This window comes from Phaeobacter sp. JH20_29 (genome assembly GCF_048056175.1).
Taxonomy (GTDB): Bacteria; Pseudomonadota; Alphaproteobacteria; order Rhodobacterales; family Rhodobacteraceae; genus Phaeobacter; species Phaeobacter bryozoorum.
In genome coordinates this window covers 1-57,671 of the sequence record NZ_JAYMWO010000020.1, presented here as the reverse complement: position 1 = coordinate 57,671, position 57,671 = coordinate 1, and the positions used below count along the sequence as shown (strand labels likewise).

Here is a 57,671-nt window from a genome sequence, read left to right as displayed (position 1 = left end):
CAGTACCGAACCGTTTTTCAGCTCCTTGCGGATCATCGGGCGCAGGGTGAACTCATCGCCGAACAGCGCCCGCCACTGGGCAAAGCGCGGCGCGTAATGGAACCGGCCATTTTGCAGATTGTGGTCAAAGAAGTCCTGCATGCTGTCGCGATACCAGCCGATCTTGATCTGCTCGGCATAGCTCGACAGGATCCGCTGCGCATGGGGGCGCACATAGGCCACGATATGGATACGATCGGCGCAGCCGCGAAAGAAGGTCTCGACCAGATCGTGGAATTCCGGTGCCGGGATGTTTTCAAAGGCCTCGGCGGACAGCACCGCATAATCCGCATCCGAGGCCGCAATCTGGGCCGCCACCTCTTCCAGACCATCGCGATCCTCAAGATGCTTGGGCAGGGGGGTGCCCTTGCGATAGCTGGTGATGAACCCGGTCAGGTAATTATGGTTGAGCTTGGCCGGGTACAGCAGCTTGGCGTCATGCAGCTGAATGCTGCCAACAGCCAGCGCGTTCTGAATGGTGGTGGTCCCGGTCTTGTGGTCGCCGATGTGAATCACAAGCGTCTTGGGTCTGGCTCCGGTCTTGTCGCTCATCGGCTCCATCTCGTTTCTGCATCAGCCTTGTTTTCCAGCGCCCAAGCCCTACTCTAACATCCGGCACGGGTCCAGACCAAGCCGCCGCCCCGGCAGCGGCCCGCCCTGTCACATCCGCCTGTCACATCCGCTCCGATCCGCTCAGAGCGGCGCCACGAAGAACGCAGGCACCCGGGCGTTCTGCGCCTCAGCCGCCAGGAACCCGCGGGCGGTGTCCAGCGCCTCGCGGATGGTCACATCCATATCGAGATAGCGATAGGTGCCCAGACGGCCGACAAAGGTCACCCCTTGGGCCTGTTCCGCCAGCGCCACATAATCGCCCAGCAGCGCCTTCTCCTCGACCTGGCGGATCGGGTAATAGGGGATGTCCTCGGGCTCTGCGGCGCGGGAATATTCGCGGTAGCAGACCGAGCCGTCGTGGCTTTCCCAGGGCGCGAAATGCTTGTGCTCGGTGATGCGGGTATAGGGCACCTCTTCCTCGCCGTAGTTCATCACCGCGCAGCCCTGATAATCGCCCTGATGGGTGAAGCGTTCGAAATCCAGCGTCCGGTAGCCAAGCCGCCCCAGCTGATAGTCGAAATACCCATCCAGCGGCCCGGAGTAGAACACATGGTCAAAATCTGCCGCCTGGGACTGATCAAAAACAGTCTCTAACTTGACCGTTATGCCCGGATGATCGAGGATTTTGGCGATCATCGCGGTATAGCCGTCCTCCGGCATGCCCTGATATTTGTGGAAGAAGTAATTGTCGTCGTAGTTGAACCGCACCGGCAGCCGCTTCAGGATCGAGGCCGGCAGCGCGCTTGGCGCCACGCCCCATTGCTTGATCGTATAGCCCTTGAAAAACGCCTCATAAAGATCGCGCCCGACAAAGCGCAGCGCCTGTTCCTCAAAGGTCTGCGGATCGGTGATGGAGGTATCGGCCTGTTCTTCGGTGATGAAATCATGCGCCTCTTCGGGGCGCAGGGTCTTGCCGAAGAACTGGTTGATCGTATGTAGGTTCACCGGCAGCGAGAACACGCCGCGCCGCCCTTCGGGGTCCAGGCTGGTGGTCTTCACCCGGTTCTTATAGGGCAGGAAACGCGCGAAACGGTTCACATAGTCCCAGACCTCGCCGTCATCGGTGTGAAAGATATGCGGCCCGTAGACATGCACCATGACGCCGGTCTCGGCGTCGCGCTCGGTATGGCAATTGCCGCCGATATGGCTGCGGCTGTCCATGACCGTGATCCTGTGGCCTGCCTCGGCCAGATGCCGTCCGATCACAGCGCCCGAAAGCCCTGCGCCCACCATCAGTATATTCACCCCGGCACCCCGTCCTGTTTGCGTCCCCTGCCCTTTTTGTCAAACAATCCAGAGGCACACAAGGTTCGGTTTCCGCACAGGCGAAGAGCCGCATTTCCCTTTTGTTTCAGAATATTGCGACGACATAACCGCAGATCGGGCAGCGCCGCCAGACCGCCATCAGACCGCCATCAGGCGGTGATGCTCGGCAATGGCCTCATCCAGATCGCTGAAATAGCGCAGCCGACCATTGTCCAGAACCAGCCCCGCATTGCAGAACTGGCGCAGCTGGCGCATCGAATGATTGACCAGAATGGCGCTGGAGTGGCGCATCCGGTCGGTAAAGATATCGCGGCTCTTGCGCTTGAAGGCGGCATCGCCCACCGCCGTCACCTCATCCACCAGATAGGTGTCGAATTTGATCCCCATAGACGCACCAAAGGTCAGCCGCGCCCGCATCCCCGAGGAATAGCTGCGCATCGGCATATGGTAGAATTTGCCCAATTCGGCAAAATCCTCGACAAATGCCACCAGATCATCGGTATCGACCCCATAGATCCGGGCGATGAAACGGACGTTCTCCGCCCCGCTCAGATCGCCATGAAACGACGCCGCCAGCCCCACCGGCCAGGAGATCGACCCATCGGAGATGATCTCGCCATGATCCGGGCGCATGGTGCCCGCCACCAGCTGCAGCAGGGTGGATTTGCCCGCCCCGTTGCGCCCCAGAAGCGCCAGCGACCGGCCCGTCGGCAGCGTCAGGTTCAGATTGTCGATGACAACCCGCCGCTCCCCCTTGAGCCAGAAGCTCTTGGTCAGATTTTCAAACCGGATCACTGCCCTGCCCTCTCGCCTCAGCTGCGGTCGCGGATCGAATAATAGATCAGCGCCAGAATCGACCAGGTCAGCAGCAGGAACAGCCCGGCCAGGGCCGCCAGCACGGCGCGGCGCGGGTATTCCGGCTCCGTGGCACGGGTGGGGTTGATATAGGTCGCCAGATAGCGGCTCTGGCGGGCGGCATCATCGCGCGCCACCTCCAGCGCCGTCAGCGCGGCACGGTAGCTTTCCTCGGCATATTCGCGATCCACCGTCAGCCGTTCGAATTCGGCAATCAGCGACGGGTAATCCTCACCGACACCACCGGTGTCGGTATTGTCGGAGGTAAAGGTCTGCCGTTCGATATTGATGCGGTCGCGAATGACGTCGATATGCTGCTGCGCCTTGGTCAGCCGCGGATCCGCCTCGCTGACCGTGCCCCGCAGCAGATCATATTGGATCAGCGCCTCGGCCAGCTGCTGCTGAAGGTTGTTCATCACCCCCATACGGCCCTGGATATCGGCCTCGGGATCGACGATCCGGGTGCGGGTGCGAAATTGGGTCAGCAACTGGCGCGCGGCCTTCAGCCGCTCCAGCGCCTCGTCCAGATCGGCGCGGGCATAGCGCATCGCATCGGCGCGCGCCTGTTCATTGAGCGCATTGATCCGGGTCTGGCTCTCGGCGACGATGGCTTTTGTGATCGCCTGCGCGGTTTCTGCGTCAAAGGCCAGCGCCTGCACCTCAATGAGCCCCGAGCCGCTGTCAAAGGAGATCCCGACAATGCGCTGCCAGTACCAGGTCAGATCCTCGATCGTCGCCTCCGGCCAGAGCGCAAAGGCCCAGTCGCGCGGCCAGAGCGCACTGTAATGCCCCTGCAGGTCCACCGCCGCATCGACCGCGGCCACCATTTCCTGGCTCTGGATGAATTCATAGAGGATGTCGCTGTCCGAGGCGCTGCTGTTGCCGGTAAATTGCGCCAGCCCGCCCAGAAGATCATTGGCGCCGCTGCTTTCCTGGCTGCGCACGGTAAAGCCTGCGGTGGAGGCATATTGATCCTCGGCAAAGGTCCAGAGATAGATCATCACCGCCAGGAGCGGCGCCAGCACCAAGGCCACAAAGCTGATCACCAGCCCCCAGTGGCGTTTTTTCATGCTGGCAGGCCGTGCCAGCGGATAGGCCGGGCGCTGCTCGGCCTCAGCGATACGCGCCTCCAGCTCGGCCACGGCGGCCTCGGCCTTGCGCGCCTTGCGCCGTACCCGTTTCAGCTGTTTGACCGGATCCGGCACCCGCTGGACAGGGGCGGCGGCCTCTGCTGCATCCGGGGCCGTGTCCGATGCTGTGGCAGCAGGAGAGGCCGCGGGTGTACCGGTTGCTGTGCTTGCTGCGGTATCTGCCGCAGCCGCCTCCTCTGATGTCGCCTCTTCTGAGGCGGGGCGTCCGGCCAGGGCCGACGGGGGCGTCTGTGTCATGATCAACCTGTCCTGGCCCAAAAGCACCCTGCCCCAAGCCGTTTGTCATTGTCTTTTGTTTCTCTCATAATACCGTTCGCGATCCGCGTTTCACAATGGGTATTCATGGGGTGTTCATGGCCAGCCTGTCTTCTTCTGCGCCCCCGGCTCAGCCCCGTCCGTTAAGCCCGCCAAAGACACAGGTTACGGCACAGGCTCCCGCCCAGACGCCGGCCCAGATCCCCACCAGCCCCGCCGCCAATCCGCATCGCCGCCACCGCCGCAGCATGGCGACGCTGCGCACCGTGGCCGCGCTGGTGCTGCGCGAGATGTCGACCCGCTACGGGCGCACCCCCGGTGGCTATCTCTGGGGGATCCTAGAGCCCCTGGCCGCGATCCTGTTCCTGTCGCTGGGCTTCTCGCTGGTGATCCGCACGCCGTCGCTCGGCACCAGTTTCCTGCTGTTTTACGCAACCGGATTCCTGCCATTTAACCTGTATCAGACTCTCTCCGGCACCGTTGCGCGGGCGCTTGCCTATTCCCGCCCCCTGCTGCGATACCCCGCTGTCACCTGGCTGGATGCGATCCTGGCACGGTTTGTGCTGAACAGCCTGACCAGCATTGTCATCACCACCCTGCTGATGACCGGTATCCTCGCGGTGATCGACAGCCGCACCGCCATCGACCTGCCCCCCCTGGTCGAAGCCATCGCCCTCGCCATGATCCTCGGGCTGGGGGTCGGCTGCATGAATGCGGTGCTGATGGGGCTGTTCCCCCTGTGGGATGTGGCCTGGTCGATCATCACCCGGCCGCTGTTCCTGGCCTCCGGCGTGATCTATATCTACGAGGACCTGCCGCCGGTGGCACAGGACATTCTGTGGTATAATCCGCTTCTGCATATCATCGGGCTGATGCGCACCGGATTTTATCCCACCTATAATGCCGATTACGTCAGCCATGCCTATGTGCTGCTGATCGGTATGACACTGACCGCCCTGGGCCTGATCCTGATGCGCCGCTATCACCGGGTGATCCTGAACCGCTGATCTACGCCTTATTTATTCGCGAGCCTCTGCCAGCACCGCGGCATGGCGGCGCCCCAGACGCCGCAGCAGCCCGTCGCGCACCGCCAGCCAGGTGAGCCGCAGATAGGCGCGGCGCACGCCGGGGTGATGACGCACTTTCAGGATCCATTTCGGCAGGATCAGCAGCAGCACCGGCCAGAACAGCCAGCCCGCCGCCTGCCGATAAAGCAGCAGCAGATTGCGGTGGTGGTAATAGACCTTCCACAGCGGGCGAAAGCGCTGGCCGCTGTCGCCATTGCTGAAGGTGGAGAAATCATGCTCGAACCGCACATCCGCGGCAAAGCAGATGCGCCCGCCCGCCGCACTGAGCCCCAGCGTATAAAGCGCATCATCACCATAGATGAACAGGTCCGGATCCGGGTAGCCCACCCGCCGCACCGCCGCCGCCGAGATGAAAAACCCCACAAAAGACGTCACATCAATCGCGCTCAGCCCGCCGTCATAGGCGCTGCGCGGAATATGGAACCCATCGCGCCCTTTGCGCGCGGTGGACAGGAAATGCCCCAGGCTCCAGAACGGATTGCGCGAGGGGCGGTTCATCTCGCAGATCTCGCCGCTTGGGAAATAGACCGCCGCCGCCACCGCGTCCCAATGGGCCAGCTCACCGCTCTGCCCCATGGCGTGAAACGCCGCCAGCCCGCCGGGTTCCGGGCGGCCGTCATCATCCATCACCACCAGCCAGTCGGGGGCATGCGCCTGCATCGCGCGCTGCATCCCCAGGGCAAAGCCCCCGGCCCCGCCCTGATTGGTGGCACTGGTCACCACATCAACCCGCGAATGATCCGCGCCCCAGGTCGCCAGCCAGTCGCCGGTGCCATCATCAGAGGCATTGTCCACCACCACCAGAGCGGCCAGCTCCGCGCCCGGGCTGTCCAGCAGCCGCGCCAATGTCACCTTGAGTTTCGCAAGCCGATTATAGGTGACCACCACCGCCACCAGACGTCCGGCACCAGCGGTAGCACCAGCGGCGGCCGCAGCCTGATGCGCGGGCTCGGGGATCAGGGGTTCAGTCACGGTGGCAAAGGCTCCTGTGGGCGGCGGCGGATCTGGTTCAGAGCGCAAAGCTCATAAATAGACCGTGCTGTCAATTCACCTGCCGGTCACAGGTCGCTTTCCCGCGCCACAGGACGCATTGACACCCCGCGCCCAAGCCGCCACCTAAGGGGCATGAAAACCGCTCTTATCACCGGATCGGCCGGCTTTATCGGCTATCACCTTGCAGACCGGCTGCTCGCCGCAGGCTGGCATGTCATTGGGCTGGATTGCCTCTCGCCCTATTACGACGTCACCCTGAAGGAGTGCCGCCATGCGCGGCTGGCGGACTACGCGAGCTTCACGCCAATCATTGGCAAGCTGGAAGATCCCGGCCGCCTGATGGGGCTGTTTGCCACCCATAAACCGGATGTGGTGATCCATCTCGCCGCCCAGGCCGGGGTGCGCCATTCCATCGATGCGCCGCGCGATTATCTTGAGGCCAATCTGATCGGCACCTTTGAACTGCTGGAGGCCGCCCGCGCCCATCCGCCCGCCCATATGCTGATCGCCTCCACCTCCTCGGCCTATGGTGCCAACACGCAGATGCCCTTTGATGAGCGCCAGCAGGCGGATCACCAGATGTCCTTTTATGCCGCCACCAAGAAGGCAGGCGAGACAATGGCGCATTCCTATGCCCATCTCTACGGGCTGCCGACCACGATGTTCAGGTTTTTCACCGTCTATGGGCCCTGGGGCCGGCCCGATATGGCGCTGTTCAAATTCACCAGGGCGATAGAGGCCGGTGAGGCGATCGATGTCTATAACCACGGCAGGATGAGCCGGGATTTCACCTATATCGACGATCTGGTTGCGGGCATCGCCGGGCTGATCGACGCGGTGCCGGGGGATCAGCCGGTCTCGGAACAGGACAATCTCAGCCCTGTCGCCCCCTTCCGGGTGGTCAATATCGGCGCCTCCAGACCCACGCCGCTGATGGAGTATATCGCGGCGCTGGAAACCGCGCTGGGGATCACGGCCCGCAAAAACCTGATGGACATGCAGCCCGGCGATGTGCCTGCCACCTGGGCCGATACCACATTGCTGAGCCAGCTCACCGGATATGAACCGCAGGTCAGCGTCGCAGAAGGCGTCGCGCGGTTTGTGGCCTGGTACCGGGAGTATTACAGCGGCACCCAAGGCTGATCCGGGCAGGGTTGATCTGGCGCGACATGCGCTTCTGACCTGTCACCTTTCCCCAAATACTCGCGCCGCAGGCCTCCCGATTTCTGTGAAATCGGGATCAGGACATCTCCTCAAATTAGGTCAGCATAATTGACCAAATGTTTCGCGTGCGAAACATTTGGTCCGAACCGGACCTATTTCACTCCCCGCCCCATTGGGCCACTTCCGCACCCTGATCAGCCTGAGTCCTGACCAAAATTCCGGTTCCCGCCTCCCGCGCGCCCGTATATGTCTGATCCCCAACACTCCGCCCCTGCAAGCGGAGGATATGAGGCAACAGCAAAGGACCGCCCCCATGCGCATTGCAATGATTGGCACCGGATATGTCGGATTGGTCTCCGGCGTCTGTTTTTCCGACTTTGGCCATGATGTGATCTGTGTCGACAAGGATGCGGCCAAGATTGCGCGGCTGCAGGCCGGCGAGGTGCCGATCTACGAGCCGGGGCTGGAGGATCTGATGGCGCGCAATGTGGCTGCGGGCCGGCTGTCCTTTACCGATGATCTGGCCGCCGCCGTGGCCGAGGCCGAAGCGGTGTTCATCGCCGTCGGCACGCCCACGCGGCGCGGCGATGGCCATGCCGATCTCACCTATGTGATGGCCGCCAGCGAGGAGATCGCCGCCGCCCTTCAGGGCTATACCGTGGTGGTCACCAAATCGACCGTGCCCCTGGGCACCAACCGGCAGGTGAAACAGGTGATTGCCAAAGCCAATCCGGCGGCGGAATTTGACGTCGCCTCCAATCCGGAATTCCTGCGCGAAGGGGCGGCGATTGATGATTTCATGCGCCCCGACCGGGTGGTCGTCGGCGTGCAGAACGACCGCGCCGCCGAGGTCATGGCCGAGATCTACCGGCCATTATATTTGCGCGATTTCCCGATCCTCACCACCGATCTCGAAAGCGCCGAGATGATCAAATATGCCGCCAATGCGTTTCTGGCGACCAAGATCACCTTCATGAATGAAATCGCAGGCCTCTGTGAACGGGTGGGCGCCGATGTAAAGGAGGTCGCCCGTGGCATCGGGCTGGACGGGCGCATCGGCAATAAGTTTCTGCATGCCGGTCCCGGCTATGGCGGGTCGTGTTTCCCAAAGGACACCGCCGCGCTGGCGCGCATCGGGCAGGACCACGCCTATCCGATGCAGATCACCGAAACGGTGATGCGGGTCAATCAGGAGGTCAAGGCGCGGATGCTGGAGAAGCTGCGCGACGCCTGTGACGGCAGTTTCAACGGCAAGACCATCGCGGTGCTTGGCGTCACCTTCAAACCCAATACCGATGACATGCGCGAGGCCCCCAGCCTCACCATCGTGCCGGCCCTGATCGGCGGCGGCGCCAAGGTGCGGGTGGTGGACCCGCAGGGCGAGGCCGAAGGCCGCGATCTGCTGCCCGGTGTCAAATGGGAAGACGACCCCTATAAGGCCGTGCGCAATGCCGATCTGGTGGTGCTGCTGACGGAATGGAATGAATTCCGCGCCCTCGACCTGAAGGCGCTGGGGCGCAAGATGGCGCAGCCCCGGATGGTGGATCTGCGCAATATCTACACCGCCAAAGCCGCCAAACGCGCCGGGTTCGAGACCTATATCGGGGTGGGCCGCTAAACCCACCCGGACATCACCCCAAACACAAAAAGACCCTGATACAGCTGTATCAGGGTCTTTTCACATCATCCTCAGACTCTGTTCAGCGGTGGCGCAGCCAGGCCTTCAGATCCTCCATCAGGGTGCTGTCCACAGCTGTCCCGGTGAGTTCGATCCGCTGCTGGCCGGGGGTGAATCCCAGCCGCACGCCAGCGGCGGCCTGCACGCTCACCCGCTCATGTGCGCCGATGCTGTCCGCCGGATCCAGGCTGCGCACCCGTGGCACCGGAGAAGGACCCGGAGAGGAACCCGGGGCAGAGGACGGAACCGGGGCAGGGGCCGCCTCCGGCGGATCTGCCGGCGCGATCTCACTCCCCTCATGGGCCTCAAGCAGCTGGCTCAGCAGCGCCTGTTCCGCCTCCGCCGTGGGGCGGGCGGTGGCGCGCAGGGCCGCGACCACCACATCGGCAAAGCCCGGATCCTGCACAAAGGCCCGCGCCAGCCCCAGCCCCAGTTTCTCGCGGATGGCGGTGGGAAACAGCAGCTCCTCATCCAGCGCCTCGACCAGGGTGACAAAGCTGCCGATCTTGGAGCGTTTGGCGCGGGTGGCATTGGCAAAGAGCGATTGCAGCGCGTATTTCTGGCTGCTGTAGACCCCTTCGCGCAGCGCCCGCACCGCAATGCGGGCGCGCTCGTAATGGGAGAGGTTCACCCGGATTTCGTTTTCCTCGACCATCGCCACATAGGCGCCCTCGGCCCCGTCGGGCTGGATCACCAGCGCCTTGATGGTGGCAAAGGCAGGATCATTGCTCTCGGCATATAGCCTGCGCATCGCGGTCAGACGGCGCCAGCCGGAGATCAGACCATGGGTCTTGCCCGCCGGGGCCTGCGCGCCCAGGGCGACCACCTCGATCGGGGTCTGCTGGCCACGGGCGCGCAGGGATCCGACCAGCGCCCCCATCTCTTCCTCGTCCTGCTCCAGCCGGTCGCGCACCAGATGGGTCTCGTCGATGGCGCCAAGCGCGATCTCCTCGATCATCAGCCCCTTGGCGCGGGCGGTCTCCAGCACCGCTGTCAGCTCCTGCAGCGCGCCCTCTGTGGCGGCTTCGGAGGCGACCTGCGCAATCGGCGGCGCTGACAGCGAACCGGGGCCGCCGAGGGCGGATTTGTTCTCAGGTGCCGTGCTGAGATAGGTCGGCTGTGCCGGTGAAAGCCGTTTGCGTTTTGCCATCTGCCTGTCCTCTTCCTGCGCCTGTTCTGATCCCTGCACGCCCTGTTTGCCCTTTGGGGGGTGCAGGGTCGCAGTATGAGGCGCTTTGCGTTTTTAGCCCGTTACTGCGCCGCGCGCTGCATCTGCAACTCATCCCGGCGCCAGACCGCCAGCAGGAGCCGCTTGAAGGCCGCGTAGGTGGCGTCAAAGGTCTCGCGCCCCCTTGCGTAGGTCTCGCGGTTGAAATCGCGGTAATCGGCCTCGTAGATGCCATTGACCTGCTCGCCGGCCTGACCGATCAGCGCGGTGTAATCCTGCCGGTGCGGCGACAGGGTGGGCCCCAGATAGGCCTGCATCAAGGCCGCCAGCTCGCCCTGCTGGGCGCCGTCATAGCGGGTGATCACCGTGCGCACCGCATCCCATTCAAAGGCGATCTCCGGCCGCCCCAGCGCGCGCGCCGCCAGATTCTCGCCCTCCTCGATGGAGGCGAAGGTGGAATGCAGCATATCGAAGAACCGCCCCGTACTGTCGAATTCCAGAAACGACGCGCCCATCGGCACCAGAAGGATATCCGCCGCCGACAGCCCGTTGATGGTGAGATAGCCAAGCGCCGGCGGCGTGTCGATGAAGATCACGTCGTATTGCTCCAGCACGCCATCAGCCTCCAGCCGCTCGGTGAGCGCATCCCAGAGCTTCCAGCTGCGCGCGGCCATCCGCCAGACCGGGATCTGGAACTCCGCCCAGTAGAGGTTCAGCTGCGCGCCGATCAGATCGATATTGGGCCAATGGGTGGGCTGGATCACATCCGCTGCCGTCATGCCCATCGCCGCCGACAGGCTGTCGTCCAGCGGCTGGGGCGCATCGCCGCGATCCAGACGGCGCTGGTTTTCCAGGCGCAGGTGATCGCCGTAATGGCGCGCCAAGAGCGGAAAGGCGGTCTGCCATTCATCCTCCACGCGGCCACCAAAGATCGAGGTCATCGAACCCTGGCTATCAAGATCGATCACCAGCACCTTGTAGCCATCCAGCGCCGCCGACATCGCCAGATGGGCCGCTGTGGAGGTCTTGCCGACGCCGCCCTTGAAGTTGGCGACAGCGACCATTTTGGCGGGCAGCCCTTCGGGGCGGTAGGGCTGGTAATCCTTCGCCTTGGAGCCCTGGGCGGCAAAATGCGCGCGCAGGCGCAGCACCTCGTCGAGGGTGAACCATTTGGCGCCACCTTCGGTCTCGGAGCGGCCCTGCGGCAGATCTGGGTTGGCCTTCAGCACTCGGCGGAAATGGGCCTGGGCGACCGGGATCAGATAGCGGGTGATCTCCCAGGTGGAGAACAGGCGCAGCTCCTTGCGGCCCTCTTCGTTCATGCCCCGGCTGGAGAGATCGGCCCGGCCGCGCGCGCAGGCCTCGGCGATATCGGCAAAGCCGCCGGTGCTGGTGGGGGCCTCCAGATCGCCCAGGGCGGCGTCGGGGTCGATGTTGAAATAGGGGGGCAGCCCGGCCGCATTGCGGCCTGGATCTTTCTTCTGGATGTCTCGTGCCATTGCTCTCACGCCTCTGCCTGGGTCCGCCGGTGCAGGGATCCTGTAGGGTTCCCTGTTTGATGTGCGGCCTTTTGGAGATGATATCATAAAACAGCGTACATGAAAGATATATGCGCATCTGTTTTGAATTTTCTAAGCAAATCCGGGGGTTGCGGCAAAAGAAACCGGCGGGATCCGGGGCGGGACCGGGGCAATTTCTGCCCTGTCGATTTTTTCTACCTGTTATAATTGAGTTATATATAAGTTAAGGCGCAACACCAGTGGCGGCAAAGCCCTTTTTTCATTGGCGTTTGGAGCCGATTTTCGGGCTGCTGCGATTCCGAAACCCCGAAAGACTGACTCTGAACCCCCGAAGCAGTGACTCCGAACCCCCGTTGAGAAGTGGTGTGGATAACTTTAGGGTGGGCGTAATCAAAACCACGAAGACGCGAGTCACCCCGAAAGAGGCCATAAGGCCCGGATAAGCGGGGGGCGGGCAGAGCAGACGGGACAGCAATATGGCAGGCCAGATTTCGGGCCAGATGACCGCAGGGGGCAGCGCGGCGCAGGGGGGGGATTTCTTTCTCTGCGATATCTTCGATGCGATTCCGAAAAACGATCTCGCCTCGATGGAGCATCCGCTGTTCTCGCTCGGCACAAGACCGGACCGGCGCATCCTGAACTATGAACATAATGGTGCGGAGATCACCGTGGTGCCCTCGGTCAAAGGGCTGGCGACGATCCATGACAAGGACATCCTGATCTTCTGCATCAGCCAGCTGATGGCGGCGGTGAATGCCGGCCGCCAGGTCAGCCGCACGCTGCATCTCACCGCCCATGATCTGCTGGTGGCGACCAACCGCGAGACCTCGGGCGATGCCTACCGCCGCCTGCGCGAGGCGTTCGAGCGGCTGGCGGGCACCCGCATCACCACCAATATCGTCACCGGCGGTCAGGAGGTCACCAGCGGCTTTGGCCTGATCGAGAGCTGGGAGATCGTGCGCAAGGCGCGCGGCGGGCGGATGGTCAATGTGGTGGTGACGCTCAGCGAATGGATCTATCGCGCGGTGCTGTCGAAATCGGTGCTGACCCTCAGCCGCGATTACTTCCGTCTCCGCAAACCGCTGGAGCGGCGCATCTATGAGCTGGCGCGCAAACATTGCGGCCGTCAGGACAGCTGGCAGATCTCGGTGGAGACGCTGTTGAAGAAATCCGGCTCCGCCAGCCCGCGCCGGGTGTTCCGCAAGATGCTGCGCGACATGATCACCGCCCAGCCGCTGCCGGATTACGCGATGGAAGAGCTGCCGGGGGATCTGATCCGCTTTTCCCAGAAACATGCGGTGCTGGACAACAGCCAGCGCCCGCCGGTGCTGAGTGCGCGCGCGCTGGAACAGGCCCGCAGCCTGATCCCCGGCATTGACGTCTATGCGCTGGAGGCCGACTGGCGCGAAATGTGGGTGCGCTCCGGCGCGCCGCGGCTGCGCCGCCCCGATGCGGCCTTTCTGGGCTGGGTGAAGAAACGCGCCACGGAATAGGGCAGGGGAAAAGCCCCGTGTCAGAGACGGGTTTGCCTTTAAAATAGGTCAGTATTGTTGTCTAAATGTTTCGCGTGCGAAACATTTGGGCCGAACCGGACCTATTTTGCACGGCGGTGCCTGCCGGCGGTCTGCCCAGATAAAGACCCGCCCGGCCAGAGGCCGGACGGGCGAAAGGAAGTCTGATCAGGTCCCCCCCAGGTATGAAACGCCAGACGTCTTACCGGCCGCGCATCCCTGATCAGCCATTCCCCTCTCTCAACGCGTTCGACATGCTGCGCAGCACCGGGCTGAGCAGGTAATCCGCCAAGGTCTGCCGCCCGGTTTCGATCATCGCCTGGGCCGGCATGCCGGGCAGGGTCTTGACGTTGGGCAGCGCCGCCAGCTCTTCGGGCGGAATGCGGATGTGAACGCGGTAATAGGGAATGCCGCTGTTGAGATCGGCAATGCTGTCGGCCGCCACCATCACCACCTCGCCCCGGACCGGCGGGGTGGAGCGGAAACTATAGGCGGTGAGCTGCACGCGGGCCCGGCCACCGGTCACCACCTCGTCGATATCGGTGGGCGAGACGCGGGTCACGACAATCAGATCGCTGCCCGAGGGCACCAGCTCCAGCACATTCTGGCCCGGGTTCAGCACCTGGCCCAGCGTATTGATGGAGAGCTCCACCACCCGGCCGGCCTGCGGCGCGCGGATGGTCTGGCGTTCGATCACATCCTCCGCCGCATCCAGCCGCTGGCGCAGGTCCAGAATACGCTCCTGCACCAGCTGGGTTTCGCTGGAGATCCGGTTCACCGTGTCGCGGTGCACCTGCAGAATGCGCTCCTCGGTTTCGGCGACACGCTCCTGAAGGTTTTCGCTGTCGCTTTCCAGCGCGCCAAACGTGCCCATCAGCCCGGTTTCCTGCAACAGCCGGTCGCTGAGCCGGGTCTTGGGAACCAGGCCTTTTTCATAGAGCTTGTGCAGATCGGCGACCTCGCCCCTGATCAGGGTCAGCTGATCCTCCACCGCGGTCAGTCGCGCCTGCCGCCCGATGAGCTGTTTGCCCAGCTGGGCAATCCGGTCGCGCAGGATCTGCACCTGACCTTCATACAAGGCGCGGTTGCTGGCGAAGACATCGCGCTGCACCTCAAACAGCGAGACCAGCTCTGGATCCTCGGCAATCAGCTGGTCCAGCTCAGCCGGGATCTCGATCTGATCAGCCTGGGCCAGCTCCGCCTGAAGCCGCGCCTGCTGGGCCAGAAGACTGGCCATCTGGCTGGTCAGGATGGCGCGGTTGGCGCGCATCCGGCGCCCGTCCAGCACCGCGATCACATCGCCCTCGGCAACCATATCGCCCTCGGCCACATTGATCTCGCGGACGATGCCGCCCTCCAGATGCTGTACGCTGAGCCGGTCGCCATCCACGGTGAATTCCCCGGGGGCCACCACGGCGCTGGTCAGCTCGGCCCTGGTCGCCCAGAACACCAAACCGCCAAACAGGCCAAAGCCGCAGACCAGCATCCACAGCACCAATTGGCGCACGCGGGTTGGCGGGGTGCGGGGCAGGGTGAAGCCATCGGGCATCAGGTCCTGAAAGCCCCGGTTTATTTCAATCTCGCTGGCGGCGCGCGGGGCCAGCTCCCGGCTGTTGCTGCGGCTCATGACTGGGCTCCTTCTGCGGCGCTGGCCTCTGCATCGGTGTCCGTCCGGGCCGCCGCCCGGCGCGGTGCGAGATTGGTCACCTTGGGATCGCTCTGGGCCCGGCTCATCGGCTGGGCGGCGGCTTCGATGATCTGACGGGCCTCGCCAAAGCGGGCAATCCGCCCTTCCTGTATCAGGGCGGCATGGCTGACCCGCCGCAACAGGTTGAGCCGATGCGTCACCACCACCACGATGGCACCACGGGTGCAGACCTCCTCGATGGCGGCGGCCAGGGCCTCTTCGCCTTCGGGGTCGAGATTGGCATTGGGCTCATCCAGCACGATCAGCTTGCGATCGCCAAAGAAGGCGCGGGCCAGACCAATCCGCTGACGCTGCCCTGCGGAGAGGAACCCGCCGCGCGGGCCGACTTCGGCGTTATAGCCGCCGGGCAGGGCCAGGATCAGCTCATGCACGCGGGCCAGTTTGGCGGCGGCCACCACATCGGAGGGTTTCGATGTCGGATCCATCATGGCGATATTCTCGGCCACGGTGCCGCGGAACAGCTCCACCTGCTGCGGCAGAAAGCCGATATGGCGGCCGATCTGTTCGGGGTCCCAATCGGTGAGGGCGGCATCATCGATGCGCACATGGCCCCGCACCAGTGGTTGCAGCCCCACCAGCGCCCGCGCCAATGTGGTCTTGCCCGCGCCCGACGGGCCGATCAGCCCCAGCGCATGGCCCGGTTGCAGCGACAGGGTGATGTCGAGAAGCAGCGGATCCTGCCGCCCCGGCAGCACCACGGTGGCATTTTCCACCGACAGCCGCCCGGTGGGATCGGGCAGTTCCATCCGGTCGCTGGTGTCTTCGGCATGGGCCAGCAGGAGGTTCAGCCGTTCCATGGCGCTGCGGGCCTTGAGCAGGGCACGCCAGCCGGCGATGGATTGCTCCACCGGGGCGGCGGCCCGGCCCAGCAGGATCGAGGAGGCAATCATCAGCCCCGGTGTCAGCTGGTTGTTGATCACCAGCACCACGCCCACGCCAAGCACGGCGATCTGCAGACCCATGCGGGTGGCCTTGGCCAGCGAGGTCATCAGCGCCACCCGGTCGGTGACCAATGTGCCAAAGAGAATGGCGGTAAAGGCGCGCCCCCGCCAGCGGCCGATCTGGGCAGAGGTCTTGCCCATGGCGTGGATGATCTCGGCATTGACCATCATCTCCTCAACCGCGGCATTGGTTTCGCGGGCGGCCTCCTCGGAGGTCTTGCCGGGCGCGCGGGCAAAGACCTCGCTCAGCACGCCAAGCCCCAGCAGGATCAGCAGACCCACCACCGAGACCAGCCCCAGGATCGGGCTGAACAGAAAGATCAGCCCGATGAACAGCAGCGACCAGGGCGCATCCAGGAGCGCAATGAACACCGGGCTGGTGACAAAGCCGCGCAGATCCTGAATGTCGCGGATCGGTTCCGCCGTGCGCAGAGGCGCGGGCAGGTTGCCGCTGATCATCCCTTGCAGGACAACCGGGCTCAGCCGGGCCTCCAGCCGCGAGCCGAGGCGGGCGACGAGGCGCTGGCGAATGACATCAAAGAGAAAGAAGAACACCAGCGCGATTGCCGCGCCGGTGGTCAAAGCAATCAAGGTTGGCATGCTGCCCGAAGCCATGACCCGGGCAAACAGTTGCAACATGTACAGCGGCGCTGTCAGGACAAGCAGGTTAACAAAGATACTCGCTACAAAAATTGAGGTGATAACACCCCGCTGTCCGTCAAAGACCCGTTTCGTCTTCATACCCGTGACCCCCCGGTTGCACGATGTGAAGTTTCTGAAGCTGGCAGATCAGCGCCCTGGTCCAAGGTGGCAATCCTTGGCCGGGGACCAAATCGCTGTCCTGAACCAGGGCTAGACCCCCCCGGGTGGCGGCCGCCACCCGGGAGGATCATTCCTTATGGCTCAGAGCGTATGACCCCAGATGTTGTCATAGCTGTCATCAAAGCCGTCATCGCTGGCCACGACCCGGATCGGCTCGTAGCTGCCGGCGTCGCCGGTGCCGACCGCATTGATGCCAACACCGCCAGAGGGCAGGGCGTCCTGTCCCAGGGAGGTGTAGCCATTGGCATTGGTCAGACCCTTGATGACCACGGTGGCGCCACCAACAGAAATGGTGGTGTCGGTGCCATCATCCGAAACACTGGCCACGCCATTCAGGGCGCCAAAGGCCGCCTCTGACGAGGTGCCTGCACCAGCGTCGATATTGGTGACGCGGAAGGCCAGCACATCGTGGTCCTCATCAATGTCAAAGTCATTGATGCAGTCGATGCCATCGCCGGAGCTGAAGGAAGCCCCGTCCCAGGTCAGGTCGATGATGAAGACATCCTTGCCGTTGCCACCGGTCAGATCGTCATCTCCCGCGCCACCTTTCAGGTAGTCGTTGAAGTTGCCGTCGCCGCCGTAGAGGGTGTCATTGCCTTCACCGCCATCCAGGAAGTCATGGCCACGGCCACCGTCCAGATCGTCATTGCCAACTTCGCCATAGAGGCAGTCGTTGCCATTGTCGCCGTTCAGGTCATCGCCACCGTTGCCGCCCAGAAGGACGTCATCGCCGTCGCCGCCATTCAGTTCGTCGGCACGGTTGTCGCCCATCAGCAGATCGTCGCCATCATCGCCGTTGACGGTGTCTTCGCCGTCGCCGCCGCTCATGACGTCATTGCCGGTGCCGCCATGCATCAGGTCATTGCCATGACCGCCATACATGGTGTCATTGCCGGCATCACCATAGAGCGTATCGGCGTGATTGTTGCCGTAGATCAGGTCATCGCCATCGCCACCTTTGACGGTGTCGTTGCCGGCGTTGCCGAACAGCACGTCATCACCGACATTGCCGTGGACGCAGTCGTCGCCTTCGTTGCCATAGAGGGTGTCATTGCCCTGGTTGCCATAAAGACGATCCCGGCCGATACCCCCATATCCGAGGTCGAAACCACGGCCGCCGATGATGACGTCATTGCCCTCTTCGCCGAACATGGTGTCATGGCCGGAGCCACCGCGGATGCGGTCATTGCCGGCTTCGCCACCGTCCTGCGGTGTGTAGCAGTCCGGGCAGTCGACGGGACGCAGATCGGTTTCATCGCTGGTATGCGCTGAGGCCTCGACCGATGTTTTGGGGTCGTCGTCGCAGCAATCCCAATCGATGTCGCCATAGCCCTTGACCCGGGCATGGTCACCAAAGATCAAATCGCCCTGGGCACCACCTTCGAGCACGTCATTGTTGCTGCCGCCGCGGAGAGTGTCCTTGCCGGCATCGCCATTGACGTCGTCACGGCCTTCGCCACCATCCATCAGGTCACGGCCGCGGCCGCCCTGCATCAGATCGTCGCCGGTTTCGCCGAACATGGTGTCCATGCCACCCTGACCATCCATGGTGTCATGGCCATCGCCCCCCAGCATGCAGTCATTGCCGTCTTCATTGGGGCCTTTGCCAACCGGACCGCTGTCAGAGCCAAAGTCGAGATCGTCGCCCTGGGACTGACGTTCGTCGCCGAACATCTCGTCATCGCCGGAGCCGCCGATCACCAGGTCGTCGCCCAGACCACCGGCCATACGGTCGTCGCCGCCCTGACCGTTCATCCGGTCATTGCCGCCGCGGCCATACATGGTGTCGTCGCCGTCATAGATGGATTCGCCAGCGCGGCCGCCGCGGTCACCCCACATGCAGTCGTCGCCGCCTTCGCCATCCATGCAGTCGTCGCCCAGATCCCCATAGAGGTAATCGCCGGCGTCGCCGGAGCCATCGCCCTTGCCGCCTTCATCCCCAAAGATCTGGTCGTCGCCATTGCCGCCAAAGACCGTATCCTGATCCTTGCCGCCCAGCAGCGAGTCATTGCCGTTTTCGCCATCGATGTAATCGCAGCCATCGCCGCCATCGATCCAGTCGTTGCCGTCGCGGGTCGCGTTGGTGCCATTGCCCCCGTAAAGGGTATCATTGCCACCATCACCATTGATGGCGTCATTGCCGCCGCGGCCTTCGATATAGTCCTGGCCGGACTGACCATCGAGCCGGTTGTTGCGCTCGTTGCCATAGACCGCATCATTGCCGCCGCCAGCTGCGGCGTTGTCACCGGCATCATGGTCGTTCAGATTGATGACATTGCCATCGCGACCGCCACGTTCCGTGGTGCCATCATTGTAATTGGGACTGAATTTATTGTCCTCGTCAAAGATGATCTCGCAGTCTGGATTACACTCTTCCCATGGTGAGCCTTCGTCTGGTCTACCCATCTTAAACATCCTCCTAATTAATATACCGGGAGTGTGATGCGCCCCCCGACGCGACCCCCTTTAGAAATCTGGCCAGGGGAAATTGGGTGTGGGACCTGACCAGTACCAAAAGACCGCTTGGGTCTCTGATGGTGATTGCATCGCAAATCGGGTGGGGTGGATGCCCCCAAATGGGGACAAATTTTCCTCAAATTGTCGATTTCCGGGGGTGCGGCATCAGATGCCCGGCGGGCTCTTCTGCGAGATATGTGGGACAGGCACCAAAGCCGTCCGACGCATCTTTTCCGGGCCGGGGATTTGGGACAGCAGTCCGGCCCGGAGGGATGTCGCACCCCCGAAAGAGAAAGACTCTTTATCCTTTGTTAGAGTCTATTATTTGCAGATATCGCCAGGCCGTCTCCCTGCTTATTGGCCCGGATCTTCTCTGGTGGTTTCAACAAAACGGACAAGGCTGGCCCAATGGATCTGCGCCTCGCTCCAGGCCGTGCCGGCAGCGGCGGAAATCCGGCTGTGATAGAGCGTGCCCGCCGCCAGCCCGAGCGCCAGGATCAGCGCAAGATATCCGCCCTGGCCAAGCCCGCGTGCCAGCCGCTGCCGCAGGCTGCGGCGGTGGGCGGAGCTGTCGGCCAGCACCCTGGCAAAACTGTTGCGCAGCACCGGCTCCAGCTCGATCCGCAGCGCCCCTTCCATCCGGTTCACCGCCTCCTCCAGCGTGTCGATGCGCGCGCTCAGCGCCTTGCGATCCGCCTCGGCCTTCCGGGTGTAGATCTCACCCAGCCCGTCGTTGAGGGTGGCGAACATCGCCGTGATCCGCTTGTGCAGCTCGATGAGATCGCCGCGCCCGGCCAGAGGCTGGGGGCCGCCGCGCAGATGGGCGGCCAGCTGGTCCAGATCCGCCGGGGCGAGCCTGTGGGCGGCGGCCTCCGATGTGGCTTCTGCATGGGCCGGCTCCCCGTCGGGGCGCGGCTTGTCGGTGTTCTGCGTGGTCTGATCCGTGGTGCTCTCCATCTCGATATCTGATGCCGGTTCGGCTGCGGTTTCTGATCCGGCTGCCGACTTGGCCTTGCCGGTGTTTCTGGTCGCATCCGTGGTCGATCCTGTGGTGGGGTCTGCCGCGCGGCGATCCTGGGCGGCCAGGGCTGCGGCGCCGATCGAGGCCGCGGTTGGCGCGACCGGTGCGGGTGGCCCCTGGGTGAGGCTTTCATGGGTTACCTTGTTCATGACGCTCTCCCCAGAGAGGCCTGCCAGGTCAGCCGCTGCGCCATTTCCGTGCGCCCGGCCACCTCAAGCTTGGACATCACCCGCTTGGCATAGGTGTTGAAGGTCTGTTCCTTGATGCCCGCAATATGCGCAGCCTCGCGGTTGGACAGCCCCAGCTGGATCAGCGCCGCAACCCGGGCCTCGCAGGGCGACAACCCCATTTTCTGCGCCAGCATCTCGATCCGCTGCTGATCGGGCTGGCGCGGCAGGATCGCCACCACCAGCGCCCGCCGGGTGTCGGCACAGAGATAGCAGGTCAGCGAGACCGGCAGCCGCATTCCCGAGCTGGCATCCTGCAGAAACAGGATCAGCTCCTGGCTGGCCCCGCCGCCGGGCACATGGGATCCGGCGGCTGCTTGGGTCGGGGTGCGCGCGCATTCCTGCACGGCTGCGTAAAACGCCCGGGTTTCCCGGCTGTTGGCACAGCGCAGCACGCCGTCGCTGTTGCACAGCAGATTGCCTGCCGCCAGCATGTCGCAGCCGGCCCCATTGCAATCCAGCAGCCGGCCCGAGCTGTCCAGCACCAGAACCGCGCTGTCGCTTTTGGTGGAAATTGTCCAGAGCATCGCTTCGGAGGTTTCGGAGGCCTCCAGGGCCAGCTCCGGCGCCGGTGTGCCGGCGAGCATCTCGCGCAGCGCATCCTCGCGGGTGAGCGGCCAGATGGCAGGCAGGATATCGGCGCAATGGCTGTCATGCTGGCTGCCTTCCAGATGCAGCGCGACCCGGTCTTCGCTGCCATCGGCAAAACGGCAGGCAAACACCACCCAGCGGCCAGACCTGTGGCCAGAGCCATCCGCACGCAGGGCAGCGGGATCCAGCCAGTCGGGCCAGGCGTTGGGATGGCTCTGCGGATCATGCAGCTGGGTGCAATGGATCAGCGGCCCGCTGCGCAGCAGGGAGCGAAGATCCTCCCTGGGCGGTTTCGGCCGCGACCCGGCTGCGGATCGTGATGCGGATCCGGCACCGCTGGCCCCGTCGCTGCTGGCCCCGTCGCCGCTGGTCACAAGACATGTGGTCACCAGCAGACGGGCAGGCCCGGTGCAGTCGATCTCGGCAATGGCGGTGGTGGTGATGGATGAAACTTGTCTTTGAAACGATCGCGCAAAAGCGATCTCGCCCGTGTGGATCACGGCGCCCCCGAACACATTCATATTGCCCCCCGGCATATCAAAACGAATATGTCCCAGCCTAGCATATCGCCGGTGCCGTCAAATTGTGCAGAGGGCGTACCCCTTCGGATGTGACGATTCGCTGTTGGTTTGGGCTGTCCTTGCGATCAACCAACGGGCGAACCCACAGAGGGTTGAGTTTTAATCAATATCTGGTGTGGTGACGCAGGGTAAGCCACAAGTCACGGCGAAGAGCCAATTCGGTATTTGACATAATATTATTATTTTTCAAATGATTAGATATTGGCAAAGATCCGCCGCCTGAGTGAAGTGCTCAAGGAGAACTACCTCGGAGGGGGTAAGGATCCGGGCGGGGGCGCAACAAAGGAAGGGTGATTCCATCTCCTGCGGTAGGATTCGCGAAGATTGAACACCATTAGGTTGTGGAAGCCGGCCCGAGGCGAGTCAGAATTAAGGAATTCGCACATCTTTGGATTTGCCCGCCCTGAGGATATTCTTGTTGATAAATCAAAAGCCTATATCGAAAACAATACTTTAGGCTTTGGTTCTGGTGGCGCCAACATTTCGCCAATGGGTAAGTTTTTTGACAAAAACGGGTGGATTCAGGCTATTTTGGAGTGCCGCATAGCGGTGCAGCGCTGATACGGGCTGCAATTTGGAGGCAGGGGGGCGTGATATTTGGCCCCGGCATTTTAGGGGGCTGGCCTGGAGGAGGCCCGCCTGAACAGCAGGCCCTGTGAAACTTCCCCGTGATAGGGGGGGCTGCAGCGGGGAGCTGAGAGATGGCCTGCGGGCAGGCGGCTGAGGCGTTCCCTTGGTCGGCCGGGTCGCAATGCGGCGCTCATCTGATCGAAAGGACAAAAACACAAGACATAAGACAACACCGGGGTGCCATCTGTGACGGGGGTCGCAACAGCACCGCGAGGGCCAGGGCGGGGTGTTCCAAACCCGCAGAAAAGCCCGGTGACCTCCCTGTTCCGGAGATCATTCATTGAGACCATCTGATCGTGTGTGGATCAGTTTTTTTAAGAGTATGGGGGTATATCATGCCTGTTCATATTGTGGGCGAAAGTCGCTTGTTACGCGACATGTTCCTCGCCATTTGCCAGAGCAACGACTACCAGATCGGCACCTGCTGCGATGAGCTTTCGACGCTCTCCGGGCTGGGGGTGGATGATCTGGTTTTATATTACAGCCATGAAACCGGACCGGAGCTGGTGGAGGAATTGCGCCAGTTCAAAGAGGGCAATGACGCCTCTCTGCTGATCCTGATCATGGGGCGCGAATGTTCCACCAGCATGCAGAATGCGCTCAGCGCCTATGCCGAGGCGGTGATCCCGCAACGCAAATCGGCCGAGGCGCTGATTGCGGCGCTGCGGGTGGTGCAAAGCGGCTATCGGATCGTGCCATCGGATATTTCCGCGGCGCTGCGGGCGGCGGATGTGACCACATCCAGCGGCGACCAGGCGGCGGAAACCCTCGGCGCCTCTGCGGATTTTGCGGCGGTGACCCTGGACGGTCGGGTCAATGGGAGCCTGTCTGAGACAGGCTCTAACAAGGGGAAACCCAACGGTGTTCCGGCCGATCCCCTGCCAGTGGACCTGCGCCGGATGCCGGCCTCGGCTGCGGCGCGCGGGCTGTCGGGACGCGAATGGCTGATCCTGACCAAGCTGATCGACGGCGCCACCAATAAATCCATCGCCAATGAGCTGGGCATCTGCGAGGCCACGGTGAAGGTGCATCTGCGCACCTGTTTTCGCAAGGTCGGTGCCAAGAACCGCACCCAGGCCGCGATCTGGGCGTCGGAGCAATTCCTGTCCTGATCCCACCATCTGGTGGGCCGGGCAGGTCGGGGCTGCGTCGGCCATGGATCCATGCTGGGGGGCTGGATCCCGGGTCGACGCAGATCATCCCCGGATACTCTGCTGCGGACCGAACTGTTACAGACTGGGCGGTTGCCGGCCCGGGTGTCAGATCTTCAGCTGTTTGCCCGCAGGCAGCAGCGCGTTGATCTGGCGGGCGTGCTCGGGCATGCAGCGGGTCAGGAAATCGTAGGTTTCCACCACATGGGCGCGGGCATTGGGGCCGAGATGGGCATAGGCGCCGGGATTGGCCAGCACATCCACCACCTGATCGGCCAGCGCGCCGGGATCAAAGAAATCCACCAGCATGCCGGTCTCATTATGGGTCACCGCCTCGCGCACCGGCTCCACATCGGCGGCGACGACAGTGGCCTGCATCGACATCGATTCCAGCAACGACCAGCTGAGCACAAAGGGCATGGTCAGATAGATGTGGCAGCGGCTGATGCGGATGATCTTGCACAGATCGCTGTAAGGCACCCGGCCGAGGAAATGCACCCGACTCCAGTCGACGCTGTCGCCCAGCTCATCCTCCATCTCGCCGCGCAGCCCTGCGGGATGGGTGCTTTCGCGCCCATAGGAGGTCTCATTGCCGCCGATCATCAGGATCCGCGCATTGGGGCGTTCCGACAGGATCTTGGGCAGGGCGCGCATCATCACGTGAAAACCACGGGCGCGTTCCATATTGCGGGCGATATAGGTGATCACCTCATCGTCGCGGCTGAGCGGCCGGGGCAGGCGGCCGAGGCCGATGCTGGCCTGTGGGTCCGGCTGCAGCCGGTCGGTGCGGATGCCGTCATGGCTGACGTAGATCTTGTCGTGAAAGCTCTTGGGGAAGCGGTCGCGCTGCCAGTAGGTCGGGCTGTGGCCCAGATCGACCACCTCGATATTGGCAAAGGGCACGGTGTTGCGGGCATGGGCAAAGAACCCTGCGTGTTCGCCGGGGGGATTTTCCGGGTCAAAGCCAACCAGCCCGCCAGTGGTGCGGTAGAAATATTCAAAGAAGCCGATGATCGGCACATCCGGCCAGACCTCTTTCATGAAGGTCAGCTCCCCCCAGCCGGTGTGGCCAATGATGATATCGGGCTTGAAGCCTTCCCTGGCCTCCAGTTGGCGCGCGGCGAGGGCGGCGCCAATGCCATTGCCGGCTGCCGCCTCCCAGTCCTTGGACAGCCCATAGGCATCGGCGGCAGGCTGGTGATGGCTGCTGTAGGTTGCGGTGGTGACCCCGGGCAGCTTCACATCATTCCGCTGGGTCAAAAACACGATCTCATGCTCGCCCTGATCGGCCAGCCACTGGATCATCTCCCGGTACTGGCCGGGCATGTTCTGGTGCACAAAGAGAAATTTCATCCCCTATCCATGCCGCGAGAGGGCGGCAGGCGCAACCCTTTCGGCGGGGCGCGGGCGGGGAGATCTGGCCGGGCGTCCAGTACGTCCGGGCGCGCGGGTGCGCGGGGCGCCCCCATGGGCAGGGTTTCACCACCAGGGGCCTCTGCCGGGTTTTCCGGGCTTGTCCCCAGAGGTCATGGCGCTAACATGCGCGCAACGCAGCAATCCCGGGGGCTGCGGCCGCCGGAGACGCCAAAGCGCGGTTGCCGATCCCCTATTTTCAATAGGCCATACCATCCGTTTGTGGAGGCTATGGCGAGTAACATCTGGTGATATATGAGAATCCTTTTCCACGCTCCCGTGCTTTCGGTCCACCGTCCGGATCCGGCACTCTCCAGTATCCTGGGGGTGCCGCCGACGGTGACGGACACATTGTTCGGTCTGAAACCGGCGCATAGGCTGACCGGGAATCGCGGCAATATCATCCATGCCGAAGCCCCGGCGCGCAGCCTGCGCAAGGACCCGGATGGGTCGGCGGTGGGCAATATCGCCAATCTGCAGAAGAACCTCGGTGAGGGCTATGCCGAGACCATCGCCGAGCATTTCGACATGATCGTGGTGTCGCTGGCCAATTTCATCCGCCCCAATCACGATGGTATCCGGCTGTTTACCGCGCTGGAGGCGCTGGATGGGCGGGTGCCTTTTGTGGTGCTGGGGGCCGGGATGCAGGGCAGCCATGCGTTTGAGGACCTGCTGCCGGGCAACCGCGATCTTCTGGCGCTGCTCAATGAACGGGCCAATCTGTTTGGGGTGCGCGGCACCCAGACGGCAGAGTGGCTGGCCAACAACGGGCTGGAGAACACCACCGTGCTGGGCTGCCCCAGTCTCTATGTCTATCCGCAGTCGATCATGGCCATCGACGGGGCCGCGGCCCAGGCCAAGGGGCGTCAGGCCAATGTGATGACCGCAGGCCATTTCTCCATGCGCGACGGCGCCATCGTTGAACGCGGCACCGAACTGGCCAAGGCGTTCGACAAGATCGACGCCTCTTATGTGTTCCAGGATGAGATCTTTGCCTATGGTAAATTCATCACGGACCGGTTTGGCTATAATGAGGGCAATAATATTGCCCAGCCCGAGATGCTCAATCGCTGGCTGAGCCGCAAATGCGGCCATAAGGTCGATTTCAACCGCTATTATTACTTCTCCGAGGCTGGCGCCTGGCGGCAGGCGGCGATGCTGCATGATGTCTATATCGGCGACCGGTTCCACGGTGGCGTGGCGGCCCTGCAGGCGGGTCAGCCGGCGATTTTCCTCAAGCATGACAACCGGGTGGCCGAGCTGACCGAACATTTCGGCCTGCCGGCGCTGAACACGCAGAAATTCATGCGCAAGGGGCTGAAGGCGACGCTGGATGAATATCTGTCGCCCGAGATGCTGGACACGATGAAGGCGACCTATCGCCAGCGGCATGCCGAATATGTGGCGGCGCTGGCCGAACACGGGCTGGAGGTCGACACCATCGTGCCCGACGAGCCGCAGCCGGTGCCTGCGGTGGACCGGCAAGGCCATCTGGGCGCCATCCGCAGCCAGAAGGCCCCCGAAGAAGCGCTGCCAGAGGGGCTGTGGCCCACCACCACGCTGACCCCGTCTTATGCCATGCGGCGGCTGCATCCGGAGGGCGCGCGGGAGCTGGTTGTCACCTTTGAAGGGGCAGGCCAGGCGCTGGACCGCAAGGATCCCTTGCGTCCGGGCTTTGGCGAGCGTTTCCTGATCAAATCCGGCTATGCGGTGCTGTCGGTCTTGCCGCATCAGCAGAACTGGTACCGTCCGCTGGATCTGGAACAGTATTTCCGGGCACCGGACACCCGCGCCTGGATGGCTGGGTTTGACAAGGTGCATGTGCTGGGCTCCGGTATGGGGGCCTTTGGCGCCATGGCCTTTGCCGACCTGATCGGCGCGGAAAACGTGGTGGCGCTGCAGCCGATCACCACCCTGGCCGAGGATCTGATCCCCGGAGAGACCCGTTTCCCGGCGGCGCGCAAGCTGGACTGGAGCAGTGGCTACCGCGATGGCTGCAGCGGCTGTGACCGGGCGGCCCGGATCTATGCCATCCACGGCGATCATCCGCTGGATCTGGCTCATGTGGAGCGGCTGCGCGCGGCGGCCGGATCGCGGCTGATCAACGCCGAGCTGTCCCATGACAGCAAGCGCCCGGTGACCCCTTTGCTGCGCGCCAAGCGCCGTCTGCCCCGGACCGTGCTGACCTGCCTGCGCGGCGGCGACGCGGCGGCGCTGGAGCAGGTGCTGGGGGAGCTGGTTGCCCAGAAAACCCCGGCGGAATGATCCGCTGCTGCTGGTGTCATGTCGAACCCAGATACAAAGGCCGCCTGTCAGGCGGCCTTTGTCACATCTGCCCGCTGAATATATCGCCGCGACGCGGTGAATGTGCAATAATTTAACATAAGATTGATTAAGGAGCTTTTTTACACCCGGAGCACATTCCGAACTGGGGTGCGACAAATTCCCTATCTTGCCGGATCAGACGGAGATGTGATCGTGGCCGGGTGGTGTTTTATTGCTCGTCTGCCGTTTGATCTGATAGCCTTTGGCCCTGCGGTCGGCATCATCGGAAGCCGGGCCGGAAGGGCCGCAGACAGGTGGATGTTAAGAGTGACGTGATACCCAGACCACCTGGGCGCGGCACAGGATCGAAAGTATGGCGCGGGTTGGCCCAGGCCCGATGCCAGGTAGGGGGCATCATGACCGGTACTTCACAGGCAGCTAAGCCTGGCTCGACATCTGCGATGGGCGAGACGGATCTTCAGGCAGCGTCTGTGGTGGACGGGGCGCGGGATATCCCCCTGACGCCGATGCAGCAGGGGCTGCTTTATGAAAGCGCGGCTGCCGGCCGACCTTGGGTCAATCTGGAACAGATCGTGGTGCATCTGGACGCCGAGGCGCCCGCGCCCGAGGCGCTGCGGGCGGCCTGGCAGCAGGTCTGCGCCCGCCATCCGGTGCTGCGCAGCGCGGTGCTGTGGCAGGGCCGCCCGCAGCCGGTGCTGCAGGTGGCGCCGGTGGCCGTGGCCGCGGCGCAGGTCACGGTGGAGACCGAGGACTGGCAGGGGCTGGGGGCGGAGGATCAGACCGCCCGGCTGGAACGGTTCCTGGCCGAGGATCGCAACCGGGGCTGCGCGCTGGAGCAGGCGGTGTCCTGGCGGGTGCTGCTGGCGCGGCTGGGGCCGGAGCGGTCGGTGATGGTCTGGACCATCCACCACGTGCTGGTCGATGGCCGCAGCATGGCGGTGGTGCTGGAGGATGTCTTTGCGGCGCTGAGCGCGGGCGATCTGCCTGCCGAGACCGCGCCGGTGACCGGTTTTGACGCCTTCAGCCCGGCCGTGGCGGAGGTCTCGGGGCGGGCGGAAAGTCGGGCGTTTTTCCAGGATCACCTCAAGGGGTTCGAAACCCCCAATCAGATTGCCCGGCTGGCGGATCTGCCGGCCGACACACCGCAGGACAGCCCCGGGCGCAAGCGGATCCTGCAGCGACATCTGCCGGCCGAGCTGCGCCGCGCCCTCATGCAGCGCGCAGGCGCGGTCACGGCGACAGAGGGCGGCGGCGCGGCCACCCTGGCCAATATGGTCCATGCCGCCTGGGGGCTTCTGGTGGCGCGCTGGAGCGGGCGGGAAACGGCGCTCTTCGGGGTCACCCGATCGGGGCGCTATCTTCTGGAGGGCTGCGGGCGCACGGTGGGCTGCCTGATCAATACGGTGCCGCTGTATCTGCATCTGTCGGGGGGCGAGACGGTTGACGGGCTGCTGGCGCGCCTGCGCCGCGATGCGGTGGCGCTGCGCGATCATGAACATGCCGCGCTGGCGGATATGCGCGGCTGGTGCGGGCTGCCGGGCAGCGTGCCGCTGTTTGACAGCATGGTGATGTTCGAACGCGACAGTCTGAACAAGCGGATGCGCAGCCTCGGCGGCGCCGATCCGCAGACCCCCTGGCGGCACCGTCGGGTGGAACTGCGCGAAGAGGGCGCGATGCCGCTGACCCTGGCGGTCTATGGCGATGAACAGCCGCTGCTGATGCTGGAATATGATCCCGAGGTGCTGCCGGGCACACAGGTGGAGCGGATGCTGGATCACCTGTGCCAGCTGTTGCAGAGCCTCGCCACGGCGCCCGCGGGCATGGCCCTGCGCGATCTGGGGATGCTGCCGGAGGCGGAGGTCACGCAGCTGGTGCGACAGGGCCGCCCGGATCCGGCGCTGGCGCAGAGGCTGGCGCAGGATATGGCAGCGGCCCCGCCCTGTATGGCAACCCGGCTGGAGGCCACGGCGGCGCGGGCGCCTGAGGCCCCGGCCCTGCAGATGGCCCCGGACGGGGCGCTGCTGAGCCATGGAGATCTGCAGGCCCGCGCCGATCAGCTGGCGGGGGTTCTGCAGGCGCAGGGGGCGGAGGCCGGCGATATCATTGCCATCTGCCTGCCGCGCAGCCCGGAGTTCATCATTGCGATGCTGGCGGTGCTGAAGGTTGGCGCCGCCTTTCTGCCGGTGGACCCCACCTACCCGGCGGCGGTGATGGCCCATATGCTGGAGGACAGCGGCACCCGGCTGGGCATCGGCGGGCCGGATCATGGCACCGTTTCAGGCTCTGACATGGGTGAATCCGCCGATCAGGCTCCTCAACATGAGACGGCGCTGACCTCAAACGGGCTGGTCTGGATCCCGCCCGGGGCCGGGCAGGCGCAGCCCCGGTCCGCAGCGCCGATCCGCCCCGCGCCGGATCCGGCGCGGCTGGCCTATGTGATCTATACCTCCGGGTCCACCGGCAAACCCAAGGGGGTGCGGGTGCCGATGCGGGCGCTTCTGGCCCATGCCAGCGCCATCACCGCCGCCTTTGACCTCCAGGCCAGCGACCGGATGCTGCAATTTGCCAGCCTGTCCTTTGATGTCGCCATCGAGGAGGTGCTGCCCAGCCTCCTGGCCGGCGCCTGCGTGGTGCTGCGCGCGCCCGATATGATCGGCGCGCCGGGGCTGTTTCTGGACCGGGTGGCGGCGCTGGAGCTGACGGTGCTGAACCTGCCGACCGCCTTCTGGCATGTGCTGTGCGATGTGATGGCCGACAGTGGCCGCAGCCTGCCGCCCTCGGTGCGGCTGGTGATCGTCGGCGGGGAGCAGGTCAGCCCGCAGGCGCTGGCGCGCTGGCAGCAGCTGGCGCCGGGGGTGCGCTGGCTCAATGGCTACGGGCCGACGGAAACCACCATCACCTGCACGCTGCATGATCCGGGCGGCCCGGTTGATGCGGATGAGGATGTGCCCATCGGCCGCCCCACCGCCCATGCCCGCGCCTATGTGCTGGCCGCTGATGGCAGCCTGGCCCCCGCAGGGGTGGCCGGGGATCTGTGGATTGGCGGCCTGGCGGTGAGCGATGGTTATATCGGCCGCCCCGAGGACACCGCGCGGGCGTTCCGGCCCGACCCCTTTGCAGCGGAGCGCGCGGCGGCGCGGATCTATCGCACCGGGGATCGCGCTGCCTGGCGGGGGGATGGCACGCTGGCCTTTCTCGGGCGGCAGGACCGGCAGGTCAAGCTGCGCGGCTTTCGCATTGATCTGCGCCATGTCGAACAGGTGCTGGAGCGCGCCTGTCCCGGGGTGCAGGCGCTGGCGGCGGTCCGGGGCAAGGATGGGCCTGCGGCGCAGCTCTGCTGCTGGGTCCGGGGCGTGGCGCAGACGGGCGATGGCCAATGGGATCTCGGCCCGTTGCAGCAGGTGGTGCAGCGCGATCTGCCCGCCCATATGCGCCCGGCGCTGGTGGCGCTGGCAGAGTTTCCACGCACCGCAGGGGGCAAGATCGACATGGCCGCCCTGCCCGCCCCGGAGCAGGCCGCAGGGGCGCTCGGTCTGCGTCTGCGGCGGGACGCCGGAGCGGCGGTTGACACCTCTGCCCCGCCCTCGCCGCTGGCCCGGCAGCTGACGGAGATGATGGCCGATATCCTGGGCCAGCCCGATCTGGCGGCGGATGACAGTTTTTATGACCGCGGCGGCCATTCGCTGCTGGCGATGCGGCTGATTGGCCGGATCGAGGCGGATCTGGGCCAGCGGCTGAGCCTGGCGGCGCTGCATCTGACCCCCAGCCCCCGCGCCCTGGCGGCGGCACTGGAGGCGGAGCAGAACGGGGAACAGACCGGCGCGCCGGAAACACCGGAAGGCCACAGCCTGCCCGATCATCTGGTGATCATCCAGGATGGCGCGGCGCGGCCGCCGCTGTTTGGCGTGCATGTGCTGGGCCGCAACGAGGAATTCTATCGCCCGCTGGCCCGTGCCCTTGGCCCCGACCAGCCGGTCTACGGGCTGAGCATCGGCCTGCTGGATGATGACACCCCCACCGGGGTGCGGACCACCGCCAAGATGTATCTGGACGAGATCCAGACCCATTACCCCAGCGGGGTTGTGCATCTGGCGGCGGTGTCTCTGGGCAGTTATTTCGCCTTTGAACTGGCGCGTCAGCTGCTGGCGGCGGGGCGCGAGCTGGGGCTGGTGGCGCTGTTTGATGCCGAAGGGCCGGCCGGGCGCAGCCGGGTACAGGGCCGGGCCAGGCTGAGCGCCCATCTGCAGCTGCTCCGGCGCATGGGGCCTGCCTATCTGCGCCATATCGTCGGTAATCGGATTGATCTGCTGCGCAATGCCGTTGAGCGGCGGCGGCTGGAGCAAACCGGCGGTGGTGGAGAACTGACGATCGACGCGCTGATCGCGGCAAACCAGCAGTCGGTGGAACATTACGCGCCGGAGCCGCTGGCCACGCCGCTGACCGTGTTCCGGGCCGGCGACGATCTTTTTGACAGCTCCGAAGGGCTGGCCCATGGGCTGGGCTGGGCGCCGGTGGCCGAGGCCGGGTTTGAGCTGATCGAGGTGCCGGGATCACATCTGTCGATCCTGCAGCCACCCAATGTGCAGCAGCTGGCCCGCCATATGGCGCGCCTGATGGCGCATTCGGCAGATGGGAAAACCGGCTGATCCCGCTCAGATCCGGGCGCATTTCGGCCCGGATCGGAACAAACCCGAGAAAATCGACCCAAAAAGGGAACAAGTTCCCGCTTTGCGGCGTCTGTTCCGTAGGCTGGTTCTCTGCCTGCCGTCTGGCTGCGAACAGGCGGGCTTATTTGTCATTTCCGGGCCTGCGACATCTTGGTCCCCGGCGGCAGGGGGATTAGGTCGGGGCCGAACTCAAAAGGATTCCCTTGTCATGATGAAACCATTTGTCCGGCTTGCCCGCACTGCGGCCATCGCCGTGAGCCTGATGTCCGCCTCCTCAGCCCTTGCCTCCGACACGCTGCGGGTGGGCATGTCGGGCGGCTATTTCCCCTTTACCTTCGTGCGGCAGGATGTGCTGCAGGGGTTTGAAGTGGATGTGATGAATGCGGTGGCCGAGGAAACCGGCCTTGAGGTGGAATTTGTCACCATGTCCTTCTCCGGGCTGATCGGCGCGCTGGATGCCGGGCGTATCGACACCATCGCCAACCAGATCACCATCACGCCCGAGCGCAGCGCCAAATTCGCCTTTACCCAAGCCTATGTCATTGATGGCGCCCAGGTGGTGGTGAAACGCGGCAATGAGGACAGTATCGCAGGCCCTGCTGATCTGGCGGGCAAGACCGTGGCGGTGAACCTCGGCTCCAACTTCGAGGAGCTGCTGCGCAACCTGCCGGAGGCCGACAAGATCGAGATCAAGACCTATGAGGCCAATATCGCCCAGGATACAGCACTGGGGCGGGTCGATGCCTTTGTGATGGACCGGGTGTCCTCGGCCCAGCTGATCCAGGAAAGCCCGCTGCCGCTGGCGCTGGCCGGCGCGCCCTTCTCCGAGATCCGCAATGCCCTGCCGTTCCGTCAGGACGAGGCGGGGCTGGCGCTGCGCGACCGTGTGGATGCGGCGCTGACCCGGCTGCGCGACAGCGGCAGGCTGGCCGAGATCTCGCAGACATGGTTCGGCACCGATATCACGGTTGCCACCGCAGCGGTCGAGAAGTGAGCCGGTAAATGCAGGGGTTGGACCTCGCCTATATGCTGGGGCTGGTGCCGGTGCTGCTGAGCTATGTGCCGCTGACGCTGTTCATGGCGGTGGTGGCCATGGCGCTGGCACTGGTGCTGGCGTCCCTCTTGGCGGTGGAACGGGTGCTGCGGATCCCGGTGCTGGACCAGCTGGTGGTGCTGTTCATCAGCTTCTTTCGCGGCACGCCGCTTCTGGTGCAGCTGTTCCTGTTCTACTACGGGCTGCCGCAGGTGTTGTCGGTGCTGACCCAGATTGACGGGGTCACCGCGGCAATCATGGGGCTGACCCTGCATTTTGCTGCCTATATGGCCGAAAGCATCCGCGCCGCCATCCTTGGCGTCGATCGCAGCCAATGGGAGGCGGCGCAGTCGATCGGCATGACCCGCGGCCAGATGATGCGCCGTATCGTGCTGCCGCAGGCGGCCCGGATCGCGGCGCCGACGCTGGTCAATTACTTCATCGACATGATCAAGGGCACTTCGCTTGCCTTTACGCTGGGGGTCACTGAAATGATGGGGGCGACCCAGAAAGAGGCCGCAGGCAGTTTCCTCTATTTCGAGGCCTTTCTGGTGGTGGCGGTGATCTACTGGATTCTGGTGGAGGCGCTGTCGCTGGCGCAGCGGCTCCTGGAGACCCATCTGAACAAGGCCTATGCACGATGAGCGATGCAAGATCCGACACCGCAATTTCCATCACCGGGCTGCGCAAGACATTTGGCGACGCGGTGGTGCTGGATGGCATCGATCTGACCATCCAGCCCGGCGAGCGTATCGTCATCATCGGCCCGTCGGGCACCGGCAAATCGACGCTGCTGCGCTGCCTGAATTTCCTCGATACCCCGGATGCCGGTCTGATCCGCATTGGGGATCTGGAAGTGGACGCCGCCCGCGCCAGCAAGGGCGATATCCTGGCCCTGCGTCGGCGCACGGGGTTCGTGTTTCAGAACTATGCGCTGTTTGCCAATAAGACGGCGGCGGAAAACATCATGGAGGCGCTGGTCACCGTTCAGAAGCAGCCCCGCGACACAGCCCGCGCCCGCGCGCTGGAGATCCTGGCGGAGACCGGTCTGGCGGAGAAGGCCGATGCCTATCCCGCCAGCCTGTCGGGCGGCCAGCAGCAGCGCGTCGGCATTGGCCGCGCGATGGCGCTGGGGGCCGAGCTGATGCTGTTTGACGAGCCGACCTCGGCGCTGGATCCCGAATGGGTGGGCGAGGTGCTGGCGCTGATGCGCAAGGTCGCCGAAGAGCGCCAGACCATGCTGATCGTCACCCATGAGATGCAGTTTGCCCGTGAGATCGCCGATCGCGTGGTCTTCATGGAAGGAGGGCGGATTGTCGAACAGGGCCCGCCGGCGCAGATCTTTGACGCGCCACAGGATCCGCGCACAAGGGCCTTTCTGCGCCGGGTGGGGTGACGCCCGCCGTCGGAGCCATCAATCGCAGAGACGATCCAGACGCAAAAAGCGGGCCAGTGGCCCGCTTTTTTCCATCGCGAGGATGGGTATTCCTGAGACGCTGTCAGCCTGGGATCCACACCCTGCCCTGCTCAGGCGCGCCGGGCGGAGGTCAGATCCTGCCACACCCCATCAGATCGCAGGCGATCAGTTGGTGGTGGTGGTGGTGCTGGTTTCGTCGTCGTCGTTCAGGATCACACCCAGAATGACCGCAGCGGCAACGCCGCCTGCAATCAGAGTGCCCTGCTCAAGGCCGGTACCGCCGAGCAGGGTCGGGGTGCCTTCTTCCTGAGCGGAGGCGGTGGTGGTTGCGGCCAGGGTGGCCAGAGCGATTGCTGCGAAGAACTTGTTCATAATCCAAAACTCCTTTGGAGACCGTTGAGCTGAGAGTAGGTGAGTTACCCTTTGAATTCAACGCAGCTTTTAGCAGCAATATCCCGGGGACTGGAATTTTTTTTCCGACGTTGCCGAGATATCGCTCATTTGGGCGGATCTGGCTCCAAACCGCCTGTTTTTCATAGCCTCCGGGGCCGGATCAGCCGCCGGTGGTCAGCTGACGGATGCGCAGATAGCCCACATTGGGGCCTGCCCATTGGCGCGACTGCCAGACCCGGCCGCTGCGCGAATCTACCCAGTAGTCATTGACGATCTCGCCGCCGCGCCCCGGCTGGCTGGGCTGGCAGCGTTCCTCGATGTGGCGGGTCGGGTAGCGCAGCTCCACGATGACAACCGGATCAGCCCCGAGATCGCGGCGGCTGCAGAGCATGTCGAGCTGCCAGGCGTCATTGTCCAGCCCGCGGATATGATAGCGCCGGGCGCCGCTGCGCAGAGGTCCACCGGTCTCCCCCGCCACCAGGGCGGAGCTGGACAGGATGTCATTGCCAAGGTTGCGGGTGGCCACCAGAACGCCGTTGCGCAGGGTCAGGCTGATATTATCCTCGGTGCGCCAGACCGCCACCGTGCCGGGGCTGTCATCGCGGCGCAGCTGCTGGCGCGACAGATAGGCAAAGACGCCGTTTTTCTCGATGGTGACCTCGATATAGGGGTCCTTGATCTCATCCAGACCGGCGCGGGTCAGCGGCGGGCGCGCGGCCGGATCCGCCCGGCCCCCGGCCAGCCGGGCGCCAACCCGGTCCGACAGGTTGCGCAGCAGTTCGACCTGCAGGGGCGGCGCGTCCGGTCCGCGGCTGCAGGCGGTCAGCGCCAGCAGCCCCAGCAGGGCGACAAACGGGGCCAGACGCCCCCGGGGGTGACCCGTTGCAGACATCATCATTCCCAGATCCTCGCCCGTTGCCGGGTCAGCTGCGCGCGGTGGGCCTCGCGGATTTGTCCATAAAGCCGGTCGGGGACATGCACCCGCTGGCCACCATCCCGCTGGGTCGGGCGCACCACCATGCCAAATGTATTGCGGCTGGGTTTGCCCAGAAGCCAGTCCAGCGGGATGCTGAAGCGGAAGCCCTTGTCAAAGGAGCCTTCGCCAAAATCCTCGGAGGAGACATCGGTGAGGGTAAAGAAGCCGCCGACCCGCCAGCCATTTGCAAATTCGCGGTCCAGGCTGAAGGTGGCGCCATAATCGCCGGCCAGATAGCGCCCGGCATCCACCTGCACATGGTAGCCTTTGTCCAGCTGGTAATAGGCCGAGGCATGGCCGGTGAAGGTCTTGTAATCGCGAAACGACAGCCGCTGATCGTAATCGCGCTGCACCACGTAGTTGGTCTCAATCCCAAGCGCCAGACGGCTGGAGACCGGTTTCCACAGCAGCTCTCCCGAGACGCCGCCAAACATGCTTTCAAACAGGCCGACGGTGCTGCGGGCATAGAGATCCCGCCCCATCTGCCATTGCTTCGTGACATAGAGGTTTTTCAGCGTGGTGCCGAATTGGGCATATTCCCTCGCATCTGTCCGCACCCGTGGCAGCACCGAATTGGAGGCGCGCCCGTCTGCCACATTGCCCCAGACCCGCTGGCGGAGGGTGCCCGCGATGCGCCAGCCCGGGGCGGGCGCATAAGAGGCCTTCAGATCCACCCCCACATCCAGCCGGAACGGCAGATCCGGGTCAAAATAGGACGGCGCGGTATAGGGGCTGATGGAGGTGGAAAACGCCGGGTAGAGATCCTGCGCGACCAGCGCCTCCCCGGCCAGCGGGCCTGCCTCCTGCAGGCCGGTCACCGCCCAGAGCGCCTCGGTGGCGTCGGGGTGATGTTCCAGCGCCTCCAGATCGCTGCGCCGGATCACCACCTGCGACAGCGCCAGCCCACCGCGCATCGGCACGATTTTCAGCGTCTCCACCGAGGGCGGCAGCAGCCGTGCCATGGCGCGGGCGGCGCGGCCGATGGCCAGGGTCTGGGCGCGGTAGCGGGGATTGCGATAGCGCAGCTCGGCCTCGGTGCCATCTGCGGGCAGGGTCAGCGCCTCAAGAATGAGCCCATCCTGTTGCAGCGCCGCGCTCATCAGATCCCGCAGGGTGGTCTTGGCGCGGGTGCTCCGGGCCCAGTCGCGGCTCCAATGGGCCTCCTCGGTGGCCCAGCTGCTGCGCGGCGCCACCGGCACCGGCGCGCTCACCCGCATCGGCTGGGGGGGGTGTTTCGGATTGAGCTGGATCTGCGCGGTCACCCCCAGTTCCGAGCCATAGAGGTAATAGGCCCCCAGCCGCAGCCCCGGTCTGGCCTGGTATTCGGCGCCGAAGCTGAAGGAGGATTTGCGCTCAAACACATTCGGAGCGCCGGTCTCCAGCACATAGGCATCGGAGGAATATTCCGCCTTCAGCCCCCAGCGGTCATTGGGCAGCCATTCGATGCCTGCAAAAGGCGCCATCTCGCCGCGAAACCACTGGTCATAGGACAGTTCACCGCCGGTACTGCCGGCCGTGAACCCCGGTCTGCTGCCGGCCAGGCTGCCGATGGATCCGCTGGTGCCCAGGCGTCCCCAGCCCAGACCGGCGGTCAGCTTCAGCCGCCCGGCCCCGCTGCGATGGCTGAGGGCGGGGGTGTCAAAATTCTTGGTGGCGACGATATATTCGCCGGCATAAATCCCGGTGCCGGCAAAATCCTGCAGGCCCAGGGTCACGGCCGGACGATAGCGCCCCTCGCGCAGCAGCCGCAGCCGCACGTCAAAGCCGCGGTCATAATAGGTGGAGAAGCCGGCAATCTGCGCGCCATTGGTCTGGATGCCATTGTAGCGGAACGCGGCGCTGAGCCAGGGCGTGGCCTGAAAGGTCAGATTGTAGCGGGCCTGACCGCCAAACCAGGAATAGGTGGCGGCAAACTGCCCGTCCGGCAGCATTTCGGCGCTTGGCATGTCCACCAGACCGGGGGAGCCGTAGAAATTGAGGCTGGGGGCGGGCAGCGGTTTGAAGCGCGGGGCCTCCGGCTTGGGCGCGGTGAGCGCATCCTGCGCCTGTGCGGCCCCTGCACCCAGACCCGGACTGAGACCCAGCACAGCCACACAGGCAGAGGGCAGAAGCACCGAAGCGCGGAAAGATCGAAGAGCAAAGATCACGGGCGGGCTGCCTTGTTGTCTGGTCGGGGCTTCGGAGGGTCCGAGAATCGGCGGGCCGATCCGCAGCTCTGCGCCCCGGGGGCGCGGTTGGCCCGGTTAGACCACAAAAGCCGCAGGCGGATCAACGATCTGGCCAGCGCCGACCCCTGCCGGAGATCGACCTGTGACCGGCAAACTATAGTGTCTGCGCATTCCTCCCGATGACCGCTCCCCAGTTCCCGCCCCCAGTTGCCATCCCCGGTTGTCGGCGCTGTCCGTCAGCGCGACGGGCGATGTGACAGGACACCGGGTCGTCAGGAGGTCTTGCGCGCCTCTTCGGGGGTGCGATAGCCCTCGACCCAGCGTTTGATCAGCGCCCGGGCCGCGCCTTCGTCTCCTGCTGCCACTGCCTGGCGCAATCCGCGGATCAGCGCGGCGACCTCGATTTCCGACAGCACCGCCTCGCGGGCGCAGAAGATCTTCTGATGGCGGGTGGTGATCAGGTCCGAACTCAGCGTCAGCTCTTCCTGCATCTTTTCGCCGGGGCGCAGCCCGATGATCTCGATGGCGATATCGCCGTCGGGATCCTCATCGTCGCGCACCGAATAGCCGGCACTTTCGATGACCTGACGGGCCAGCTGCAGGATCGAGATCGGCTCGCCCATGTCGAGCACAAAGACCTCGCCGCCAAGCGCCTCGGCGCCGGCCTGAAGCACCAGCTGCACCGCCTCGCGGATGGTCATGAAATAGCGTTTGACGCGCGGATCGGTGACGGTGACCGGCCCGCCGCGGCTGATCTGCTCCTGAAACAGCGGCACCACCGACCCCGAGGAGCCGAGCACATTGCCAAAGCGCACCATGGTGAAGATGGTGCCGGGATTGCGGGTGGCCAGATCCTGCACCACCAGTTCCGCCATCCGCTTGGAGGCGCCCATCACATTGGTCGGGCGCACCGCCTTGTCCGAGGAAATCAGGATAAAGCGTTCCACCCCGCTGCGCGCCGCCGCGCGGGCCAGGGTTTGCGTGCCAAAGACATTATTGGCCAGACCGGGCAGCGGGTTGGCCTCCACCAGCGGCACATGTTTATAGGCCGCCGCATGCAGCACCACCTGCACGCCGTGATCGGCCAGCACCATGCGCACCTGGCGCGGATCGGTGACCGAGCCCAGCACCGGCACCAGGTCGATACCGGTGCCTTCCAGCTGCTGCTCCAGCTCCTGATGGATGGTGTAAAGCGCCAGTTCCGACAGCTCGTAGAGCACCAGTTTGCGCGGTCGGCAGGCCAGCACCTGACGGCAGAGTTCGGAGCCGATGGATCCGCCGGCGCCGGAGACCAGCACCACCCGGTTCTGATAGGACCCGCTGGCCTCCTGCAGGGGCACATCGCGGGTGGCCCGACCGAGGAAATTCTGCGGCGCGACGGGTGTCAGCTTGTCCACCAGCGCCTCTTCGCCGATGAGCTGGGCAAAGGAGGGCAGCGCCTGTACCTCCAGCCCGATCCGCTGCAGGCGCTGGATGATCTGGGCCTGTTTCGGCTGGCTCTGCGAGGGCATCGCCAGCAGCACCCGTTTGACCTGGCGGGCCTCGGCCAGCTCGGCGATGCGGGCGGGCGGGAACACCGGCAGCCCCACCAGCGTCACCCCCTGCAGCGAGGTATTGTCATCGACAAAGGCGACAGGATCAATGCCGTCATGGGCCTTCAGCGCCTGGGCCAGCTGGGCGCCGGTGGTGCCGGCCCCGTAGATCAGCACCCGGCAGCGCGGCTGGGCGCGCCGGTAGATCGCCACCACCACCTGATAGAGCAGCGCCCGCGCGGCCAGCAGGCAGAGAAAATAGGTGGTGGCAAAAACCACATGGGTGCCGGGCGGCAGATCCGGACCAAACAGCAGCGTGAGCCCCGCCGTGGCTGCGGCGGTGATCGAGGCCAGCAGCGCGGTCAGCCCGACGGCATGGCGCTCATAGGCGTTGAGCTGCACCTTGGGCAGCCCCAGCCACAGCGCCACCGCCGCCGCCAGCGCCAGCACATAGGGCAGCACCGGCAGCATGGCCGCCAAGGTGGCCAGCGCCGATCCCGGCAGCGGCAGCACCAGAAAGGTCAGGAACAGCGCCAGCGGGATCAGGGTGAGATCAATGGTGAGAAAGATATAGGATTTCTGTTTGCGTGACAGCGCACTGATCAGATTGAACATCCCTGGCCGTCCCCGCTTCCAGTCCCCGGTGGCCGCCTGCAGTCCGGGGCGGCCCGTCGATATGTCCCGATGTCGCGCCGAAGTCACTCCGATGCACATCGTTTCAAATGTGTTTTTATCAATCCCCGCAGCAGGTCCCCGGACCCTCATGCGCTGGGTCTCTCTGGCTGCGGGCCTATGTTTCTTTGGTCCAACCTTCGGGCCCTGTCCAGGAAATCCAGCCTGAAACATCCAAAGGTCATCCGGCGATCACTTTAGACCCATTTAGGGGCTAATACAAAACCGCAACCAGCAAAAAAGCGCCGCCTGCCGGTGATTTGCCCGGTGATTTGCCCGTTTTGCCGCGCCGGTGACCTGCCCCGAGCCTTGATGCCGGTTCTGAAGGCCCCGGTGCCGCCGAAGTGGCGGAGGTGGCGGGTCCCCGCCGCTCGGGTGGGGGGCGATATGGGCCCGTCCGGCGGGAAACGGCCGCTCCGGAGGGCGAATCATCGGATCCCCGCAGACCTGTTCTCAGCCGCGCCGGAACAGGTTGCCGATGGTCTGAAACACCAGGTCAAAATCGTAACACATGCTCTGGTGGCGCTGGTAGATCAGGTCCAGCCGCGCCTTCATCGGCACGCAGAGGCGGGAATAGACCTGATCGGTTTCCTCGGCGGTGGTGCAGCGCGCCAGCAGGGCGGCCTCATGCCGGTGATAGGTGATCGAGGCCAGGCCGGTGACGCCGGGGCGCGATTTCAGCACCCGGGCATAGAGGTCGGGGTTGGCCTCGACATATTGGCGCAGCGGCGGGCGCGGCCCGACAAAGGAGAGATCCCCCTTGAGGATGTTCCACAGCTGCGGAAACTCATCCAGCCGCCGGGCGCGCAGCCAGGCGCCTGTTTTGGTGATGCGGGCCGATTTGTCGCCGCCGGAGACGCCGGTATCCTGATCCACCACCTGCATGGTGCGCAGTTTCCACAAGGCAAAGGGCTGATCGACGCCCTTCATCCGCTCGGCCACATAAAACAGCGGGCGGCCTTCCTTCAGCAGCAGCCAGGCCAGCAGCGCCAGCAGCACCGGGCCCAGCACCACCACCAGAAGGCTGGCAAAGAAGAGATCAAAGAGGCGTTTGCGCCAGGTCATATGCGGGGATCCTTATCGGAAACGGAAGGGGACAACAGGCCCAGTCCGCGCGTCTCGGCCACCAGATCAGCCGCTGTGGCAACAGGCAGGCAAGCTGGCAGATCTGCGGCGGGTGCAGGCTCTGGCGTCAAAAGCCCGATCAGCCGGCTGACGTCAAGCTGCACCTCGGCAATGGCGTCACCCGGCGCGGGCCTGCGGGCAAACTCCAGCCCCGCCGCCTGCAACAGATCGCCCATTGCCACCAGCCCGGGCTGGGCGATGTTCAGCACCTGTGGCAGCGCCGGGCTGGCGATCAGGGCGGCCAGCACCTCGGCCAGGGTCCGCGGGCCGATATAGCTGCGCCGCGGCGTCTGCCCATCGGCAAATTGATCCAGGCAGAACCCGGCCCGCCAGCCACCAAGAATGGCATCAAAGCCGGCAATATTGCCAATCCTGAGCAGGGTGACATCCAGTCCCAGCTCTGTGGCGCGGGCGCAGGCGGCCTGTTCCATCTCGGCCTTGGCGACGCCATAGGGGGCCAGCGGCGCCAGCGGGGTGTCTTCCCGCAGCGGGCCGGGGGTCGCGCCATAGACCGCCGCCGAAGAGGCCAGCAGCACCCGTGGCGCCCCTGCCCCTGCTCCTGCGTCGCGCGCCCGCGCGGAGGCCTCCAGCGCAGCCAGCGCCAGGTCGCGATGCTGCACCAGCTGGCCCGCCCTCAGATCGCCGCCCGCCGTGCCGCCGGGCACCGGCCCCGCCAGGCAGAGGATCGCCGCACAGCCCACCGCCGCCTGCAGCAGCGCTTCGGGCTCTGCCAGCGGATCGAAAACATGCCAGCCCCGGCCGTCGGGACCGGTCCCGACAGGCGGGCGGCGGCGCTGCCAGCGCAGCCCCTGCTCCGGCCCGCTCCACTGGCTGTGCAGGAGCCCGCCGATCCGCCCCGAGGCGCCCATGATCAATACCGGAGCCAATACGGGGATCAATATGGGTGGAAAACGCATCAGCCCCCCTGTTACCGTTGCCCTTGCGGTTGACGCAGTCTGCATGCCCAGTATCTTGCGGAGAACAAAAATCAAGCCGTTTTCGGACAAGGACTCTCATGCGCCGCCTCACCCTCCTGCTTGCCGCTCTTGGCCTTGCCCTGTTGCCGGCCGCCTGTGGCCGCCTGCCCGGTGGCGCTCCCGCCAGCGAAGAGATCCTGAAAACCGCCGATGATGCGGATGCCGATTTTGCCCTTTATCCGGTGACCCGCGCCTTTCTGCCCACCGTGGCGCATTGGCCCGAAACCGGACCGCAAAGCGGCGGCGGCCAGAGCGGCAAGCGCCCGCTGAAATGGATCGGCGCCACCCGAGGCGCCAAGACCCAGATCATCCAGCCCGGCGACCTGCTGACCCTGCGGATCTGGGACAGCAGCGACAATTCCCTGCTGACCTCGCCTGAAGAGAAAATGGTGCAGCTGCAGGATGTGACGGTGGCGGCCAATGGCAGCATCTTCATGCCCTATGTGGGCAATGTGAACGTCAACGGGCTGACCCCGGATCTGGCCCGTGAAAAACTGCAGCGCGAGCTGGAAACCATTGTTCCCTCGGCCCAGCTGCAGCTCGATATGACCGAAGGCCGCAGCAATTCGGTGGATCTGGTCAGCGGCGTCACCACCCCCGGCACCTACCCGATGCCCGATCGCAATTACACGGTGATGGGGCTGATCGCGGCCGGCGGTGGCATCAGTGCCAGCCTCAACAACCCACAGATCCGCCTGGTGCGCGGCAGCAGCATCTACGGCACCTCGGTGGAGGCCCTGCTCAATGATCCGCGCCGCGACACGCTGCTGCGCGGCGGTGACCGGGTGTTTGTGGAAGAGGATGCGCGCTATTTCCTGTCCTTTGGCGCCACCGGCCGTGAGGATCTGCACACGTTCACCAAGGATCAGATGTCGGCGATGGATGCGATGTCGGTTGCCGGCGGGTTTCAGGACAGCCGCGCCGATCCGCAGGGCCTGCTGGTGCTGCGCGAATACCCCGACAGTGCGCTTGCCCCCGGTCAGCGCGGCCCGCGCCAGGCGCGGGTGGTCTTTACCCTTGATCTCACATCGGCCGACGGGTTGTTCTCGGCCCGCCGCTTCCAGATCAATTCCGGCGACCTGCTGATCGCCACCGAGGCACCAGTGAACGACGCGCTGACCATCTCCAATATCATCGGCAATTTCTTCGGCGTCTTCAGCCGCGCCGGGGTGCTCTGATCGGCGCCTGCTGAGATCGGGGATCTTTGATCTAAGCCGTGCTCATGAAGCGGGATTGGTCCCCAAAGGCAAACCGGGAACCCTCACGGAACCGATTCTGACGCGGCTCCGGCTGCTGCGCCCCGCCTGAGGCGGAGCGGGTTCGCGCTCTGATCAGTCCAGCAGCCGTTCCAGATAGGCACCATAGGCGTTTTTGGCGAACATCTCGGCGCGGGTGCGCAGCTGGTCGGCGCTGATCCAGCCCGCCTCATAGGCGATTTCCTCGGGGCAGCCGGTCTGCAACCCCTGGCGTTCCTGCAGGGTGCGCACGAAATTGCCGGCATCCAGCAGCGAGCCATGGGTGCCGGTGTCCAGCCAGGCATAGCCGCGGCCCATGGTCTCCACCCGGAGGGCGCCTTCGTCCAGATACATCTGCAACAGATCGGTGATCTCCAGCTCGCCGCGTGGGCTGGGGGTGACCTGCCGCGCCCGCTGCGGCGCGCTGCCGTCCAGGAAATACAGCCCCGTCACCGCATAGTTCGACGGCGGCACGACGGGTTTTTCGATGATCTCGCGGGCGCGGCCCTCGGCGTCGAAATCCACCACGCCATAGCGTTCGGGATCGGCCACGTGATAGCCAAAGACGGTGCCGCCGCTGGTCTGCGCATCCGCCGCCGCCAGCAGTTTCGGCAGGCCATGGCCAAAGAACACATTGTCCCCCAGCACCAGCGCCGAGGGCGCGCCATCCAAGAACTCTTCGGCCAGCACAAAGGCCTGTGCCAGACCGTCGGGGCTCGGTTGCTCCACATAGGTGAGATGAACGCCCCACTGGCTGCCATCGCCCAGAAGCCGGGTGAACTGATCCTGATCCTGCGGCGTGGTGATCACGCAGATCTCGCGGATGCCCGCCAGCATCAAGACCGACAGGGGATAATAAATCATCGGCTTGTCATAGAGCGGCAAGAGCTGTTTGCTGACCGCCATGGTGATCGGATAAAGCCGCGTGCCCGAGCCACCGGCCAGAATGATACCCTTACGTGCTGTCATGCCTGCGCTCCCAGATCCTTCAGAATATCCCTCAGCCCGGCCCGCCAATCCGGGCGTGTGATGCCAAAGACCTTCTCCAGCGTGCTGCAATCCAGCCGTGAGTTCAACGGTCGCCGCGCCGGAGTCGGATAGGCCGTACTGGGAATTTCCGCCACCGCACAGGGGAGTTTCGCCTCGGCGAAAATCTCGGTGGCGACCCCGGCCCAGCTGGTCTCGGGCTGGCCTGCAAAATGATAGGTGCCGGATTTTTCCGGCGCCGTCATCAGCTGGCGGGCGATCTCCACGCAGGCCGCCGCAATGGCCCGGGCCGGGGTCGGCGCGCCGATCTGATCGGCCACCACACGCATCCGGTCGCGGTCCTGGCCGAGCCGCAGCATGGTCTTGACGAAATTGCTGCCATGGGCCGAGACCACCCAGGAGGTGCGCAGGATCACATAAGCCCCCCCGGCCAGGCGCACGGCGGCCTCCCCGGCCTGTTTGGACCGCCCATAGGCATTGACCGGCGCCACCGGCTCATCCGGGTGCCAGGGGCTGCTGCCCTTGCCGTCGAAAACATAATCGGTGGAGAGGGTGACAAAGGGAATGCCCAGCATGGCGCAGGTCTCGGCCATGACGCCGGGGGTGCTGCCATTGATCACCGTGGCCAGGTCCTCTTCCGCCTCGGCCCGGTCCACAACCGTATAGGCCGCCGCATTGATCACCGCGGCAGGGGCATGGGCGCGGATCATCTCGGCGCAGGCCGCAGGATCCGTGAGATCCGCCTGATCGCGGCCGAGGCAGAGAATATCATCATGCGCCGCCAGTTCCCGCGCCACCTGGCCGGTCTTGCCAAAAACGAGGATCATATACGGCTTCCTTTATGCCATAGATACAAGGCTGTAGCCCAGATAGCCAGTTCCAGAACAAAGGTCCAATGCAGCAGAAAGGACAAAACCCAATGAGGCTGGCTGGCTGGTATCTCCACCAGCGTATAGAGATGATCATTAAGCGGCGCGCCCCACAGGATGCCGCCACCGATGGTGTCCAACACCATATGCAGGAAGAGGGCGGCAAAGAACACCAACGCCGGGAGCAGCAGGGGGCGGGCAAACAAGGCCAAAACCGGCAGAATCAGAGCCGCAATAGCCCCCCAGAAAGCGGGCACATGGACCCAATAGCGGTGATGATGAATGCTGCCCTGATCCACGAAATGGAACCACAGCATGTCAAAATCCGGCAGCACCGCGCCAATGAGCGCGGCGGGCATCAGCAGCCGGTGCTTCTCAGGCGCCAGCCGTGCCAGAACATAGCCGGAGGGCAGATGCGCGGTCAGCATGAGGGAGCGCTATCCGGAAGAAATACCGCCCGACCGTTAGGCCGGGCAGCGCCCGACCCTCCCCACGGGAGGGCGCTTCGCACCCGCCCAGGCTCGGGCGCTGCCCTTTGTGGTCTATCTGCCGTCACTTTCCCGTCCCCAACCGCTGGCCAACCCCGTCGCGGCTTTGCAGCGCGCGCCACCAGGCCTCATTGTCGAGATACCATTGCACCGTGCGCGCCAGCCCTTCCTCCACGGTGACGCTGGGCCGCCAGCCCAGTTCATCGCGGATACGGGAAGGGTCGATAGCATAGCGGGCATCATGGCCCGGCCGGTCGGTCACAAATGTGATCTGGTCCTTGTAAGATCCCCCGTCATCCCGGGGCCGTTTCTCGTCGAGGATCGCACAGAGCGTCTCGACCAGCTCCAGATTGCTCCGCTCATTCTCGCCGCCGATATTGTAGCTGCGCCCCACGCGCCCCTCGGACACCACCAAGAGCAGCGCATCGGCGTGATCTTCCACATAAAGCCAGTCGCGCACATTGGAGCCATCGCCATAGATCGGCAGCGGCCTGCCCGCCAGCGCATTGAGGATCACCACCGGGATCAGCTTTTCGGGGAAATGAAAGGGACCGTAGTTGTTCGAACAATTGGTCAGCACCACCGGCAGCCCATAGGTCTCATGCCAGGCGCGCACCAGATGGTCGCTGGCGGCTTTGCTCGCGGAATAGGGCGAGCGCGGATCATAGCCGGTCTCTTCGGTGAACAGCACATCAGGGTCGGCAGGCAGGCTGCCATAGACCTCATCGGTGGAGATGTGATGGAACCGGAAGGCCTCCGGGCGGCCCGCCTCGCTCCAGTATTTCCGCGCCGCTTCCAGCATCTGATAGGTGCCGGTGATATTGGTCTCGATGAAATCCCCGGGGCCGTCGATGGAGCGGTCGACATGGGATTCCGCGGCCAGATGCATCACCACATCCGGGTGATGTCGGGCAAAAACAGTGTCTAATGCGACGCGATCGCGGATATCGACCTGCTCAAAGGCATAAAGCGGGCTGTCCGCCACAGCCGCCACATTGTCCAGACAGGCGGCATAGGTCAGCGCATCGAGGTTCACCACCTGATGGCCGCGCGCCACCGCCAGTCGGACGACGGCCGAGCCGATGAACCCAGCGCCGCCTGTCACCAAAATCTTCATCTCTTATCCTTCCCACACGAAGGGGCTGTCGAAATCTTCAAACCGGGGCGCCCTGGCGTCCTTGTCGGACAGGACCGGGCTGCCGTCAAACCCCCAGGTGATGCCGCAGCTGTCCCAGGCCACCCCGCCGTCACACTCCGGCGCGTAGTAATCATTGCATTTATACAGCACCTCGGTGTGCGGCAGGCGGGTGATGAACCCATGCAGGAACCCGGCCGGGATCAGCAGCTGGCGCCCGTTTTCCGCCGACAGCTCCACCCCGGTCCAGCGCCCATAGGTGGGCGAGCCCTTGCGGATATCCACCGCCACATCAAACAGCGCCCCCTGGCCGCAGCGCACCAGCTTGGCCTGGGCATGGGGCGGCGCCTGGAAATGCAGCCCGCGCAGGGTGCCCGGCTCCATCGACAGCGAATGATTGTCCTGCACAAAATCGAAATTGAGCCCCGCCTCGGCCATCCGCGCCCGGTTCCAGCATTCGGAGAAAAACCCCCGTGCATCGCCAAACCGCGCCGGTGTCAGGATCTTCACCCCCGGCAGGTCCGTGTCCTCAATCTGCATGTCCTCTCCCCCCGATCTGCTGCCGTGGTCCTGTCCTCTGTCCTAACGCCCAGACGCCGGTGATGCCACGGGAAAGGCACATATTGTGGTCCCAACCCACTCTGCGGCTGCCTGACAGCGGGCCCATATGGGATTTCATGAACAATTAAAGGTTTGGACACAGCGCCCTGCTAGGCTCCCCGGAAACGGGATCATAGCAGGCAGGGATGATATGCCGATATATCAGGATTACCGCGCAGTTTTGATAGATGACGCCACCGGCTGGCATGATGGCTCCGGCGTCATTCGCTATCAGTTCATCACCTCGGTGCCGGATTATTACGACTACGACCCGATCTGGGGAGATTATGACGTCGGCGGGGAATACCTGCCCGAGGGGGCGACGGTGAACATGGACCCCGCCGAACGGCAGATGATGTTGCAGGCGGTCGCAGCCTGGAACGAAGTGGCCAATCTCAACCTGATGCCCGCCGAGGGCGGGATGGCGGATCTGACCTTTGCCAGTGCCCATTTCGCCGATGACGGGCTGTTCGGCTTCATTTCCGATTTTCCCGAACCGGCTGATCTGGGCCGTACCCCGTCGCTGGCCGGGGATCTCTGGATCAACAACAGCAACCCCAATCAATATGTGCCAAACATCGGACCCATGCTGGGGCATACCAGCTGGAACACCTATCTGCATGAGCTGGGCCATGCGCTGGGGCTGCGTCATCCCAATGAGCAGCCCGACAACCCCGACACCAGCGGCCAGTTCACGGTGATGTCCTATGTCGCCCATCCGGGCGAGGCGGATCTGAGCTATGACGCGCAGGGCTGGGCGCTGACCCCGATGCTCTGGGACATGCAGGCGCTGCAGGCGCTTTACGGCGCCAATACAAGCACCCGCACCGATGCCACCAGCTATTTCGGGGCCGGCGACGGGCGTGGCGGCCAGGCCTATCAATACGGGGCGGATGAGATGACGCTGCGCGGTGCGGATGGGGTGGCGCGCAATGTCAGCCTGACCATCTGGGATGCCGGCGGCGCGGATCTGATCGACGCCTCCGATCTTGGCAGCAACAGCCGGATCGACCTGCGCCCGGGGCAGTATTCCACCATCGGCAGCCTTGAGAACAATGTCGCCATGGCCGCCGCGGTCCGGGTAGACGGGCGTACCGTCAACCTGATCGAGGACGCCTGGGGCGGGGTCGGCAATGACCATCTGATCGGCAATGGCGCCGCCAATACGCTGGTCGGCAACGCCGGGCGTGACACGCTGGCCGGGGCACGCAACAGCGATGTGCTGATCGGCGGGCAGGGCAGCGACCGGCTGCAGGGCGGCAAAGGCCATGACCTGCTGGAGGGCGGGCGCGGACGCGACACGCTGAAAGGCGGCGCCGGGCAGGATACGCTGGAAGGCGGCGGCGGCAATGACCGCATGGCCGGGGGACGGGGCGCGGATGTCTTTGTGTTCTCACAAGGGGCCGATGTGGTGATTGATTTTCAGGGCAACGACCGGATCGACATGGCTGCTGCCACCGGGGTGCTGGATTTTGCCGATCTGCGCGACAACCACCTTGAGGAAGACGGCGCGAATCTGGTGATCCGGGATCAGGACGGCCAGTCCCTGACCCTGCTCAACACGGCATTCGGTGATCTTGCGGCGGATGATTTCCTGTTCTGAGGGCGCCTCGGACCGCCGCCTTCAGCACCGATCCCTCTATCGCCAGACCTTCTGTCTGAAGATGAAAGCATCAGCCGGCAGGCCCCTGTCCTCAATCTGCAGGGATGCGCTCTGCTGGGCTCCCCTGCGCGCACGCTGCCAGAGCGCGCTTCTCTTATAATCTGCCCTCCCCGCAGTGTCCCGGATATCCCACGGTGGAGGGACAAAGAGGCGGATTTCTGACGCCTCTGTTCCAGGTGCGGATCTCTGCCCGCCATGGGTACCGCCGCGCGGCCGTCCTTGCGGGGTGCTGCACCGTGCCCCTTTCCCCTGAGTGACCCAAGGGAATGCCGCCTCTGGCAAAAAATCTACTATTACGCGATCTTTATCTACAATATGCACGTTTAACGTGAGTCTTGTTTCATTACAGATGGAAAGCAGATCCCATGCCGTTATATCAGGATTACCGCGCCCTTTTGGTCAGCAACACCGATGGCTGGCACGACGGGGATGACACGATCTCTTATGGCTTTGTGAGCCAGGTGCCAGGCTATTACCCCTATGACCCGGCCTTTGACGACTATGCTGTCAGGGCAGGCTATATCCCGGCCAGCGCCTCTGTTGCGATGGATGCGCGGCAACAGGCGCTGATGCTACAGTCAGTGGCAGCCTGGAACGAGGTCGCCAATGTCAATCTCACCCCTGCCGGACCTGGGGATGTGCTGGATATCGCCTTTGCCAGCTACGGGTTTGACAACACCGGTCTCTTTGGCTTTGTCGCCAATTTTCCCGATGCAGATGATCTGGGCACGGAGGCCTCTATGGCCGGGGATCTCTGGATCAACAGCAGCAACCCCAATCAATATGTGCCGGGCATCGGCCCGATACTGGGGCATACCAGCTGGAACACCTATCTGCATGAGCTGGGCCATGCGCTGGGGCTGCGTCATCCCAATGAGCAGCCCAGCGACGCGGCCACCAACGGCCAGTTCACGGTGATGTCCTATGTCGCCCATCCGGGCGAGGCGGATCTGAGCTATAACGCGCAGGGCTGGGCGCTGACCCCGATGCTCTGGGACATGCAGGCGCTGCAGGCGCTTTATGGCGCCAATACAAGCACCCGCACCGATGCCACCAGCTATTTCGGGGCCGGCGACGGGCGTGGCAGCCAGGCCTATCAATACGGGGCGGATGAGATGACGCTGCGCGGTGCGGATGGGGTGGCGCGCAATGTCAGCCTGACCATCTGGGATGCCGGCGGCGCGGATCTGATCGACGCCTCCGATCTTGGCAGCAACAGCCGGATCGACCTGCGCCCGGGGCAGTATTCCACCATCGGCAGTCTTGAGAACAATGTCGCCATGGCCGCCGCGGTCCAGGTAGACGGGCGCACCGTCAACCTGATCGAGGACGCCTGGGGCGGAGTCGGCAATGACCTGCTGATCGGCAATGAGGCCGCCAATACGCTGGTCGGCAACGCCGGGCGTGACACGCTGAAAGGCGGCGCCGGGCAGGACAGGCTGGAGGGCGGCGAAGGCAATGACCGCATGGCAGGAGGCCAGGGCGCCGATGTCTTTGTGTTTTCGCAAGGGGCCGATGTGGTGATTGATTTTCAGGCCGAAGATCGCATCGACATGTCCGCCGCCACCGGGGTGCTGGATTTTGCCGATCTGCGCGAGGATCACCTCGAGATCCGCAACGCCGATCTGGTGATCCGGGATGACAACGGCTGGTCCCTGACCCTGCAGAACACCGCGTTCGAGGATCTCAGGGCGGATGATATCCTGTTCTGAGGGCCCGGCCCGTCAAGCTCTGAGCAGGTTCCGGGCACGTCCGGGAACCTGCTCTTGGAGCGGCCCTCTGCCTATTTCCGACAGCCGATAGGGGATCAGAAGATAAAGTCATCCGCCGTCAGGTCTGCGGCGATCTGATCGAGCAGCAGGATCTCCCCCGCCCCGGTCTGGATCAGCGTATCCTCGCCCTGCTGCTGCAGGCGCAGATCCCCCAGATCCTCGGCGATGCCCGCCCGCGCCAGACGTCCAAGGTGGATCACATCCACTCCTTGCGTGAAATCGCGGATCCGGTCGCTGCCGTGGCCCGCCCCAAAGACAAAGACATCGGCACCCTGGCCGCCCACCAGAAGATCATTGCCGCCGCCGCCATCCAGCGTGTCATTGCCCTTCTGGCCAAACAGCTTGTCCCGGCCGCTCTGGCCCAGCAGCCGGTCGCCCTGGGCACCGCCGCGCAACAGGTCGTTCTGGCCGCCGCCGCGCAGCAGATCCGCATCGGATCCGCCCAGCAGCCGGTCGCCGCCGCGTCCGCCATCCAGCGTGTCACGGCCGGCCCCGCCCACCAGAAGATCGCGCGCGCCCTGCCCCAGCAGCACGTCATTGCCCGCCTCGCCGCGCAAACGGTCGCCGCCCTGACCGCCCAGCAGCCGGTCATGGCCCGCATCGCCCCAGAGACTGTCGCGTCCGTCGCCACCCAGCAGCGTGTCATTGCCCCCCAGCCCGTTGATCTGATCGCCGACGCTGCGCGCAGCAATCCGGTCGGCGCCGCCGCTGCCATAGCGCATCGGATCCGGCGCCTCTGCGGGGGGCAGCATCCGGTCGGCAAAGACAAACCCCCCGGCAAAAAGATCCGCCGCATCCAGACTGCCGCCATCGGCGCTTTGCACCACAACCTCGGTGCGGCTGCCATCCGCTGCCTGATGGGTGATCACGGCGCCATCGCTGCGGCTGCGGATCTGCAGCCCATCCAGGCTGCGCAGCCCGTCAAACCCCGACAGATCCAGACTGTCCTGCCCGGTCTCGAAATCACTGATGCGCAGGCTGCCACTGCGCCCCTCCTCGGCCGGGCGCAGCACGAAGACATCCGCCCCCGCGCCGCCGCTCAGCACTGCACCGATGCCGCCCGCCAGCACATCCGCCGCGCCGGTGCCGCTGATCCGGCCGCCGACAGTGGTGATCACATCGCCCAGCTCTGCCAGCGGCAGGGTGAACTGCGACAGCCCCTCGGCCGTGCCGGAGCTGGCAAAGATCTGCAGATCCCCCCCCACCACCGCCGCCGCCAGCGCGGTGACATTCTCCAGCCCCAGCCCGGCCTCGCCGGCATTGCTGGCATGGGCGAGGCTCGTGACATGCACCAGCTGGCCCTCCGGCAGGATCCGAAACAGCGCCAGACCGTCGTCGCTGCCCGCCGCCAGCACCAGCATCTCGCCGGCGACCTCGACCACCTCCAGCGCGGTGACCCCGCCAAAACGGGTGGCGGCGGTGTCCAGCACATGATCGCTCAGGCTCATCTGACCATCTGCCGCCAGCGCAATCAGGCTGAGCGAGCCGCTGCCCGCCGCCGCCAGCACCGCCCAGCTGCTGCCAAAGGCGGAGAAGCTCTCCACCGCGGTCGGTTCGGCCAGCCCCAGCCCATCCGCCGCGCCAAGGCTGCCGGCCACCTGCAAAGCGCCGCTCTGCGGATCGATCCGGTAGCTCAGCAGCCCCTGTTCAATCCGGTCGGCCAGCAACAGCAGCTGCGCGCCGCCGCCCAGGTCCGCCAGCTCCAGCGCCACCGCGCCGGGGCGGTCATAGGCCGCCGCGCCGCCCGCCTTGGCCACCTCCGCGCCGCCCGCCCCCAGCTGCCAGCCGCTCAGCCGGCCATTGGCCAGCCCGTAGACCACCGATCCCCCGCTGCCCAGGCTGCCAACCACCGTGGCGTCCAGCCCCGCAGCCCCCGCCCCCGGCAGGCTGTCCTGCTGCTGCGCCGACAGCTGGCCATTGCCGCCGATCTGATGAAACGCCAGGGCGCTGCGGGTGCTGCCCTCGACCAGCAAACGCGTCTCGCCGCCGATCTCGGCCAGGGTCGCCTCGCCCCCCGCCAGCCCCAGCGCGCGATGATAGACCGTATCGCGCAGAACCGGCGTGCCGCCTCCCAGGCTGTAGCTGGCAATGCCGCCATTCAGCCCGCTGACCGCAAACAGCTGCACCGCGCCATTGGTGCCCTGATGGATTTCCAGATCGCGCAGATCGCTGTCCAGCAGCAGATCATTGGCTCCGAACCGTCCTGCAAATCGTAGATCCATCTGTGTTGCTCCCGCGCTACCTGATCACCAGACCCGCCAGAGTTGCATTTCCGGGGGCAGGATCAGCCTCACGGGGAGAGGCGGCGGCAGAGCGGACGGGAATGGGGCAGAAACGCGGCTATTGTTTACATATTGAAGACAATCCCCACGGTCAGGCGCGGAGGAAACAGTCGCGCCCCCGCAAAAGGGGTGTTGCAGAGCGGGCGCGCGCCCCCTTAGGGGCCGGGTGATCCGACTGGGGCATTCTGGCGCCATCCCCGCGATCAGGAGCCGCCAGAATGCCAGACATCACCCCAGACACCCTGCCCCAGACCACCCCTCTTCTCGCCCTGCCCTATCTGATGCCCGCCCAGGCGCAGAAACATGTGACCCATAACGAGGCGCTGCGCATGCTGGATGCGCTGGTGCAGCTGCGGCTGGAGGCCATTGACGCCACCACCCCGCCCGCAAACCCGGCCGAAGGTGCGGCCTATGGGCTGGCCGACAGCCCGGCCGATGCCTGGGCCGGTCAGGGCGGGCGGCTGGCGATCTGGCAGGATGCCGCCTGGCAGTTCCTGACGCCGCAGCCCGGCTGGCGCGCCTGGGTGCCGGCGGATCAGGCGCTGCGGGTCTGGGATGGCACCCAATGGCAGCTGCCGCCGCTGAGCGGCGACCGGCTCGACCGGCTGGGCATTGCCACCGATGCCGATGCCACCAACCGCCTGTCCCTGCGCAGCCCCGCCAGCCTGCTCAGCCATGATGGCGGCGGCCATCAGCTGAAGATCAACAAGGCCTCGGGCAGCGATACCGCCAGCCTGCTGTTTCAGTCGAACTGGACAGGCCATGCCGAGATGGGGCTGGCGGGCAATACCGATTTCACCGTGAAACTCTCTCCCGATGGCAGCAATTGGGAGGCCGCCATGGTGCTGAAATCCGCTAGCCGGCGGGTCGGCTTTGGCACCTATGATCCTGGCGCCCGTCTGGAGATCAGCGGCGATGACAGCACGCTTCTGGCGCTCACCGCGACGGGCAGTTCGCAGGATTATCTGACCGCCGGCGATGGCAGCGGCGCGATGTTCCGCCTGGCCCAGAATGGCAATGGCTATTGCGATGGCGCCTGGACCGGCGGTGGCGCGGATTATGCGGAATTCTTCGAATGGGAGGATGGCAACCCGGACGGAGAAGACCGGCGCGGCCTCGCGGTGGTGATGGCGGGTGACCGGATCCGCGCCGCAAGCCCCGGCGAGACGCCGATCGGGGTGATTTCCACAACCCCGTCGATCCTCGGCAATGACGACGGCGGGCGCTGGCAGGGTCGCAGCCTGCGCGATGGCTTTGGCGCCATGCTGCGCGATGCCGGCGGCGCGCCCTGCCTCAACCCGGCCTATGACCCCACCCGCCCCTATCGCAGCCGCGCCGAACGCGCGGAATGGGCCATGGTCGGGCTTCTGGGCCGGCTGCGCCTGCGCACAGGCCAGCCCACCGATCCCCGCTGGATCCGCCTGCGCGCCCTGCCTGCCAGCCAGGACACCCCCGCCGAAGGGCTGGAGGAATGGCTGATCCGTTAGCCAGGGCAGGCGGTTGTCACTTGCGGGCGTAGATATCCTCGTAGCGGATGATGTCATCCTCGCCGAGATAGCTGCCGGTCTGCACCTCGATGAGGACCATCGGCACCTTGCCGGGGTTCTCCATCCGGTGCACCGCGCCCAGGGGAATATAGACCGACTGGTTTTCGCTCACCAGCTGTACCCTGTCATCCACCGTCACCTTGGCGGTGCCTTCGACCACGATCCAATGTTCCGAACGGTGGTGATGGCTCTGCAGGCTGAGCGCCGCGCCGGGGTGGACATGGATGCGTTTCACCTGGAACCGTTCGCCCACCACCAGGCTCTCAAACCAGCCCCAGGGCCGGTGATCCTTGGGGAAGGCCTCGGCCTGGCGGGCGGATTTCGCCTTCAGCGCGCTGACCGCCTGTTTGACGTCCTGCGCGCGGGAGGCATGCGCAACAAGCACCGCATCGGGCATTGCCACGGCAATCACGTCTTTCAGCCCGATGCCGACAACCTCCAGCCCGTCATCCTCCGAGCGCAGCAGGCTGTTGCTGCACTCAATGGCGGTGGCGCGGCCCTGGGTGACAATGCCATCGCCATCCGGCCCGCTTTCGCGCCAGACCGCATCCCAGCCCCCCAGATCGGACCAGCCGCCCGCATAGGGCACCACGGCGAGATTCTCTGCCCGCTCCATCACCGCATAGTCGATGGAGATATCCGCGGCCCCGTCCCAGGCCGCCGGGTCCAGCCGCAGAAAGCCCAGATCCGGCTCCCCCTGATCCACGGCGCCCTGCACCGGCGCCATCAGATCCGGCGCATGGGTCTCAAAGGCGGCGATGATCGCCTTCACCGAGAACAGGAAGATGCCTGCGTTCCACAGGAACTGACCGGAGGCCAGCATATCCTCGGCGGTGGCCAGATCCGGTTTCTCGACAAAGCGTTTCAGGCCGATCACCTTGGGGCTGAAATCACCGGGATCGCCATCCAGTTCGAGATAGCCATAGCCGGTCTCGGCCCGGTCCGGTTTGATCCCGAAGGTGACCAGCTGGCCTGCCCGCGCCGCCGGTTCCGCCGCCGCCACCGCCGCACGAAAGGCCGCCGCATCGGGCACCACATGATCCGAGGGCGCCACCAGCATCAGCCCGTCAGGATCGCGCGCCCGCAGCCAGAGGGCCGCCGCCAGCACCGCAGGCGCGGTGTTGCGTCCCGCCGGTTCGATCAGGATGGCGCCCGGATCAATGCCCGCCTCCGCCAGCTGTTCGGTGACAATAAAGCGGAAGTCGGAATTGGTCAGCACCATCGGAGCCGCAAACCCCTCGCCCGACAGGCGCAGGGCGGAGGCCTGAAACAGCGTGGTCTCCCCGACCAGAGGGACAAATTGCTTTGGGTAGCTTTTGCGCGACAGCGGCCACAGCCGTGTGCCCGAGCCGCCGCACAGAAGAATGGGGGTGATCATGAGCTGTCCCTTTCCGACCGGTCTGCGGGTCTTAGTCTGACCTGTTTGAGGCAAATGTCTGCCCATTTTTCAGGCCATCTCCCTGTCTTTTCTGGGCCTTTTTTGCGGCGATGGCCAGCGGGCTGGTCATTTGCTGCGCAACCGCTCCGGATCCTGCTGCAGATACCACGCATAGGTCTGGGCAATCCCGTCGCGCAGCGCAATCTCGGCCTGCCAGCCCAGCCGGGCCAGCCGCGAGACATCCATCAGCTTGCGCGGGGTGCCGTCGGGCTGCTCCGGGTTGGTCCGGATCTCGCCGTCAAAGCCCACCACCCCGGCCACCATCTCGGCCAGCTCCAGGATCGAGATATCCTGCCCGCAGCCGACGTTGATATGGCTCAGCATCGGGCTGGTTTCGCGCTGGTAGGTCGCCGGGTCCAGATCCAGCACAAACAGCGAGGCCGCCGCCATGTCATCCACATGCAGGAATTCGCGCCGCGGCGTGCCGGTGCCCCAGATCGTCACATGATCCTCGCCCGCCCGCACCGCCGCATCAAAACGGCGAATGAGCGCCGGCAGAACATGGCTGTTTTCGGGGTGGAAATTGTCGCCCGGCCCATAAAGATTGGTCGGCATCACCGAGCGGTAGTCGCGACCATATTGGCGGTTGTAACTTTCGCAGAGCTTGATGCCCGCGATCTTGGCAATGGCATAGGGCTCATTGGTGGCCTCCAGCCGATCCGTCAGCAGCGCCGCTTCGGCCATCGGCTGGGGGGCATGTTTGGGATAGATGCAGCTGGATCCCAGCTGCAACAGCCGCTCAACCCCATGCTGATGGGCGGCATGGATCACATTGCATTCGATCATCAGGTTTTCATAAATGAAATCAGCCGGATAGGTGTTGTTGGCATGGATGCCGCCCACTTTGGCCGCCGCCAGAACCACCTGATCGGGGCGTTCTGCGGCAAAAAATGCCTGCACCATGGCCTGATCGGTCAGATCCAGCTCGGCGCTGGTCCGGGTGATCAGCTGGATGTCGTCTCCGGCCGCGCGGCGCGCCTGCAAACGGCGCAGGATGGCGCCCCCCACCATGCCACGGTGGCCGGCCACATAGATTTTCACAGCGCTGGTGCCCATATCCTCAGCCCTCGGTGCTGACCGGCAGATCCATGCCGTGTTCTTTCAGCAGGGCGTGGCGGCGGGCGGTTTTGAGGTCTTCGCGCACCATTTCGGCGCACATCTCCTCGGTGGTGATCTCCGGCTCCCAGCCCAGTTTCTGCTTTGCCTTACCCGGATCGCCCAGCAGCGTCTCCACCTCGGCGGGGCGGAAATAGCGCGGATCGATGCGCAGCACCACATCGCCCACCTTCAGCGCCGGGGCCATATCGCCCTCAATCGCGGTCACGGTGGCAATTTCGGCCTCGCCTTCGCCCGAAAACGCCAGCGTCAGCCCCAGCTCCTGCGCCGACCAGGTGATGAACTGGCGCACCGAATATTGCTTGCCGGTGGCGATGACGAAATCCTCGGGCGCCTCCTGCTGCAGCATCATCCACTGCATCCGCACGTAATCCCTGGCATGGCCCCAGTCGCGCAAACTGTCGATATTGCCCATATAGAGGCACTCCTCGAGGCCTTGCGCGATATTGGC

The 57,671-nt window shown here is 64.6% G+C and carries 43 protein-coding genes (1 of these 43 running past the window's edge); 15 read left to right on the top strand and 28 right to left on the bottom strand.

What is annotated here, in order from left to right; genetic code table 11:
- From VWZ85_RS18980 to VWZ85_RS18965, 4 genes are all read right to left on the bottom strand, one after another.
- Nucleotides 1–591: the start of a hypothetical protein gene (locus VWZ85_RS18980; RefSeq protein ID WP_340547847.1), read on the bottom strand. 708 nt of this gene lie to the left of the window's left edge; 591 of the gene's 1,299 nt are visible here — the first part of the coding sequence; the start codon lies at nt 589–591; its stop codon lies beyond the left edge, outside the window.
- A gap of 141 nt (nt 592–732) precedes the next feature.
- The gene (gene glf / locus VWZ85_RS18975) at nt 733–1,896 is read right to left on the bottom strand and encodes a UDP-galactopyranose mutase (RefSeq protein WP_416535232.1); all 1,164 of its coding nucleotides are present in this window, start codon (nt 1,894–1,896) and stop codon (nt 733–735) included.
- Between the two features lie 159 nt (nt 1,897–2,055).
- Nucleotides 2,056–2,712, bottom strand: a complete 657-nt coding sequence (locus VWZ85_RS18970) for an ABC transporter ATP-binding protein (RefSeq protein WP_340547845.1) — start codon at nt 2,710–2,712, stop codon at nt 2,056–2,058.
- 17 nt (nt 2,713–2,729) lie between these two features.
- On the bottom strand, nt 2,730–4,160 hold the full coding sequence (locus VWZ85_RS18965; protein WP_416554609.1) for a sugar transporter: 1,431 nt from the start codon (nt 4,158–4,160) through the stop codon (nt 2,730–2,732).
- Nucleotides 4,161–4,276: 116 nt separating this feature from the next.
- Between VWZ85_RS18965 and VWZ85_RS18960 the strand changes: the two genes are divergently transcribed.
- Nucleotides 4,277–5,185, top strand: coding sequence for an ABC transporter permease (locus VWZ85_RS18960; RefSeq protein WP_416535230.1), 909 nt, complete (start codon nt 4,277–4,279; stop codon nt 5,183–5,185).
- A 12-nt stretch (nt 5,186–5,197) separates the two neighbouring features.
- On the opposite strand, the gene VWZ85_RS18955 is transcribed toward VWZ85_RS18960, so the two are convergent.
- Nucleotides 5,198–6,238, bottom strand: coding sequence for a glycosyltransferase (locus tag VWZ85_RS18955; protein WP_416587300.1), 1,041 nt, complete (start codon nt 6,236–6,238; stop codon nt 5,198–5,200).
- 153 nt (nt 6,239–6,391) lie between these two features.
- On the opposite strand from VWZ85_RS18955, the gene VWZ85_RS18950 reads away from it, so the two are divergent.
- The gene (locus VWZ85_RS18950) at nt 6,392–7,402 is read left to right on the top strand and encodes an NAD-dependent epimerase/dehydratase family protein (RefSeq protein WP_416587299.1); all 1,011 of its coding nucleotides are present in this window, start codon (nt 6,392–6,394) and stop codon (nt 7,400–7,402) included.
- A 334-nt stretch (nt 7,403–7,736) separates the two neighbouring features.
- A complete protein-coding gene (locus VWZ85_RS18945) occupies nt 7,737–9,041 on the top strand; it encodes a UDP-glucose dehydrogenase family protein (protein WP_260107657.1) in 1,305 nt (434 codons plus the stop codon).
- Between the two features lie 82 nt (nt 9,042–9,123).
- On the opposite strand, the gene VWZ85_RS18940 is transcribed toward VWZ85_RS18945, so the two are convergent.
- Together VWZ85_RS18940 and VWZ85_RS18935 are read right to left on the bottom strand one after the other, a co-directional pair.
- Nucleotides 9,124–10,251, bottom strand: coding sequence for a ParB/RepB/Spo0J family partition protein (locus VWZ85_RS18940; protein ID WP_416587298.1), 1,128 nt, complete (start codon nt 10,249–10,251; stop codon nt 9,124–9,126).
- 101 nt (nt 10,252–10,352) lie between these two features.
- Nucleotides 10,353–11,768 (bottom strand): AAA family ATPase, encoded by a 1,416-nt coding sequence (locus tag VWZ85_RS18935; protein WP_340547839.1) that lies wholly within the window; start codon nt 11,766–11,768, stop codon nt 10,353–10,355.
- Between the two features lie 497 nt (nt 11,769–12,265).
- Between VWZ85_RS18935 and VWZ85_RS18930 the strand changes: the two genes are divergently transcribed.
- The gene (locus VWZ85_RS18930; RefSeq protein ID WP_340547838.1) at nt 12,266–13,282 is read left to right on the top strand and encodes a replication initiator protein A; all 1,017 of its coding nucleotides are present in this window, start codon (nt 12,266–12,268) and stop codon (nt 13,280–13,282) included.
- Nucleotides 13,283–13,523: 241 nt separating this feature from the next.
- Here VWZ85_RS18930 and VWZ85_RS18925 read toward each other — a convergent pair whose 3' ends face one another.
- The 5 genes from VWZ85_RS18925 to VWZ85_RS18905 form a co-directional block, all read right to left on the bottom strand.
- A complete protein-coding gene (locus tag VWZ85_RS18925; protein ID WP_416535226.1) occupies nt 13,524–14,927 on the bottom strand; it encodes an HlyD family type I secretion periplasmic adaptor subunit in 1,404 nt (467 codons plus the stop codon).
- Nucleotides 14,924–16,690: a type I secretion system permease/ATPase gene (locus VWZ85_RS18920; RefSeq protein ID WP_416542571.1), complete on the bottom strand. Its 1,767-nt coding sequence runs from the start codon at nt 16,688–16,690 to the stop codon at nt 14,924–14,926. The genes VWZ85_RS18925 and VWZ85_RS18920 overlap by 4 nt, the downstream gene beginning before the upstream one ends.
- Nucleotides 16,691–16,852: 162 nt before the next feature.
- Entirely contained in the window at nt 16,853–19,177 is a 2,325-nt protein-coding gene (locus tag VWZ85_RS18915; protein ID WP_416587297.1) for a calcium-binding protein, read from the bottom strand.
- 405 nt (nt 19,178–19,582) lie between these two features.
- Complete coding sequence (locus VWZ85_RS18910) at nt 19,583–20,398, bottom strand: hypothetical protein (protein ID WP_340547834.1); 816 nt, start codon at nt 20,396–20,398, stop codon at nt 19,583–19,585.
- On the bottom strand, nt 20,395–21,588 hold the full coding sequence (locus VWZ85_RS18905) for a helix-turn-helix transcriptional regulator (protein WP_416542568.1): 1,194 nt from the start codon (nt 21,586–21,588) through the stop codon (nt 20,395–20,397). Before VWZ85_RS18905 ends, VWZ85_RS18910 begins: the two co-directional genes overlap by 4 nt.
- A gap of 384 nt (nt 21,589–21,972) precedes the next feature.
- On the opposite strand from VWZ85_RS18905, the gene VWZ85_RS18900 reads away from it, so the two are divergent.
- On the top strand, nt 21,973–22,209 hold the full coding sequence (locus VWZ85_RS18900; RefSeq protein WP_416587296.1) for a hypothetical protein: 237 nt from the start codon (nt 21,973–21,975) through the stop codon (nt 22,207–22,209).
- A 404-nt stretch (nt 22,210–22,613) separates the two neighbouring features.
- On the top strand, nt 22,614–23,390 hold the full coding sequence (locus VWZ85_RS18895; protein ID WP_416587295.1) for a helix-turn-helix transcriptional regulator: 777 nt from the start codon (nt 22,614–22,616) through the stop codon (nt 23,388–23,390).
- A 147-nt stretch (nt 23,391–23,537) separates the two neighbouring features.
- Here VWZ85_RS18895 and VWZ85_RS18890 read toward each other — a convergent pair whose 3' ends face one another.
- Complete coding sequence (locus VWZ85_RS18890) at nt 23,538–24,782, bottom strand: glycosyltransferase family 4 protein (RefSeq protein WP_340547830.1); 1,245 nt, start codon at nt 24,780–24,782, stop codon at nt 23,538–23,540.
- A 315-nt stretch (nt 24,783–25,097) separates the two neighbouring features.
- On the opposite strand from VWZ85_RS18890, the gene VWZ85_RS18885 reads away from it, so the two are divergent.
- From VWZ85_RS18885 to VWZ85_RS18865, 5 genes are all read left to right on the top strand, one after another.
- Nucleotides 25,098–27,107 carry a polysaccharide pyruvyl transferase family protein gene (locus VWZ85_RS18885; RefSeq protein ID WP_416535221.1) on the top strand — a complete coding sequence of 670 codons (2,010 nt, stop codon included), beginning with the start codon at nt 25,098–25,100 and terminating at the stop codon, nt 27,105–27,107.
- A gap of 416 nt (nt 27,108–27,523) precedes the next feature.
- A complete protein-coding gene (locus tag VWZ85_RS18880) occupies nt 27,524–31,774 on the top strand; it encodes a non-ribosomal peptide synthetase (protein ID WP_416587294.1) in 4,251 nt (1,416 codons plus the stop codon).
- Between the two features lie 283 nt (nt 31,775–32,057).
- Entirely contained in the window at nt 32,058–32,789 is a 732-nt protein-coding gene (locus tag VWZ85_RS18875; protein WP_416535237.1) for an amino acid ABC transporter substrate-binding protein, read from the top strand.
- Between the two features lie 8 nt (nt 32,790–32,797).
- Nucleotides 32,798–33,472, top strand: a complete 675-nt coding sequence (locus tag VWZ85_RS18870) for an amino acid ABC transporter permease (protein WP_340547826.1) — start codon at nt 32,798–32,800, stop codon at nt 33,470–33,472.
- The gene (locus tag VWZ85_RS18865; RefSeq protein WP_416587293.1) at nt 33,469–34,224 is read left to right on the top strand and encodes an amino acid ABC transporter ATP-binding protein; all 756 of its coding nucleotides are present in this window, start codon (nt 33,469–33,471) and stop codon (nt 34,222–34,224) included. Before VWZ85_RS18870 ends, VWZ85_RS18865 begins: the two co-directional genes overlap by 4 nt.
- 186 nt (nt 34,225–34,410) lie before the next feature.
- On the opposite strand, the gene VWZ85_RS18860 is transcribed toward VWZ85_RS18865, so the two are convergent.
- The 6 genes from VWZ85_RS18860 to VWZ85_RS18835 all read right to left on the bottom strand — a co-directional run bounded on the left by VWZ85_RS18860 (nt 34,411) and on the right by VWZ85_RS18835 (nt 42,028).
- Entirely contained in the window at nt 34,411–34,617 is a 207-nt protein-coding gene (locus VWZ85_RS18860) for a hypothetical protein (protein WP_416587292.1), read from the bottom strand.
- A 181-nt stretch (nt 34,618–34,798) separates the two neighbouring features.
- Nucleotides 34,799–35,536 (bottom strand): YjbF family lipoprotein, encoded by a 738-nt coding sequence (locus VWZ85_RS18855; RefSeq protein ID WP_416587291.1) that lies wholly within the window; start codon nt 35,534–35,536, stop codon nt 34,799–34,801.
- Nucleotides 35,533–37,707, bottom strand: coding sequence for a YjbH domain-containing protein (locus VWZ85_RS18850; RefSeq protein ID WP_416535236.1), 2,175 nt, complete (start codon nt 37,705–37,707; stop codon nt 35,533–35,535). Before VWZ85_RS18850 ends, VWZ85_RS18855 begins: the two co-directional genes overlap by 4 nt.
- 347 nt (nt 37,708–38,054) lie before the next feature.
- Nucleotides 38,055–39,929: a polysaccharide biosynthesis protein gene (locus tag VWZ85_RS18845; protein ID WP_340547822.1), complete on the bottom strand. Its 1,875-nt coding sequence runs from the start codon at nt 39,927–39,929 to the stop codon at nt 38,055–38,057.
- A 510-nt stretch (nt 39,930–40,439) separates the two neighbouring features.
- Complete coding sequence (locus tag VWZ85_RS18840; protein WP_416535217.1) at nt 40,440–41,051, bottom strand: sugar transferase; 612 nt, start codon at nt 41,049–41,051, stop codon at nt 40,440–40,442.
- Nucleotides 41,048–42,028, bottom strand: a complete 981-nt coding sequence (locus VWZ85_RS18835; protein WP_416587290.1) for an NAD-dependent epimerase/dehydratase family protein — start codon at nt 42,026–42,028, stop codon at nt 41,048–41,050. Before VWZ85_RS18835 ends, VWZ85_RS18840 begins: the two co-directional genes overlap by 4 nt.
- A gap of 98 nt (nt 42,029–42,126) precedes the next feature.
- Between VWZ85_RS18835 and VWZ85_RS18830 the strand changes: the two genes are divergently transcribed.
- A complete protein-coding gene (locus tag VWZ85_RS18830) occupies nt 42,127–43,266 on the top strand; it encodes a polysaccharide biosynthesis/export family protein (protein WP_416541048.1) in 1,140 nt (379 codons plus the stop codon).
- A gap of 153 nt (nt 43,267–43,419) precedes the next feature.
- Here the strand turns inward: VWZ85_RS18830 and rfbA are convergent, their stop codons facing one another.
- The 5 genes from rfbA to rfbC all read right to left on the bottom strand — a co-directional run bounded on the left by rfbA (nt 43,420) and on the right by rfbC (nt 47,342).
- Nucleotides 43,420–44,292, bottom strand: coding sequence for a glucose-1-phosphate thymidylyltransferase RfbA (rfbA, locus tag VWZ85_RS18825; RefSeq protein WP_416587289.1), 873 nt, complete (start codon nt 44,290–44,292; stop codon nt 43,420–43,422).
- Nucleotides 44,289–45,137, bottom strand: coding sequence for a dTDP-4-dehydrorhamnose reductase (gene rfbD, locus VWZ85_RS18820; protein WP_340547816.1), 849 nt, complete (start codon nt 45,135–45,137; stop codon nt 44,289–44,291). The genes rfbA and rfbD overlap by 4 nt, the downstream gene beginning before the upstream one ends.
- Nucleotides 45,134–45,607 (bottom strand): metal-dependent hydrolase, encoded by a 474-nt coding sequence (locus tag VWZ85_RS18815; RefSeq protein ID WP_260085189.1) that lies wholly within the window; start codon nt 45,605–45,607, stop codon nt 45,134–45,136. Before VWZ85_RS18815 ends, rfbD begins: the two co-directional genes overlap by 4 nt.
- Before the next feature lie 124 nt (nt 45,608–45,731).
- On the bottom strand, nt 45,732–46,784 hold the full coding sequence (gene rfbB / locus VWZ85_RS18810; protein WP_416587288.1) for a dTDP-glucose 4,6-dehydratase: 1,053 nt from the start codon (nt 46,782–46,784) through the stop codon (nt 45,732–45,734).
- Between the two features lie 3 nt (nt 46,785–46,787).
- Complete coding sequence (gene rfbC / locus VWZ85_RS18805; protein WP_416535213.1) at nt 46,788–47,342, bottom strand: dTDP-4-dehydrorhamnose 3,5-epimerase; 555 nt, start codon at nt 47,340–47,342, stop codon at nt 46,788–46,790.
- A gap of 211 nt (nt 47,343–47,553) precedes the next feature.
- On the opposite strand from rfbC, the gene VWZ85_RS18800 reads away from it, so the two are divergent.
- Entirely contained in the window at nt 47,554–49,005 is a 1,452-nt protein-coding gene (locus VWZ85_RS18800; protein ID WP_416587287.1) for a M10 family metallopeptidase C-terminal domain-containing protein, read from the top strand.
- Nucleotides 49,006–49,430: 425 nt separating this feature from the next.
- Nucleotides 49,431–50,777 (top strand): M10 family metallopeptidase, encoded by a 1,347-nt coding sequence (locus tag VWZ85_RS18795; RefSeq protein ID WP_416587286.1) that lies wholly within the window; start codon nt 49,431–49,433, stop codon nt 50,775–50,777.
- 95 nt (nt 50,778–50,872) lie between these two features.
- Here VWZ85_RS18795 and VWZ85_RS18790 read toward each other — a convergent pair whose 3' ends face one another.
- Nucleotides 50,873–53,059 carry a calcium-binding protein gene (locus tag VWZ85_RS18790; RefSeq protein WP_416587285.1) on the bottom strand — a complete coding sequence of 729 codons (2,187 nt, stop codon included), beginning with the start codon at nt 53,057–53,059 and terminating at the stop codon, nt 50,873–50,875.
- A 278-nt stretch (nt 53,060–53,337) separates the two neighbouring features.
- Here VWZ85_RS18790 and VWZ85_RS18785 point away from each other — a divergent pair, with 278 nt between their 5' ends.
- Complete coding sequence (locus VWZ85_RS18785; RefSeq protein WP_416587284.1) at nt 53,338–54,606, top strand: DUF2793 domain-containing protein; 1,269 nt, start codon at nt 53,338–53,340, stop codon at nt 54,604–54,606.
- A gap of 16 nt (nt 54,607–54,622) precedes the next feature.
- Here the strand turns inward: VWZ85_RS18785 and VWZ85_RS18780 are convergent, their stop codons facing one another.
- From VWZ85_RS18780 to VWZ85_RS18770, 3 genes are all read right to left on the bottom strand, one after another.
- Nucleotides 54,623–56,044: a mannose-1-phosphate guanylyltransferase/mannose-6-phosphate isomerase gene (locus VWZ85_RS18780; RefSeq protein WP_416542555.1), complete on the bottom strand. Its 1,422-nt coding sequence runs from the start codon at nt 56,042–56,044 to the stop codon at nt 54,623–54,625.
- A 126-nt stretch (nt 56,045–56,170) separates the two neighbouring features.
- Nucleotides 56,171–57,160 carry a GDP-L-fucose synthase gene (gene fcl, locus VWZ85_RS18775; protein ID WP_374015687.1) on the bottom strand — a complete coding sequence of 330 codons (990 nt, stop codon included), beginning with the start codon at nt 57,158–57,160 and terminating at the stop codon, nt 56,171–56,173.
- Nucleotides 57,161–57,164: 4 nt separating this feature from the next.
- Nucleotides 57,165–57,671, bottom strand: a 507-nt coding sequence (locus tag VWZ85_RS18770; RefSeq protein WP_416595515.1) for a GDP-mannose 4,6-dehydratase, incomplete at its 5' end; no start/stop codon positions are given.

Coding starts and splice junctions, on each gene's coding strand:
- VWZ85_RS18965 (WP_416554609.1), bottom strand. CDS start 4,160: ATGACACAGACGCCCCCGTCGGCCCTGGCCGGACGCCCCGCCTCAGAA.
- VWZ85_RS18960 (WP_416535230.1), top strand. CDS start 4,277: ATGGCCAGCCTGTCTTCTTCTGCGCCCCCGGCTCAGCCCCGTCCGTTA.
- VWZ85_RS18950 (WP_416587299.1), top strand. CDS start 6,392: ATGAAAACCGCTCTTATCACCGGATCGGCCGGCTTTATCGGCTATCAC.
- VWZ85_RS18945 (WP_260107657.1), top strand. CDS start 7,737: ATGCGCATTGCAATGATTGGCACCGGATATGTCGGATTGGTCTCCGGC.
- VWZ85_RS18940 (WP_416587298.1), bottom strand. CDS start 10,251: ATGGCAAAACGCAAACGGCTTTCACCGGCACAGCCGACCTATCTCAGC.
- VWZ85_RS18935 (WP_340547839.1), bottom strand. CDS start 11,768: ATGGCACGAGACATCCAGAAGAAAGATCCAGGCCGCAATGCGGCCGGG.
- VWZ85_RS18930 (WP_340547838.1), top strand. CDS start 12,266: ATGGCAGGCCAGATTTCGGGCCAGATGACCGCAGGGGGCAGCGCGGCG.
- VWZ85_RS18925 (WP_416535226.1), bottom strand. CDS start 14,927: ATGAGCCGCAGCAACAGCCGGGAGCTGGCCCCGCGCGCCGCCAGCGAG.
- VWZ85_RS18920 (WP_416542571.1), bottom strand. CDS start 16,690: ATGAAGACGAAACGGGTCTTTGACGGACAGCGGGGTGTTATCACCTCA.
- VWZ85_RS18915 (WP_416587297.1), bottom strand. CDS start 19,177: ATGGGTAGACCAGACGAAGGCTCACCATGGGAAGAGTGTAATCCAGAC.
- VWZ85_RS18910 (WP_340547834.1), bottom strand. CDS start 20,398: ATGAACAAGGTAACCCATGAAAGCCTCACCCAGGGGCCACCCGCACCG.
- VWZ85_RS18905 (WP_416542568.1), bottom strand. CDS start 21,588: ATGAATGTGTTCGGGGGCGCCGTGATCCACACGGGCGAGATCGCTTTT.
- VWZ85_RS18895 (WP_416587295.1), top strand. CDS start 22,614: ATGCCTGTTCATATTGTGGGCGAAAGTCGCTTGTTACGCGACATGTTC.
- VWZ85_RS18890 (WP_340547830.1), bottom strand. CDS start 24,782: ATGAAATTTCTCTTTGTGCACCAGAACATGCCCGGCCAGTACCGGGAG.
- VWZ85_RS18885 (WP_416535221.1), top strand. CDS start 25,098: ATGAGAATCCTTTTCCACGCTCCCGTGCTTTCGGTCCACCGTCCGGAT.
- VWZ85_RS18880 (WP_416587294.1), top strand. CDS start 27,524: ATGACCGGTACTTCACAGGCAGCTAAGCCTGGCTCGACATCTGCGATG.
- VWZ85_RS18875 (WP_416535237.1), top strand. CDS start 32,058: ATGTCCGCCTCCTCAGCCCTTGCCTCCGACACGCTGCGGGTGGGCATG.
- VWZ85_RS18870 (WP_340547826.1), top strand. CDS start 32,798: ATGCAGGGGTTGGACCTCGCCTATATGCTGGGGCTGGTGCCGGTGCTG.
- VWZ85_RS18865 (WP_416587293.1), top strand. CDS start 33,469: ATGAGCGATGCAAGATCCGACACCGCAATTTCCATCACCGGGCTGCGC.
- VWZ85_RS18860 (WP_416587292.1), bottom strand. CDS start 34,617: ATGAACAAGTTCTTCGCAGCAATCGCTCTGGCCACCCTGGCCGCAACC.
- VWZ85_RS18855 (WP_416587291.1), bottom strand. CDS start 35,536: ATGATGATGTCTGCAACGGGTCACCCCCGGGGGCGTCTGGCCCCGTTT.
- VWZ85_RS18845 (WP_340547822.1), bottom strand. CDS start 39,929: ATGTTCAATCTGATCAGTGCGCTGTCACGCAAACAGAAATCCTATATC.
- VWZ85_RS18840 (WP_416535217.1), bottom strand. CDS start 41,051: ATGACCTGGCGCAAACGCCTCTTTGATCTCTTCTTTGCCAGCCTTCTG.
- VWZ85_RS18835 (WP_416587290.1), bottom strand. CDS start 42,028: ATGCGTTTTCCACCCATATTGATCCCCGTATTGGCTCCGGTATTGATC.
- VWZ85_RS18830 (WP_416541048.1), top strand. CDS start 42,127: ATGCGCCGCCTCACCCTCCTGCTTGCCGCTCTTGGCCTTGCCCTGTTG.
- rfbA (WP_416587289.1), bottom strand. CDS start 44,292: ATGACAGCACGTAAGGGTATCATTCTGGCCGGTGGCTCGGGCACGCGG.
- rfbD (WP_340547816.1), bottom strand. CDS start 45,137: ATGATCCTCGTTTTTGGCAAGACCGGCCAGGTGGCGCGGGAACTGGCG.
- VWZ85_RS18815 (WP_260085189.1), bottom strand. CDS start 45,607: ATGCTGACCGCGCATCTGCCCTCCGGCTATGTTCTGGCACGGCTGGCG.
- rfbB (WP_416587288.1), bottom strand. CDS start 46,784: ATGAAGATTTTGGTGACAGGCGGCGCTGGGTTCATCGGCTCGGCCGTC.
- rfbC (WP_416535213.1), bottom strand. CDS start 47,342: ATGCAGATTGAGGACACGGACCTGCCGGGGGTGAAGATCCTGACACCG.
- VWZ85_RS18800 (WP_416587287.1), top strand. CDS start 47,554: ATGCCGATATATCAGGATTACCGCGCAGTTTTGATAGATGACGCCACC.
- VWZ85_RS18795 (WP_416587286.1), top strand. CDS start 49,431: ATGCCGTTATATCAGGATTACCGCGCCCTTTTGGTCAGCAACACCGAT.
- VWZ85_RS18790 (WP_416587285.1), bottom strand. CDS start 53,059: ATGGATCTACGATTTGCAGGACGGTTCGGAGCCAATGATCTGCTGCTG.
- VWZ85_RS18785 (WP_416587284.1), top strand. CDS start 53,338: ATGCCAGACATCACCCCAGACACCCTGCCCCAGACCACCCCTCTTCTC.
- VWZ85_RS18780 (WP_416542555.1), bottom strand. CDS start 56,044: ATGATCACCCCCATTCTTCTGTGCGGCGGCTCGGGCACACGGCTGTGG.
- fcl (WP_374015687.1), bottom strand. CDS start 57,160: ATGGGCACCAGCGCTGTGAAAATCTATGTGGCCGGCCACCGTGGCATG.